The sequence below is a fragment of the Chryseobacterium sp. CG10_8 genome (assembly GCF_058117085.1).
The window spans coordinates 1-51,664 of the sequence record NZ_JBYVEB010000011.1 but is presented as its reverse complement, the minus strand read 5'-3'; the positions used below and the strand labels follow the sequence as shown (position 1 = coordinate 51,664).

Annotated in this window: 48 protein-coding genes, 1 tRNA gene and 1 pseudogene; 19 read left to right on the top strand and 31 right to left on the bottom strand. The window is 34.8% G+C overall.

What is annotated here, in order from left to right; all coding sequences use genetic code 11:
• The first annotated feature begins 55 nt into the window (after positions 1 to 55).
• Positions 56 to 2,328: pseudogene (locus AC4AGG_RS03780) on the top strand (GH92 family glycosyl hydrolase).
• A gap of 144 nt (positions 2,329 to 2,472) precedes the next feature.
• The gene (locus tag AC4AGG_RS03775) at positions 2,473 to 4,161 is read left to right on the top strand and encodes a putative transporter (RefSeq protein ID WP_489770651.1); all 1,689 of its coding nucleotides are present in this window, start codon (positions 2,473 to 2,475) and stop codon (positions 4,159 to 4,161) included.
• A 79-nt stretch (positions 4,162 to 4,240) separates the two neighbouring features.
• Here the strand turns inward: AC4AGG_RS03775 and yajC are convergent, their stop codons facing one another.
• Genes yajC through nusB form a run of 3 tightly spaced genes read right to left on the bottom strand, consistent with a single transcriptional unit; the run spans position 4,241 to position 6,008 of the window.
• Positions 4,241 to 4,570, bottom strand: coding sequence for a preprotein translocase subunit YajC (yajC, locus tag AC4AGG_RS03770; RefSeq protein ID WP_489770650.1), 330 nt, complete (start codon positions 4,568 to 4,570; stop codon positions 4,241 to 4,243).
• A 5-nt stretch (positions 4,571 to 4,575) separates the two neighbouring features.
• On the bottom strand, positions 4,576 to 5,091 hold the full coding sequence (locus tag AC4AGG_RS03765; protein WP_489770649.1) for a DUF1573 domain-containing protein: 516 nt from the start codon (positions 5,089 to 5,091) through the stop codon (positions 4,576 to 4,578).
• Between the two features lie 11 nt (positions 5,092 to 5,102).
• Positions 5,103 to 6,008 carry a transcription antitermination factor NusB gene (gene nusB, locus AC4AGG_RS03760; RefSeq protein ID WP_489770648.1) on the bottom strand — a complete coding sequence of 302 codons (906 nt, stop codon included), beginning with the start codon at positions 6,006 to 6,008 and terminating at the stop codon, positions 5,103 to 5,105.
• Between the two features lie 155 nt (positions 6,009 to 6,163).
• Between nusB and AC4AGG_RS03755 the strand changes: the two genes are divergently transcribed.
• Positions 6,164 to 7,825, top strand: a complete 1,662-nt coding sequence (locus AC4AGG_RS03755) for an ABC transporter ATP-binding protein (protein ID WP_489770647.1) — start codon at positions 6,164 to 6,166, stop codon at positions 7,823 to 7,825.
• 111 nt (positions 7,826 to 7,936) lie between these two features.
• Positions 7,937 to 8,275 (top strand): DUF3276 family protein, encoded by a 339-nt coding sequence (locus AC4AGG_RS03750; protein ID WP_489770646.1) that lies wholly within the window; start codon positions 7,937 to 7,939, stop codon positions 8,273 to 8,275.
• A 94-nt stretch (positions 8,276 to 8,369) separates the two neighbouring features.
• Here AC4AGG_RS03750 and AC4AGG_RS03745 read toward each other — a convergent pair.
• The 11 genes from AC4AGG_RS03745 to AC4AGG_RS03695 form a co-directional block, all read right to left on the bottom strand.
• Positions 8,370 to 8,443 (bottom strand) — tRNA-His (locus AC4AGG_RS03745).
• 36 nt (positions 8,444 to 8,479) lie between these two features.
• A complete protein-coding gene (gene bshB1, locus AC4AGG_RS03740; protein WP_489770645.1) occupies positions 8,480 to 9,199 on the bottom strand; it encodes a bacillithiol biosynthesis deacetylase BshB1 in 720 nt (239 codons plus the stop codon).
• An 82-nt stretch (positions 9,200 to 9,281) separates the two neighbouring features.
• On the bottom strand, positions 9,282 to 10,958 hold the full coding sequence (locus AC4AGG_RS03735; protein ID WP_489770644.1) for a tetratricopeptide repeat protein: 1,677 nt from the start codon (positions 10,956 to 10,958) through the stop codon (positions 9,282 to 9,284).
• 78 nt (positions 10,959 to 11,036) lie between these two features.
• Positions 11,037 to 11,906, bottom strand: coding sequence for a PstS family phosphate ABC transporter substrate-binding protein (locus tag AC4AGG_RS03730; protein ID WP_489770643.1), 870 nt, complete (start codon positions 11,904 to 11,906; stop codon positions 11,037 to 11,039).
• Positions 11,903 to 12,091 carry a C4-dicarboxylate ABC transporter gene (locus AC4AGG_RS03725; RefSeq protein ID WP_489770642.1) on the bottom strand — a complete coding sequence of 63 codons (189 nt, stop codon included), beginning with the start codon at positions 12,089 to 12,091 and terminating at the stop codon, positions 11,903 to 11,905. Before AC4AGG_RS03725 ends, AC4AGG_RS03730 begins: the two co-directional genes overlap by 4 nt.
• Before the next feature lie 71 nt (positions 12,092 to 12,162).
• On the bottom strand, positions 12,163 to 13,011 hold the full coding sequence (locus AC4AGG_RS03720) for an energy transducer TonB (protein ID WP_489770641.1): 849 nt from the start codon (positions 13,009 to 13,011) through the stop codon (positions 12,163 to 12,165).
• A gap of 27 nt (positions 13,012 to 13,038) precedes the next feature.
• Complete coding sequence (locus AC4AGG_RS03715; RefSeq protein ID WP_489770640.1) at positions 13,039 to 13,602, bottom strand: ExbD/TolR family protein; 564 nt, start codon at positions 13,600 to 13,602, stop codon at positions 13,039 to 13,041.
• A gap of 12 nt (positions 13,603 to 13,614) precedes the next feature.
• Entirely contained in the window at positions 13,615 to 14,223 is a 609-nt protein-coding gene (locus AC4AGG_RS03710) for an ExbD/TolR family protein (protein WP_489770639.1), read from the bottom strand.
• Between the two features lie 69 nt (positions 14,224 to 14,292).
• A complete protein-coding gene (locus AC4AGG_RS03705) occupies positions 14,293 to 15,156 on the bottom strand; it encodes a MotA/TolQ/ExbB proton channel family protein (RefSeq protein WP_489770638.1) in 864 nt (287 codons plus the stop codon).
• A gap of 258 nt (positions 15,157 to 15,414) precedes the next feature.
• Positions 15,415 to 18,279, bottom strand: coding sequence for a leucine--tRNA ligase (leuS, locus tag AC4AGG_RS03700; RefSeq protein ID WP_489770637.1), 2,865 nt, complete (start codon positions 18,277 to 18,279; stop codon positions 15,415 to 15,417).
• A 127-nt stretch (positions 18,280 to 18,406) separates the two neighbouring features.
• The gene (locus AC4AGG_RS03695) at positions 18,407 to 18,883 is read right to left on the bottom strand and encodes a DUF5004 domain-containing protein (protein ID WP_489770636.1); all 477 of its coding nucleotides are present in this window, start codon (positions 18,881 to 18,883) and stop codon (positions 18,407 to 18,409) included.
• Positions 18,884 to 19,067: 184 nt separating this feature from the next.
• On the opposite strand from AC4AGG_RS03695, the gene AC4AGG_RS03690 reads away from it, so the two are divergent.
• Positions 19,068 to 19,838, top strand: a complete 771-nt coding sequence (locus AC4AGG_RS03690) for a glycosyltransferase family 2 protein (RefSeq protein WP_489770635.1) — start codon at positions 19,068 to 19,070, stop codon at positions 19,836 to 19,838.
• A 60-nt stretch (positions 19,839 to 19,898) separates the two neighbouring features.
• Here the strand turns inward: AC4AGG_RS03690 and AC4AGG_RS03685 are convergent, their stop codons facing one another.
• The 4 genes from AC4AGG_RS03685 to AC4AGG_RS03670 all read right to left on the bottom strand — a co-directional run bounded on the left by AC4AGG_RS03685 (position 19,899) and on the right by AC4AGG_RS03670 (position 23,076).
• Entirely contained in the window at positions 19,899 to 21,107 is a 1,209-nt protein-coding gene (locus AC4AGG_RS03685) for a 3-deoxy-D-manno-octulosonic acid transferase (protein WP_489770634.1), read from the bottom strand.
• 45 nt (positions 21,108 to 21,152) lie between these two features.
• Positions 21,153 to 21,491 (bottom strand): cupin domain-containing protein, encoded by a 339-nt coding sequence (locus AC4AGG_RS03680; protein ID WP_489770633.1) that lies wholly within the window; start codon positions 21,489 to 21,491, stop codon positions 21,153 to 21,155.
• Positions 21,492 to 21,502: 11 nt separating this feature from the next.
• On the bottom strand, positions 21,503 to 22,150 hold the full coding sequence (locus tag AC4AGG_RS03675; RefSeq protein ID WP_489770632.1) for an O-methyltransferase: 648 nt from the start codon (positions 22,148 to 22,150) through the stop codon (positions 21,503 to 21,505).
• 89 nt (positions 22,151 to 22,239) lie between these two features.
• The gene (locus AC4AGG_RS03670; protein ID WP_489770631.1) at positions 22,240 to 23,076 is read right to left on the bottom strand and encodes an OmpA family protein; all 837 of its coding nucleotides are present in this window, start codon (positions 23,074 to 23,076) and stop codon (positions 22,240 to 22,242) included.
• Positions 23,077 to 23,153: 77 nt separating this feature from the next.
• Here AC4AGG_RS03670 and tilS point away from each other — a divergent pair, with 77 nt between their 5' ends.
• The 3 genes from tilS (at position 23,154) to AC4AGG_RS03655 (ending at position 27,374) form a co-directional block, all read left to right on the top strand.
• On the top strand, positions 23,154 to 24,473 hold the full coding sequence (gene tilS / locus AC4AGG_RS03665; protein WP_489770630.1) for a tRNA lysidine(34) synthetase TilS: 1,320 nt from the start codon (positions 23,154 to 23,156) through the stop codon (positions 24,471 to 24,473).
• A 15-nt stretch (positions 24,474 to 24,488) separates the two neighbouring features.
• Positions 24,489 to 26,555 (top strand): protein-disulfide reductase DsbD family protein, encoded by a 2,067-nt coding sequence (locus AC4AGG_RS03660; protein ID WP_489770629.1) that lies wholly within the window; start codon positions 24,489 to 24,491, stop codon positions 26,553 to 26,555.
• 303 nt (positions 26,556 to 26,858) lie between these two features.
• Positions 26,859 to 27,374 (top strand): ExbD/TolR family protein, encoded by a 516-nt coding sequence (locus AC4AGG_RS03655; protein ID WP_489770628.1) that lies wholly within the window; start codon positions 26,859 to 26,861, stop codon positions 27,372 to 27,374.
• A gap of 382 nt (positions 27,375 to 27,756) precedes the next feature.
• Here the strand turns inward: AC4AGG_RS03655 and AC4AGG_RS03650 are convergent, their stop codons facing one another.
• The gene (locus tag AC4AGG_RS03650; protein WP_489770627.1) at positions 27,757 to 28,146 is read right to left on the bottom strand and encodes a rhodanese-like domain-containing protein; all 390 of its coding nucleotides are present in this window, start codon (positions 28,144 to 28,146) and stop codon (positions 27,757 to 27,759) included.
• Between the two features lie 107 nt (positions 28,147 to 28,253).
• On the opposite strand from AC4AGG_RS03650, the gene AC4AGG_RS03645 reads away from it, so the two are divergent.
• From AC4AGG_RS03645 to AC4AGG_RS03630, 4 genes are all read left to right on the top strand, one after another.
• On the top strand, positions 28,254 to 29,186 hold the full coding sequence (locus tag AC4AGG_RS03645) for a YeiH family protein (RefSeq protein ID WP_489770626.1): 933 nt from the start codon (positions 28,254 to 28,256) through the stop codon (positions 29,184 to 29,186).
• Positions 29,187 to 29,294: 108 nt separating this feature from the next.
• Positions 29,295 to 30,077, top strand: a complete 783-nt coding sequence (locus AC4AGG_RS03640; protein WP_489770625.1) for an alpha/beta fold hydrolase — start codon at positions 29,295 to 29,297, stop codon at positions 30,075 to 30,077.
• Positions 30,077 to 30,928 carry a hypothetical protein gene (locus AC4AGG_RS03635; protein WP_489770624.1) on the top strand — a complete coding sequence of 284 codons (852 nt, stop codon included), beginning with the start codon at positions 30,077 to 30,079 and terminating at the stop codon, positions 30,926 to 30,928. Before AC4AGG_RS03640 ends, AC4AGG_RS03635 begins: the two co-directional genes overlap by 1 nt.
• 10 nt (positions 30,929 to 30,938) lie before the next feature.
• Positions 30,939 to 31,304, top strand: coding sequence for a DUF1304 domain-containing protein (locus tag AC4AGG_RS03630; RefSeq protein ID WP_489770623.1), 366 nt, complete (start codon positions 30,939 to 30,941; stop codon positions 31,302 to 31,304).
• A gap of 4 nt (positions 31,305 to 31,308) precedes the next feature.
• Here the strand turns inward: AC4AGG_RS03630 and AC4AGG_RS03625 are convergent, their stop codons facing one another.
• Positions 31,309 to 32,316 carry a DHH family phosphoesterase gene (locus AC4AGG_RS03625; RefSeq protein WP_489770622.1) on the bottom strand — a complete coding sequence of 336 codons (1,008 nt, stop codon included), beginning with the start codon at positions 32,314 to 32,316 and terminating at the stop codon, positions 31,309 to 31,311.
• A 144-nt stretch (positions 32,317 to 32,460) separates the two neighbouring features.
• On the opposite strand from AC4AGG_RS03625, the gene rpmH reads away from it, so the two are divergent.
• Both rpmH and AC4AGG_RS03615 read left to right on the top strand, forming a co-directional pair.
• Positions 32,461 to 32,616: a 50S ribosomal protein L34 gene (gene rpmH / locus AC4AGG_RS03620; protein WP_489770621.1), complete on the top strand. Its 156-nt coding sequence runs from the start codon at positions 32,461 to 32,463 to the stop codon at positions 32,614 to 32,616.
• A 162-nt stretch (positions 32,617 to 32,778) separates the two neighbouring features.
• Complete coding sequence (locus tag AC4AGG_RS03615) at positions 32,779 to 33,489, top strand: cell division ATP-binding protein FtsE (protein ID WP_489770620.1); 711 nt, start codon at positions 32,779 to 32,781, stop codon at positions 33,487 to 33,489.
• Positions 33,490 to 33,497: 8 nt separating this feature from the next.
• Here AC4AGG_RS03615 and AC4AGG_RS03610 read toward each other — a convergent pair whose 3' ends face one another.
• Positions 33,498 to 36,845 carry a T9SS type B sorting domain-containing protein gene (locus AC4AGG_RS03610; protein WP_489770619.1) on the bottom strand — a complete coding sequence of 1,116 codons (3,348 nt, stop codon included), beginning with the start codon at positions 36,843 to 36,845 and terminating at the stop codon, positions 33,498 to 33,500.
• Between the two features lie 111 nt (positions 36,846 to 36,956).
• Positions 36,957 to 37,778: a translation elongation factor Ts gene (gene tsf / locus AC4AGG_RS03605; protein WP_489770618.1), complete on the bottom strand. Its 822-nt coding sequence runs from the start codon at positions 37,776 to 37,778 to the stop codon at positions 36,957 to 36,959.
• Positions 37,779 to 37,915: 137 nt separating this feature from the next.
• On the opposite strand from tsf, the gene AC4AGG_RS03600 reads away from it, so the two are divergent.
• Positions 37,916 to 38,470, top strand: a complete 555-nt coding sequence (locus AC4AGG_RS03600) for a DUF6759 domain-containing protein (protein ID WP_489770617.1) — start codon at positions 37,916 to 37,918, stop codon at positions 38,468 to 38,470.
• A 54-nt stretch (positions 38,471 to 38,524) separates the two neighbouring features.
• Here the strand turns inward: AC4AGG_RS03600 and AC4AGG_RS03595 are convergent, their stop codons facing one another.
• Positions 38,525 to 39,481, bottom strand: coding sequence for an acetyl-CoA carboxylase carboxyltransferase subunit alpha (locus AC4AGG_RS03595; protein WP_489770616.1), 957 nt, complete (start codon positions 39,479 to 39,481; stop codon positions 38,525 to 38,527).
• A gap of 45 nt (positions 39,482 to 39,526) precedes the next feature.
• Positions 39,527 to 41,035, bottom strand: coding sequence for a glutamate--tRNA ligase (gltX, locus tag AC4AGG_RS03590; RefSeq protein ID WP_489770652.1), 1,509 nt, complete (start codon positions 41,033 to 41,035; stop codon positions 39,527 to 39,529).
• 95 nt (positions 41,036 to 41,130) lie between these two features.
• Between gltX and AC4AGG_RS03585 the strand changes: the two genes are divergently transcribed.
• Genes AC4AGG_RS03585 through AC4AGG_RS03570 form a run of 4 tightly spaced genes read left to right on the top strand, consistent with a single transcriptional unit; the run spans position 41,131 to position 44,258 of the window.
• Positions 41,131 to 41,472 carry a phosphomannose isomerase type II C-terminal cupin domain gene (locus tag AC4AGG_RS03585; protein WP_489770615.1) on the top strand — a complete coding sequence of 114 codons (342 nt, stop codon included), beginning with the start codon at positions 41,131 to 41,133 and terminating at the stop codon, positions 41,470 to 41,472.
• Between the two features lie 7 nt (positions 41,473 to 41,479).
• Positions 41,480 to 42,409: a glycosyl transferase family 90 gene (locus AC4AGG_RS03580; protein WP_489770614.1), complete on the top strand. Its 930-nt coding sequence runs from the start codon at positions 41,480 to 41,482 to the stop codon at positions 42,407 to 42,409.
• Positions 42,409 to 43,593 carry a glycosyltransferase family 2 protein gene (locus AC4AGG_RS03575; RefSeq protein ID WP_489770613.1) on the top strand — a complete coding sequence of 395 codons (1,185 nt, stop codon included), beginning with the start codon at positions 42,409 to 42,411 and terminating at the stop codon, positions 43,591 to 43,593. Before AC4AGG_RS03580 ends, AC4AGG_RS03575 begins: the two co-directional genes overlap by 1 nt.
• Positions 43,590 to 44,258: a glycosyltransferase gene (locus tag AC4AGG_RS03570; protein WP_489770612.1), complete on the top strand. Its 669-nt coding sequence runs from the start codon at positions 43,590 to 43,592 to the stop codon at positions 44,256 to 44,258. Before AC4AGG_RS03575 ends, AC4AGG_RS03570 begins: the two co-directional genes overlap by 4 nt.
• A gap of 5 nt (positions 44,259 to 44,263) precedes the next feature.
• Here the strand turns inward: AC4AGG_RS03570 and AC4AGG_RS03565 are convergent, their stop codons facing one another.
• The 7 genes from AC4AGG_RS03565 to AC4AGG_RS03535 all read right to left on the bottom strand — a co-directional run.
• The gene (locus AC4AGG_RS03565) at positions 44,264 to 45,547 is read right to left on the bottom strand and encodes a glycosyltransferase (RefSeq protein WP_489770611.1); all 1,284 of its coding nucleotides are present in this window, start codon (positions 45,545 to 45,547) and stop codon (positions 44,264 to 44,266) included.
• The gene (locus AC4AGG_RS03560) at positions 45,544 to 46,500 is read right to left on the bottom strand and encodes a glycosyltransferase family 2 protein (protein WP_489770610.1); all 957 of its coding nucleotides are present in this window, start codon (positions 46,498 to 46,500) and stop codon (positions 45,544 to 45,546) included. Before AC4AGG_RS03560 ends, AC4AGG_RS03565 begins: the two co-directional genes overlap by 4 nt.
• A gap of 3 nt (positions 46,501 to 46,503) precedes the next feature.
• Positions 46,504 to 47,520 (bottom strand): WaaS/CpsH family glycosyltransferase, encoded by a 1,017-nt coding sequence (locus AC4AGG_RS03555; protein ID WP_489770609.1) that lies wholly within the window; start codon positions 47,518 to 47,520, stop codon positions 46,504 to 46,506.
• A gap of 8 nt (positions 47,521 to 47,528) precedes the next feature.
• Positions 47,529 to 48,497, bottom strand: a complete 969-nt coding sequence (locus AC4AGG_RS03550) for a WaaS/CpsH family glycosyltransferase (protein ID WP_489770608.1) — start codon at positions 48,495 to 48,497, stop codon at positions 47,529 to 47,531.
• Positions 48,498 to 48,506: 9 nt separating this feature from the next.
• Entirely contained in the window at positions 48,507 to 49,274 is a 768-nt protein-coding gene (locus AC4AGG_RS03545; protein WP_489770607.1) for a glycosyltransferase family 2 protein, read from the bottom strand.
• Positions 49,275 to 50,525: an ornithine--oxo-acid transaminase gene (rocD, locus tag AC4AGG_RS03540; RefSeq protein WP_489770606.1), complete on the bottom strand. Its 1,251-nt coding sequence runs from the start codon at positions 50,523 to 50,525 to the stop codon at positions 49,275 to 49,277.
• Positions 50,526 to 50,620: 95 nt separating this feature from the next.
• Positions 50,621 to 51,664 (bottom strand): hypothetical protein (locus tag AC4AGG_RS03535; RefSeq protein ID WP_489770605.1); only part of this gene is annotated, 1,044 nt, incomplete at its 5' end.

The window sequence follows — 51,664 nt, the reverse complement described above, 5'->3', positions numbered from 1 at the left end:
AAAAATAAGTTTAAAATATTATCTCTATTTTTATAAAAACTTTTTTTACAAAAAAATGAAAAACCTCTTTTCTCTATTTTCTTTACTCTTTCTTCTCAACATGAATGCTCAAAACCTTGTCTCCTATGTCAATCCCATGACAGGAACCAAAAACATGGGACATACATTTCCCGGAGCTACAGCTCCTTTCGGAATGGTGCAATTATCTCCTGAAACCAATCAAGAACCTTATGCAAAAGATGGAAAATACAATCCAGAAACCTATCGTTATTGCGTAGGTTATCAGTATGATGACACCACTATTTTCGGGTTTTCTCATACGCATTTTAGTGGTGTTGGTCATTCGGATTTAGGGGATTTTTTGGTGATGCCGACAGTTGGAAAATTAAATTTAGAACCTGGAGATGCTAAAACTCACAAAAGCGGTTATCATTCTCAATATTCACATAAAAATGAAAAAGCAGAAGCTGGATATTATTCGGTTTTGTTGGATGATTATGGAATTAAAGCCGAACTCACTGCATCAGAACGAGTTGGAGTTCATCGTTATACGTTCCCGAAAAGCTCGGAAGCGCATATTATCTTGGACTTGATGTCGAACATTTACAACTATGATGATAAAAACGTTTGGACGTTTGTTCGGGTAGAAGATAATCAAACCATTGTTGGTTATCGTGAAACCACAGGTTGGGCAAGAACTCGCAAAGTATTCTTCGCGATGAAATTTTCGAAGCCATTTAAATCCTATGGCAGAAAACGATACGAAAAGGTTGAATACAACGGGTTCTACAGAAAATTTAATGAAAACGTAAACTTCCCTGAATTTGCTGGAGGAAAAATTAGAGCTTATTTCGATTTTGACACCAACGAAAACGAAGCAATCACGGTTAAATTTGCCTTATCCAATGTTTCTACGGAAGGTGCAATGAAGAATTTGGAGGCAGAAGTTCCACATTGGGATTTTGATAAAGTAAAAACTGAAACTCAAAATAAATGGGAAAAGCAACTCTCAAAAATTGAGGTTGAAATGCTCACTGAGGAGGACAAAAAAGTGTTTTACACTTCTCTTTATCACACGATGATGAGCCCAATTATTTATCAAGATGTGGACGGAAAATATCTCGGTCTGGACCAAAACATTCACGAAGCTAAAGATTTTACCAATTACTCCATCTTTTCGCTTTGGGATACGTATCGCGCTTTGCATCCTTTTTATAATTTAATTGAGAAAAAACGAAATAACGATTTTGTAAAATCGATGTTGGCGCATTATGACCAAAGTGTTCATAAAGCCTTGCCAATTTGGAGTCATTATGCCAACGAAAACTGGTGTATGATTGGTTATCATTCGGTTTCTGTTTTGACAGATGCTGTTGCAAAAAATACTACTGATGCCGATTTAAGTAAAATTATAGGAGCCTCTGTTAATTCTTCCAACCTCAAATATTATGATGGAATTGGCGAGTATTTGAAATTAGGTTACGTTCCTGAAGATAAAAGTGGTTCATCTGTTTCCAAAACTTTGGAATATGCTTATGATGATTGGTGCATTGCACAAATGGCAAAAAAACTGGAAACAAATCTTTAGAAAACGAATATCTAAAACGTTCCGAAAGTTACAAAAACGTTTATGACTCCAAAATAGGTTTTATGCGTCCAAAACTTTCAGACGGAACATTCCGAAAAGAATTTGATCCGATGGATACACATGGACAAGGTTTTATTGAAGGGAATGCTTTTAATTATGGTCTTTATGTTCCACAAAACGTTCCTGATATGATTGAAATGATGGGCGGAAAAGACCAGTTTTCAAAACATTTAGATAAAATTTTCAACACTCCGATTGAAGAAAAATATATCGAAAAAAACGAAGACATTACTCGAGACGGAATTATCGGAAACTACGTACACGGAAACGAACCTGGACATCACATTCCATATCTTTACAACTGGACTAATGACGCTTGGAAAACTCAAAAAACTGTGAGAATGATCCTTAAAGACATGTATCACGATGGTGAAGCTGGATTGTGTGGTAATGATGATGCAGGGCAAATGAGCGCTTGGTATTTGTTTTCAGCTTTAGGATTCTATCCCGTTTTACCGGGCTCTAATGATTATGCTTTGGGTTCGCCTTTGGTGAAATCTGCAAAAGTGAATCTGGATAACGGACACTTTTTAACTGTTAAAACCAAGAATCAGTCGGATAAAAATGTTTATGCAAAAAAAGTGACCATCAACGGAAAAGAAATCAAAAACCATATATTAAAATATGAAGACATCGAAAAAGGTGGCGAATTGGTTTTTGAAATGAGTAGTAAGCCTTAAATTTTCTCTCTTTTAACATAATACCATCCCGATCTATCAAGTTGGGATTTTATTTTTCAAAATCTGACATATTTCACTATCGATCACACTGCCACACTTTTTCACATTAAGTAATTTTGCACTCGAATTTTAAAAACTATTAAAATGTTTGATTGGTTAAGAACTCTTTTACTTCCTATTGAGGAACCTAACATTGTTCAATCGTTGATTTCTATAATGTTAGCAATTGGTTTAGGAATATTTGTAGGACGATTAAAAATTGGAAAAATTACATTTGGTGTATCTGCAGTTATGTTCGCAGGACTTTTTTTGGGACATTTAGGCTATCGAATCGACCACTCCATTTTGGATTTTATTCGGGATTTTGGTTTGATTTTGTTCGTTTATGGAATTGGATTACAAGTTGGACCTTCCTTCTTTTCATCATTCAAAAGTGAAGGACTCAAATTTAATATTCTTGCCGTTTCAACGGTACTTATGGGAGGATTCATCACATTTCTTCTCTTTAAATTTACTGGCTTAAGTATCGAAAATCTCGTAGGTATTATGAGTGGTTCGGTAACCAACACACCTGGATTAGGAGCTGCAAAAAATACGATTGAAGAAATGAGTAAAGCCATGCCTGATCGTACTTTTGATGACCCAACTATTGGTTATGCCATCACCTATCCTCTTGGTGTTTTTGGAATAATTGGGACGATTATTTTATCTAAATTATTATTGAACATTCATCCTGAAACCGAAATGAGAAAATTCAGAATGAATAAAATTAATCGTGAAGAACCTTTGGTTCACAAAAAACTACGTGTTGTTAATCCTGAATTTTTTGGAAAAACACTATTACAAGCGATCAAAGAAAGTGGCCACGAAATTGTAATTTCCAGATTAAAACATTCTGGCGAGACCGCCGTCTTTTCGCCAACGATGGATACTCATCTACAAGACAGAGATGTTTTGATGATTGTTGGTAAAGAAGCTGACCTCGATTCTTTTATCAAATTAATAGGACGTCCATCTACTGACAATTTCATCGAATCTGATTCTGATATTAGTAAGAAAAATATTTTTGTAACTAAGCCTTCGGCTGTACATAAGAAGCTTTCCGAGCTTGACTTGTACAATACTTATGACTTGAAGGTAACAAGAGTTTTCCGTGCAGGTAAAGAAATCATCCCAAGACCAAGTTTGGAATTATTTTATGGTGATATCTTAAGAGTCATCGGAACCGACGAAGCGATTACAGAAGCCGAACAAATCATCGGTAATCAAGAGAAAAAGTTAATTGAACCCGATTTCCTTTCACTTTTCGGAGGATTACTGTTAGGTATAATCGTTGGATCAATTCCATTGATGATTCCTGGACTTCCAACTCCTTTAAAACTTGGATTTGCAGCAGGACCACTTATTGTTGCACTTTTAATTTCGAGATATGGCGGAATATCTTTTATCCACTCTTATATCAACACAGGAGCGATCCATTTCATGAAAGATTTAGGAATCTGTCTATTCTTCGCTGCAGTAGGAATCCATGCCGGTGAAGGTTTTTATGAAAACTTCATTAAATTCAATGGTTGGACATTCTTACTTTATGGTTGCGCGATAACCTTCACTCCATTAATTCTAATGGTGATTGTTGGACGATTTTTTATGAAAATCAATTATCTGCAATTGGCGGGAATCATGAGCGGAAGTTATACCGACCCTGCTGCGCTTTCATTTAGCACCAATTATCTAGAAAGTGATGTTCCAATCCAAAGTTATGCGCAAGTATACCCTTTGGTAACGATATTCAGAATATTTACTGCAAGTCTGTTGATATTGTTACTTACTTAAAAATACAATTACGTATCAGAATAAAAAAACTCGAGATCCAAGGATCTCGAGTTTTTTTTATAAGTAAAGAAAAAGAGAATTATTTTTTCTCTTCTACTGCTGTATCGGGAAATCTCTGTTGAGTAAATTCTCTTGATATGGCTGCTTTTTCGAATTTTAATTTTCCAGAAAGTGTTTCGATAACGATTCCGTCTTCTTGGATCTGAGCTACTCGCCCGTGCAATCCAGAAGTGGTAACTACTCTTTGTCCAACTTTAAGAGTCTCTTGAAAACTCTTTTCTTGTTTTTGTTTTCTCATTTGAGGACGGATCATTAGAAAATAGAATCCGACGAACATTACTGCCATCATCAACATCATCATTGTTCCTCCTCCTTCTTGGGCTGCTTGCAAAAAAATTGTATTTATCATGGTTATTATTTTACTACGTTTGCTGTGAATGTTAATTTAACCGGAATCTGCTCTACGTTAGCATAGATATCCGCATATTTGTTTTGAGTGCCTTCGAAATTAGCTGAATTAAATTTCAAAGTGACATATCCCTTTTGTCCTGGCAAAATAGGGTCTTTCGTAAAATCTGGTGCAGTACATCCGCAACCTGGTTTTACATGAGAAATAATCAGAGGATTTTTCCCTGTGTTGGTGACTTCATATTTGTGCTCGACTTCCTCTCCCTTCTTCACGTCTTTAAAATCGAAGTGATTTTCGGACAATGCTAATGTAGTTAAAGGCTTATCTTGAGCATCTTTGATAAGATCTTCTGGTCTATTAACTGGAGATTCACCAACTGGACCAGGTCCTCTTTCGCTCATCGCATCTCTTAGAGAGTCCTTCAATTCCAATTGCCCTAAATCCTTTTTGTCATTTTTCTCCTTGCATGCACCTAAGCTCAAAAGACCGATTGCACATGCCATGATTAGTTTAGATTTCATAACTTGTCTTTTTAGATTCTATTGGTTTCTTTTATATAATTATCCAAAATCCCGTTCACAAAAATATTAGATTTCTCTGTGGAATAAGCTTTGGAAATTTCAATATATTCATTAATAATCACTCGAGACGGAATCTGTGGAAAGTTATCCAACTCCGAAATGGCAGTAATCAAAATCACCTTATCCATCAAAGAAATTCTTTCCATATCCCAATTCTGGAGTCTTCCCTCCAAGTTCTTTTCTGTAGCTTCAGAATTTTGAATAGTTGTTCTCAATAATTTTTTAGCAAACAATTCATCATCTTCATCTTTAATCATCTTAATCAAAGAATCATTAGCACTGTCTGGCTTGAAGAAACCAATCGTCTTCTGCACCATTGAGTTAGCAATATGAAAATCATCCGCCCAAGTCAACTCTTTTTCTTCAACATTCTCGAAGAAAGTTTGATTTTCTGCTACATAACGCAAAAACAGCTTACCAACAAAACGCTGATCCTCTTCAAAGTTATATCCAGATTCCTGCATGAAATCTTGATACCTTTTACCTGAAATGATTTTACGAAATGTTTTGAGAAGTAAGTCGTCATTGACATCCCAATTGAGTTCCTTATGCTTGCTTGAGAAATACTTTCTTTCTGTATTCTCTTCAATTAACTTAAGAACTTGATTGGAAACAAATTTTTGATTAGGATTGATATCCGCATCAGATTTAATAAATCGGTTTTTTCTGATCTCGATATTATCTTCTGCAACTGCCTTAAGCCCTACTAAAAAATTGAGCTCATAGATATACAAATGATAAATCTTTTCAATTTCAGAAAATAGATTTTTCTCCAGGACTGCCTGAGAAATAGGGTTTTGATAGTAGGAATATATTTTGGCTACTACTTTTTCACGGATCTGTCGTCTTCCTAACATTCAAAGAACTTTTTACGTCGGCAAAGATATAGAATTTTGTTGGATGATGGAAACTCCTGATAAGAAGTTTTGAAACTTTGGCTTAACATAATAATGATTGGCAAACACTTTATTTTAGTTATTTTTGCAAAATATTTCTATTCAAATACAAAAAAATGAACGCACTGAAAACCTTAAATCCATACTTCTGGAAACACAGAATCCTTTTGTTCTGGGGTTTTCTCTTCATTATTGCCAGCAACTTTTTTAATATCTATAAAGTTCAATTTGTAGGAAAATCAGTCGATGAGCTTACTCATAGCAATACGCTTGGATTCAACAAACAGGTGCTTATCTATGTTGCAATTATTGTCGGTTCTTCCCTTTTGACAGGTTTTTTTACTTTCATGATGCGTCAGACCATCATTGTTGCCTCTCGCCGAATCGAATACGAACTAAAAAACAAAATCTACTGGCATTATGAAGAAATGTCATTAACCGATTACAAGAAGACAACCATTGGAGATTTGATGAATCGCTTAAGTGAAGATGTCGTTGCGGTGAGGATGTACCTTGGCCCAGGCGTAATGTATATAGTCAACTTGGTAATCTTGCTCATTATTACAAGTATCTACATGCTTAACACAGATGTCAAAATGACATTGTGGACGCTTTTCCCATTACCTATTCTTTCGTTTTTGATTTACAAGGTAAGTTCTATTATCAACAAAAAATCCAAAAAAGTCCAAAAAAGTCAATCAGATATTTCAACCTTTGTACAAGATAGCTTTTCTGGAATCCGAGTCGTTAAATTCTTTGCAAAAGAGAAATATATTAAGAAAAATTATGGACTTAAGGTTAAAGATTATCAAGACAAATCTTTAGACCTTGCCAAGACCGAAGCGTATTTCTTTACAATTATTCTTTTTGTTATCGGCATATTGTACATTGCCATCCTTTTTATTGGTGGTCAAAAATATGTTGCTGGTGAAATCACCGTTGGGAAAATTGCAGATTTCTTTCTGTACATCAATATCCTAATCTTTCCTTTTTCAATGGTTGGCTGGGTCACCTCGGTTAACCAAAGAGCCGAAGCTTCTATGCAAAGGATTAATGAATTCATGGAAATGAAATCCGAAATCACCAACAAAGCAAACAATTCTATTTCTGTAATAGATGAAATTGAATTTAGAAACGTTTCATACACCTATCCAAATACAGGTATTAAAGCGCTAGACAACCTCAATTTTAAAATAAAAAGAGGAGAAACTTTAGCAATTATGGGCAAGACAGGAAGCGGAAAATCAACGATTGCCCTTTTGCTGTGTCGACTATTAGACCCGACTGAAGGTGAAATCTTGGTCAACGGAAAAAACCTCAAAGATTGGAATCTTGATTCCTATCGCAAACAGATTGGATACGTTCCTCAAGAAAGTTATCTTTTCTCGGATACGATAGCCAATAACATAGGATTCGCTCTCGACAAGGTGGTTAAGGATAAAGTTATTGAATTTGCCAAAAAAGCAGATGTTCACAAAAACATTATTGAGTTCAAAGAGCAATACGACACCATGGTTGGAGAACGGGGCGTCATGCTTTCTGGAGGGCAGAAACAAAGAATCTGTATTGCAAGAGCCCTCATAAAAGAGCCAGAAATAATGATTTTTGACGACTCCCTTTCTGCGTTAGATACAGAAACTGAAGAAAACATTCTTAACAATATCGAGCGTGACTATAGTCAAATGACTTCGATAATTATCACTCACAGAGAGAATAATGCAAGAAAAGCAGATGTAATTCTTCGACTTACGGATGTTGAAGAAAAAGAAGCATCATAATACTTAATTCTTCTAATATTGTTTGAATTTTTGACAAATTATTGATTTTTTTCTTTAATATTAAAAGAAATCTTTTATATTTGTTTGCAAAGATTTTAAAAACAACGTACAATGAGTGACTACAAGGAAAGACGTGAAAATGAAATTTTCACCAAGGTGTTGAAAGCTGGAAGAAGAACCTATTTCTTTGATGTACGCGAAACCAAAGCAGGAGATTATTATCTTACCATTACAGAGAGTAAGAAAATCTTCGGGGAAAATGGAGAGGCATCATTTGAAAAACACAAAATTTATCTCTACAAAGAAGATTTTGCGAGTTTCTCTGAAATGTTTAATGAATCTACCGATTTTATTATTAATGAAAAAGGAGAAGATGTCATTTCGGAAAAGCACGACAAAGATTTCAAATCTCGTTCGTCTTATACAATTGATTCCGACGACGATTTTTAAAGACTATAGCATTCTTATTTCTTAAGGATGCTTTTTTCTTTTACAGCTACATTAGAAAAAGCAAAAAGCACTCATAATGAGTGCTTTTCTTTTGGGTGGATGATGGGTCTCGAACCCACGACCTTCGGAACCACAATCCGACGCTCTAACCAACTGAGCTACAACCACCATTTTGTGGGTGCAAATATACTATTTTCATTGGAATTACAAAATAATTCCATCAAAATTTTTCAAAGCAATTAATTTTTCTGAAGTGAAGCCTTCTGCGTACTTTACTCCTGAAAGTCTTCCCAGATTCTGAGCGCGATATGTGAGGCTCTCTTTGAAGTCTAAAGTTGCGATTGGTGTAATTGGCTCATCAGAACCTGGCTTAAAAAATTGCGAGTCATATGCCATACACAAATCAATCTTCTGTTCCATATAATCAGTGATGTCAATGACAAACTCTGGGACTACATCTTTCCACTGAATATAATTAAAAATATGCTTTGGCCTCCATGCCTGTTGTTGTACACCATCAATTTCAGTCTCGATCTTGATAAGTCCTGACAAAAAACACGCATCAGAAACCAGCTTAGAAGCCTTTGCATGATCTGGATGACGATCATCTATTGCATTAGACAACACCACCTCAGGTTGATACTTCCTGATCATTTTCACAATCCTATATTGGTATTCCTTGGAGTTTTCCAAAAAGCCATCCTCCATATCCAAATTTTCTCTTGCTACAGCTTGCAACATACTTGCAGCCTTTGCTGCCTCATTTGCCCTAATCTCAGAACTTCCTCTTGTCCCTAGTTCGCCTCTGGTGAGATCAATTAGGGCCAAAGATTTACCATCTGCAACCAGTTTTAACAAAGTTCCTCCGCATCCAAGTTCTACATCATCGGGATGCGCCCCGATTGCTAAAATATCTACTTTCATGTTTCAAAGATATTATTTTTTAAAATAAAAGACCTTGCTTTCAAAACAAGGTCTTTCTTTATGACTATTCAATAACAATTGATTATTTATTCATCAACTCTTGGCTCAACTTAACCGCATCCTCATAGGCTGGATTAAGTGTAGCTGCTTTAGCAGCATAATCTTTAGCTTTTGCTAAATCTTTATCTTTCGTATAGTATGCAATTAAGAAATAAGCATAAGATAAAGTTTCTTTCTGTTGAGCTTGTTCAGCCGCTGGTTTTGCCGTTTCTACATCAATATACTTTTGATAATTAGCTTCAGCCAATTCCTGATTTCCTAATTGCTGATAAGCAGCACCTTTAGCATAATAAGAATATGCCCAATCTGGAGAAGCAGCAATCATTTTATCCCAAGTTAATGCAGCTCCGTTCCAGTTTTCAACTTCTTGATATGCCGTTCCCAAATTCACTAAAGATTCAAGATCATTAGGATTAGCCGCCACTTTCTTCTTCAATTCTTCTATTTTAGCATTAGTTGGTCCAGCCTGTGCAGCAGCAACAGATGCTCCTCCACCACCCTGAATTTTCATTAATTCTACATCCCAATCAAAAGTTTGGTCTTTTGCTGCTTTCGCAATACCAATTTTTTGTTTTGCTTCTGCCATTTTTGCGCTTTTGGTTGCAGCATCTTTTTCATCTTTTGCTAAACCAGCAATAATTAGACCTTCTAAACCGCTGTCAGATGGAATCAATTTGCTTTTATCAACCTTACTTACATAATTTTGAAAATTCTGTTGAGCTCCAGCATAATCTTCACTTCCATATTGAATGTATGCACGCAATTTGTATTTAACCGGATCGTTAACTTTATCAAAAACCTTATCTAATACCTCTTTGGAGTTAGCATAGTCCTCATTGATAAAGAACATCTTAGAAATCTCCAATTGTGTATTAGGATCTTCATCAGCATACTTTGCATAGTTGATAAGATCTTTAGTAGCTTCAGCATTCTGCTGATATCTCATATGATACCCAGCAAGAGCTTTGTAAGCTGGTGCATATGTAGGATCCGCAGCAAGAGCCTTATCTAGACTTTCTTTAGCATTTTTCCATACTTGCGCAGCCATCCAAAGAGTTCCCATTCTTGTATAGACAGATGCTTTATTTTTTGCTTTAGGTAGTGCATTATCATATGCTGACATTGCAGAACCAGCAACTTGAGGATTGTTAGTCAATTTCAATCTGTAAGCATCTCCCAAAGTGTAATAGTAATAAGCAGGAACACCATTCTTTTGTTCTCTTTCGATAGCTTTTTCTAAATATGTAACCGCTAAATCTGGATTACTTGCTTTCTCAAACATAGTTAGTGCTTCAGCTGCACGATACAAAACTTCAGAGTCTTTTTCTTTAGATGCTTTAACAATATTTTGAATATCTGTTATTCCAGATTTGTCACCCTTCCCAAGTTTTACAGAAGCTAATCCTATGGCATTAAGGTAATCTTTCTTATCAGCAGCAGCTCCTTTTGTAAAGTAATCCGTAGCTTTTGCAAAATCTGGCTCAAACTGAGTTAAATAAGTGTTCCCTAAATAGAAATAGTTAGCTGCACTTGGACTTTGAGCCACCATATCTTCAAAATTCTTTTTTGCTTTTGCATATTTGTGACTATCTATACTATTGATACCATCTTGCACTGTTTGTGCAAATGCAGTTCCAGCAAAGAAAACCACTGCCAATCCTAAAGATATTTTCTTAGTAACATTCATTATATTAATCATTTTATAGTTGTTTTAAAAATTAGTTTCGAGGTATAATACGCAACTTCCGTTCCAAAATATGACGAAAGTCATTACACCTTATTTCATTTGCACTTCTCTTTTATAAATATTATATCTCTGTAACCCTTCCTTTTGTACGATCATTTGTCCCAAATGAGTACAAGAAAACCTCATGAAACCATTGGCAGGACCGAAGGAAACCTCATTAGTCAGAAAATAAAGCACTCGCGTAAAAGGATATGTCATTTCCTTTAAATTCTGAAAATCATGAGTATATAACTTCCCATCCACCTCAATAGGTAAAATTTTCACTTTCTCTCTTAATAATTCTGACTCTTTGTCATATGGTCGACTAAAAGTATTTAACGCAACAACTCCAATTTTATTTGGGAATTTGTGCAATTCTTCAATAACTTTAGTATTTCCATTGATAATTGAAAACTGCAACTCGGAAGGCTGTTTATTTAATTTCTGAGCAACAAAATTCAGATTACTTGAATTAGTACCATCAAAGATGAATTCAGAATTCTTGGATAACAATCCTTTCTCAATTTCATCCATAGTAATCTTGGTCTTCTCACTATCCTTGGGGACAACAAACAAAACTGCATCTGCAGCAAACTTAGAAGGCTGAAATTTCAGATTGGTCAACCTTTCGTACTCGCTAATCTCCTTCTTAGTCAAATCACGAGACATGATGATGAGTTTATTCTTTCCTTTCAATAAGTCCAAAAAAGCCAAATCCTCTTTCTGAGTAACCACCTTCACATTGACGTCAGGATAATTTATTTTGTACCCATCGGTAAGTGCTTCTGCAACACTTTTAAATGACTCATCGGTAACTAAAGTAAGATCACCCTTATGATAATATGTTGAAGACTCTTTGCCTTTACCACAACCATACAAAAAGACAAGCAAAAACAGCGTACCAACTAACAACAGCCTCATACGTCGGTCTTTTTAAGATTAATCACCGCTCTAATTACACGATAAATTCCATACACTATCATTAAGACCCCAAGCCCTAACGCAATCTGCGGATCCAATTCTGTTAGGAACCAATTTCGTTGAATAATAAATACTCCCAATACTGCATAGCATACACCTGCAGCTAAAGATAACCAATTGAACATACACAAAAGTATAAAAAAATAAAAAAAGAGAATCATTTCTGATCCTCTTTTTTATTGAAATAAAAAATATTTTAGAATTGAATTTCTAATGTGAAAGGAACACTATAGTAAGATCTTACCAGTTCTCCATTCAATTTTGCTGGCTTCCACTTTTTAAGTTTCTTCACAGCTCTTACTGCTTCATCATCGAAATCACGATTCCCTGATTTACCAACTACTTTAACATCAGAAACACTTCCATCTCTTTCAACAACAAACTTAATGTTTGAAGTTAATTTACCTTCATCACCATCAAAGATACTTGTATCAAACTGGCTTCCAAGGAAACTTCTCAAAGCATTCATTCCACCAGGATATTCCGCTTCTTGATCCACCGTCGTATATACCTCATTGGTATTAACTGCAGGTTTTGCTTGAACCGCTGTCCCTTTTCCTGGAGGTGCTGGTGGTGGTGGCGGTGGTGTATAAGCTGCCTTTTTTTCACCTTCTTGATTTTGCAAACCTGTTTGGGTATCCAAAGTCTTAGAAATTGGTGGTGGTGGAGTCTCAACCTTAGGCGCTTTTTTAGGCTCCGGAACAACGTTCTGGATTACCTCAACCTTAGGCTCCTCTTTTGGTGGTGGCGGTGGTGGTGGCGGTTCGTTTTCTTTTGGTTGTTCGAAAATCTCTTCCTTCTCCAAAATATTTGTCAACTTAGCATCTACTTCTTGCTTATCTTTCGCATTCATTTCCTTAATCTTGGTTACAATAAAAGGAGTTAATACAAAAACAATAAACAAAAGAGTGCCAATAACAAATGCTTTTGTCAATATGTTAGGATAGCTTTTTCTTAAATCATAAGCACCATATGCTTTATTACGATTTTCGAATACAATCTCGTCCAAATTAGGAACGTTATCGTAATATTTTTCTTCTGCCATATTATATAATTAATAGGTTCTAACTACTTATGGAGTCTCAGATGCTGCTTTAGGTTGACCAACCTTCTGCTCATAAATAGCTTTTTCCCATGCCTTCAAATCGGTTACCCCATATTGCTCGCTTTTGGTAATGGCCATTTCATCTAAAATATCCACAAAATTCTTATATACTGCATCATCAGTAGGCTTGATAATTACCGTAAATTTGGTAACATCATCTGCTCTACCTTTTGCTTTCTTTATAACCTCTCTAATACCTTCTCTGTCAAAATTGGTTTCGTTAAGGTTGTCAACTGACAAACCAGCTTGATCTTGCTGATGCCAAAACACTCTATTATCCTTACCAATTAAAATAGAAATTGAATTTGAAAGTTTAATCTCTGTATCTGGTGACTTTTGATCTTTCTTTGGTTTCGCTGGAAGACCAAGGTCCATTACGTTAGGTTTACTAAAGGTTGTTGTAAACATGAAGAAGGTAATCAATAAAAAACCTAAGTCCACCATCGGTGTCATGTCAACCCTCGTACTTTGCTTCTTGGAGCGGACCTTGCCGCCCTTCCCGCCTTTCTCTTGTACTTGTACTTCTGCCATTTCTCTTAGATTTTATTCTTGTGTACCAATTTCTTGTGAAGTAATCAACCAAAATTTAAGAAAATCAATATCTCTTAAACCTTCAAATAAATCTTTCACTTTTGGATACTTCGTGTTAACATCACCTTTAATAGCCAATTTGTACTCGCCATTAACGGCTAAACTTTGCTGCACCCAATCAATCAGCTCCTTCTTTGTACTGTCCATAGGAATTCCAGTGGGGCTTTTGTACGCTTTTTGCTGATCTTCTGGCATATCCAGATAGCTCTTTAATTCAGCCATTGGAACACCAACTGCCTGAACTTTTGCAAATGAGGCTTTTTCTTTATCAGTAAAACTCATTCCGTACTTCTGAGACATTTTGTCTAGTAATGCGATCCTTTCAGATGCATTCTCAACAGGTTGGAAATAAAATCTACCATCTGTTGTTGCATTGATCGTCATTAAACTCGCGTCCGGCAGAATTTTCTCTGATATCGAAGTTGGCGGTTTAATGGGCTCTACATCCGGCTTCTTGAACTGTGTAGTCAAGATAAAGAATGTAAGAAGCAACCATGCAACATCACACATCGCCGTCATATCAACAACTACTGGGTGTCTTTTTGGTTTGACTCTCGCCATTTTTTTTAAATTATTTAATTAAACTTCTATGATCTGCTAAAATATTTGCAACAATTTTCTTGCCGAAATTTATTTATTAAATTCCGCAAAAGATTGTTGGATGGACATTGCGATCTCATCGATCTTATAAGTTAATCCATCAATTTTAGAAGTAAAGAAGTTATAAAGGATAATTGCGATAGCAGAAGTACCAATACCTAATGCAGTATTTACAAGTGCTTCTGAGATACCGATGGAAAGTGCAGCTGAGTCAGGTGTACCACCTCCAGAACCTAAAGCGAAGAACGCCTTAATCATCCCGATTACCGTACCAAGTAGTGCAACTAACGTAGCAACTGTACCTAATGTAGAAAGAATCATCATGTTTTTCTCCAACATTGGCATTTCAAGAGTTGTAGCTTCTTCAATTGACTTGTTAAGTGCAGCCATTTTTTGCTCCTTATCCATTGAAGTGTCATTAGCCAAAGCCTTATAAGTAGTAAGTCCTTCTTTAACAACATTACCTACAGTTCCTCTTTGGTTATCACATTCCTCAATAGCTTCATCAACTTTGTTGTGATTAAGAAGACTTCTAACTTTAACTACAAAATTTTCTAGGTTTCCGCTTCCTTTTGCTTTGTTAAGAACGATGAAACGCTCAATAGAAAACACAATTACAGTAATCATAAAAGTAATCAACACTGGTACGATTGTACCACCCATGTAAACAATTCCCATAAAGTTACCTGGACTTAAATCCTTGTGCTCTATGTCTGCAAATTCTACAGATGCTCCAGTAAGACCTTCATTTTTGAAATTACTTGGACTACCTAGTAAAAAAATATAAATTAAGATACCTACTACTAATAAAATAGGTAAAATGACTGCAGGATTAAGACCTCCCGCTTTTTTAGCAACTACTTGCTCCTCGCTGTTTGAAACATTCATTTCCATAATTAAAACTAAATTATAATTGTTATTTTTTTAAAAAACTGGGCGTAAAATAAAGTTAAATTTTTAAATCTCGCAAATATTAAATTATTTGTTAACATAATGTTTACGTTACAATAATTTACGAAAATTAAATTATCATCAATATAATTCTTCAATTTTCACAATATTGCTTGATAAATAATAATCACTAAAAAAATTCAATCAAAACTATCGATAAATTTATTAATTCAGCAATAGTGTAATCCGCTTAATTGAATACTAGAAAACAATATTAATGATTTTTTTTGGAACGACAATTACTTTTTTTGGTAAATTTCCTTCTAATAATTGCTGTATTTTATCATGCTCCAAAGCGATTCTTTCTATCTCTTCTTTTTCTAAATCAGCAGGTAATCTCAACTTAAATCTCATCTTTCCGTTAAAACTCACCGGATACTCAATTTCATCTTCCACTAAGTAGGACACATTAAGCGACGGAAAGTTAGCAAACTCAATGCTATCGCTATGTCCTAATAAAGACCACAACTCTTCACAAATATGTGGTGCATATGGCGAAACAAGAATCGCTAACGGCTCCAAGATTGCTCTCTTGTTACATTTTAATTTTTGCAATTCATTAACGGCAATCATAAACTGAGACACTGAAGTATTAAACGAGAAATTCTCAATATCGTATGTGAATTTCTTAATTAATGTATGCAAAACTTTGTTTTCCTCCTTAGTGGGCTCATCCTCAGATACTTCAAAAACATCACCATTAAAATAAAGATTATAGAACTTCTTCAAAAATCCGTAAACCCCACTTAATCCTTGGGTATTCCACGGTTTTGATTGCTCCAAAGGCCCTAAAAACATTTCGTACAACCTCAAACAATCTGCACCGTATTCTTCACAAATATCATCTGGATTAACGACATTATGAGTTCTTTTTGACATTTTATCAACTTCACGCTCAACTATATATTTACCATTTTCAAGAATAAATTCAGCGTTTTTAAATTCTGGTCGCCAATTTTTCAAAGATTCAATATCCAATTCGTCATTTCCTTTAATCATTGAAATATCGACTGGAATACGTTGAGTTTGATATTCCGAAGCTAAATTCTTTGAAACAATCTTATTTGTGCCATCAATCCTAAATATTAGTGCGCTATAACCCAAAATCATCCCTTGGTTAATCAGCTTCTTGAAAGGTTCTTCTTGATTAATGTAACCTCGATCCTTTAAGAACATATTCCAAAAACGTGAGTACAATAGATGTCCTGTAGCGTGCTCGCTTCCTCCGATATATAAGTCAACTTGTCCCCAATAATCAGAATTTCGTTTGTCACAAAACTCATGGATATTATTTGGATCCATATATCTCAAGAAGTACCAAGAACTTCCAGCCCAACCTGGCATTGTAGAAAGTTCAATAGGGAAAACGGTTTTTTCATCAATTAAATCAACGGAAACCACTTTTGAGTTAGTCTCATCCCAAGCAAAATCCTTAGCATTCCCCAAAGGTGGGTCTCCATCTTCGGTTGGTAAATACTTTTCAACTTCTGGCAACTCCAATGGCAAAGCCGAAAGAGGCAACGTGTAAGGCATTCCGTCTTTATAATATACCGGAACTGGTTCTCCCCAATATCTCTGACGTGAAAAAATTGCATCACGTTGTCTGTAGTTGGTTGTTCCATATCCTATTCCTTTACTTTCGATAGCTTCAATTATTTTAGCTTTGGCTTCATTGTAATTCAAACCATTTAAAAAATCTGAATTCACGCAAACCGAATCTTTAGAATCATAAGACTCTTCCTGAATATCCTGATCGTTTTCGATGACATTAATAATCTCCAAACCGATTTTTTTCGCAAAACGATGATCTCTTTCGTCATGAGCTGGAACCGCCATTACCGCACCTGTTCCGTAACCCATCAACACATAATCGGAAATATAAATAGGAATTTCTTTCCCTGTAAAAGGATTGATGGCATAACTTCCCGTAAACGCTCCAGAAACAGATTTAACATCTGCCATTCTATCTCTTTCGGTTTTTTTAGAAGTTTGTTCAATATAAGCATCAACCTCAGCTTTTTGTTCTGGCGAAGTTAATTTTTCCACCAAAGGATTTTCTGGCGCCAACACCATAAAAGTCGCTCCAAAAATCGTATCAGGACGCGTAGTAAAAACCTCGATATAATTGTTGGTTGCTGGTTGTTGGTTGTCAGAAGTCTCGTGTCTCGTGTCTTGAATTTCGAATCTAACACTCGCTCCTTGAGATTTACCAATCCAATATTCTTGAGAATCCTTCAAAGGTTGTGGCCAGTCAATATTATTAAGTCCTTGCAATAATCTTTCGGAATAGGCCGTAATTCTCATGCTCCATTGCATCATTTTCTTCTGAAATACCGGATAACCACCACGTTCAGACTTTCCATCTTTAACCTCATCATTAGCTAAAACAGTTCCTAATGCGGGACACCAATTTACAGTTGTCTCAGCACGGAAAGCCAAACGATAATTCAACAAAATATCTTGTTTATCCAATTCAGGAGCTTCTTTCCATTCTTCAGCGGTAAAACTAAGTGACTCCGTTTGAATTGCATTTAAATTTTCCGTTCCAAATTTTTCGAAGTGGTCGATAAGCGTTGAGATCGGTTCTGCTTTATCCGTATCTTTATTATACCAAGAATGGAATAATTCAATAAAAATCCATTGCGTCCATTTATAATATGATGCATCTGATGTTCTTACTTCCCTGCTCCAATCAAATGAAAATCCAATTCTACGAAGTTGCTCTTCGTATCTTGTGATATTTTGTTCGGTTGTAATCGCAGGATGTTGACCAGTTTGTATTGCATATTGTTCTGCAGGAAGCCCAAAAGAATCGTACCCAATCGGATGCAAAACATTGAAACCTTGGTGTCTTTTGAACCTTGCATAAATATCCGATGCAATATATCCTAACGGATGTCCAACATGAAGTCCTGCCCCGGAAGGATAAGGAAACATATCTAAAACATAAAATTTCGGTTTCGGCACTTCGGTTTCGCTTATTGTAACATCGGAAGTTTTATACGTTTTATTTTCTTCCCAATATTGCTGCCACTTTTTCTCTATCTGCTTATGATCGTAGAACATTCTCTATAAATTTAACTTTGAAAAAAATTAATGTAATTGATTTTGAATTTTCAAATTTAAGGTTTTGAAATGAAAAATCCCCATCTGAAAAGATGAGGATTATAATATTATTAAGGTGGATGTACAATTATTGAACTTTAACCAACGTATAGGTCTGTGATTCGTAGGTCTTGGTAATAATTGGAGCCATTGAATCATCAACAATGATTTCCTCAATTTTAAGATTCATTGTAGTGTCAGTAATATCCATCGCTTCTCCATTATCTACCTCTGTTAGATATGTAATAACTACTTTCCCAGTTGTATTGTCATAAGTATAACTGAAGTTCTTATTGGTGAACTCATAACAAGTCGTTCCAAATGTCTTATAAGTAGTAATATTTCCTGTCATATCACTATTGAAGGTATATCTTGACTGCTTTTGGCAATCGTCATAAATATAGGTTTCAGAATCCGTCGTTTCATCATTATATACTATATTTTCTACCATTTTTGTTGGTGCCCAAACTCCTACGATTGATTTTCTCTCGACCGTTTCGTCAACATTATCACAACTTACTGCAATAAAAAAAAGGGCTATAAAGGCTAGTAATAATTTTTTCATAATGCTATTTTACAGGTAAATTTATCAATTTTTCTTAAAGAACCTAATATGTCCTCAAAAAATCTTTGCCTTGCAAATATAATTATTTTATGTAATAAATCATCACCTTGAAGTTTTCATTAAAATATCTTTGGATTGGCATCATTTTTTATTCTATTTTCACAAAAACATTAAAGAACTATCTTTGCAAAAAAAATCTTTGAGACCCGAAGTTTCCATTATCACTCCGTGCTACAATAGCTCCAAGTTTCTTCCAGAAACAATTGCATCTGTTATTGGTCAAACCTTTCCTAATTGGGAATGGGTGATTACCGATGACAAATCTTCTGACCATTCTGTAGAAATCATTAAGAATCAGAATGATTCTCGCATTATATTAATTGAAGCGGAGAAAAACGGTGGAGCTGGTCATGCAAGAAATTTATCTTTGCAGAAAGCCTCGGGCAGATACATTACTTTTTTGGATGCAGACGATTTTTGGGAGCCACACTTTTTGGAAGAAATGATTGGCTTCATGAAAAATCACAACGCAGAATTAGCTTACTCTAATTACGCTCGTTGTAATGACGACCTAATTCCTCAGATTGAAGATTTCAAAGCAGATACCATAGTTACATTTAATAATCTGCTCAAAACTTGCCGTCTATCCTTACTTTCTTCTATGTATGATTCTCAAAGGGTCGGAAAAGAATTTTTCCCAGTAGGAAGCAAACGAGAAGACCATGTGATGTGGCTTAATCTTCTGAAGAAAATTCCGGAAGGAAAACCCCTCCCAAAAACAATGGCCAAATATCGTATGCATGCCACTAGCGTATCTCGAAAAAAGAAAAATATTGTCATAGACCAATATCTCGTTTACAAAGATTATATGAATTTCTCCACGGTCAAATCTTTATATTACACCGCAACTTGGGCTTTCAATGGATTCAAAAAGTATTCGAAGTTTTTTAATTAAAAGAATAATCATCACCCTTTCCTAGTTAGCTTTCCTAAAAAGAAAATCCTTTAGAAACCACTAAGACTGGTAATCTCCAAAAATATATTGAACAATGAGTTCAGACGAGTTAGGTTGCGTCATCACAAATTGTTCTGCTCGTTTTCCCATGTCACTCAGCAAATCTTTTTGATGCAACAGTTTTAAAACAAATTCTGAAGCTTCAATTTCATTTTCAAAAGCTTTTCCTCCGTTCTCTTGAATCAGGCCATCAGCTTCGGGATTTTTTTTGTATTTATTTCCAAAAATCACGGGAATGCCAAAAACCGCAGCTTCTAAAATGTTGTGCAATCCTTTATCGTGAAATCCGCCTCCAACAACTGCAATATCTGCATAAGAATAAATCTTGCTTAGAAGCCCAATGCAATCAATAATAAGAACTTTGGAATGAAGGTCAGAGTTTTGATCCTTTAACTTACTATACAGAATTGAATTTGGCGTCTTTTTCTGAATCTCTCCAACCCTCTTCAAATCATGGGGAGCGATGACAATTTTGGTATCTGTTGATTGCTGAGAAATTTGGAGTGCAATATTTTCTTCCGCTTCCCAAGAGCTTCCTAGGACAAGCAATGGATGAGCTCCTTTGAATTCTTCGATATAATCAACATCATTATTTCGGTTTCTTATTTGTTTCACCCTGTCAAATCTTGTATCTCCAGTTACTGACGAATTCACCAATCCTAAACTTTTTGCAAGTCGCTCAGATTTCTGAGTTTGATGAAAGAACCAATCAACATTTTTCTGAAGTTGTTGAAGAAACCAATCTCCGTAAGATTTATTAAAAATTTGAGACTCATAAAAAAGCGCAGAAATCACATAAGTCCTAACATTATCATTCTTCAATTGTTCCAAAAGATTGTACCAGTAATCATATTTTACTGTAAAGAAAATTTCTGTCGAAAAAAGTGAGGTAAAATTGTTAACCTCTTTTCTAAAATCAAATGGCAAATAACAAATTGCATCAGCAATATGATTTTTCTTGACCACATTTTCATATCCTGAAGGCGAAAAAAAAGTGACTAAAATTTTATAGTCGGGAAACTTTGCCTTTAACTTTTCTAAAACAGGAAGTCCTTGTTCATACTCTCCCAAACTTGCAGCATGCATCCATATGACTTTATCAGTTGGACTCAAGTGAGAAGAAACTACTTTAAAACTTTGTTTTCTTCCTTGGACACCCGATTTCAGTTTCTTATTAAACAGCGCACCAACTCTCATTCCGAAAGCCATTAAGTGAACCAATATGTTATAAAAAAAATGCACGTCAACTCAAAATTAAACTAAAACCCCCTCTTCTTCTGTCCGAGAACTCGAAACCACCAAAAATTCTAAATCATGTTCTCCAAGATTTGAAATTTGATGTCTTTTCATAGCAGACACAGTCAATCCCTCTCCTTTTTTTAAAACAATTAAATCTCCTTCCAAAACAAAACTGGCTTCCCCTGAAAGAATGTAAAAAAATTGTTGAGCCTTCTCATGATAATGAGGTGCTTCCGACGTTTTCGAAGGCATTAGCTCCTGTTTGACAACAAGATTTTCTGAGTCGCTTAATATCCAGGAATCGCAATTGTTTCCCCAAATATAATGTGCTGAATTTTCTTTTGATTTTATCATTTTCGCTCCAATTACTTTCTTAACAAAACGTGTAATCCGTCTCTAATCGGGATGATGACACTTTCGAAATCGTCATCTCGTGCGATCATATCATTGAGTTCCTTAATAACCTGAGTCGATTTCAGTTTCGGGTTTTCTTCCAAAACTTTTCCATACCATAATACATTATCAAATAGGACTAGAGAACCCGACTTTGTTTTTGGTTTTATTTTTTTGAAATATTCGATATAATTTCCTTTATCTGCATCAATAAAAACCAAATCGAAGACCTCATCGGTATTATCTAAGTAATCCAAAGCATTCTCCAGACGAAAATCTATCTGAGAAGAAAAATCGCTTTCTGCAAAATATTTTTTGGGCAAATACGCCAAATCCTCATTGATATCCAATGTCGTAATCTTCCCTTCTTTCTGTAATCCTTCTGCAAGACAAAGTGTAGCATAGCCAGTAAATGTCCCGATTTCGAGGATGGATTTTGGCTGTTTCAATTTGGACAAAATACTTAAAAGTCTCCCTTGCTGGTACCCAGAAATCATGTGTGGCTGCGTCGTTTTTTGATAAGTTTCTTTACGAAGTCTTTTCAAAATCTCTGGTTCAGTCGAAGCGTGATTATCAATATAGACATCCATTTCTGGAAGCTGTTCTTCAAAATAACTCATAATCTTGGTGAGGATAATTTTCCAAATTTACATAAAAAAACCTTCAAGGTTTTGAATTCCTTGAAGGTCTCTTATTGTTTTAAAATTAATTAGTTCTTAACTGGAGCGATGTCCATCAATTTCATGAACTCCTCTAGTTTCGGCATAATAATAATTTCTGTTCTACGATTTTCTGCACGTCCAGAAACTGAAGCATTCGTTGTTTTTGGATTGTACTCGCTTCGTCCACCTGCTGTAATTCTTGAAGGATTAACTCCGAACTCAGTTTGAAGTGTTTTAGCAATTGAAGTACCTCTCAAAGCAGAAAGATCCCAGTTATCTCTAGGAAGGTTTGCAGAATTCAAAGGAACGTTATCTGTGTTACCTTCGATAAGTACAGAGTAAGTATCATAGTCATTGATAACTTGTGCCACTTTTCCAAGAACTTCTTTTGCAGTTGGCTGGATGTTGTAATCACCAGTTTTGTACAACATTTTGTCAGAAAGAGAAATCATTACCACTCCTTTCAATACTTTAACTTGTACATCGTTATCTGCAACATTATCCAAAGAACGTTTTAGTTTATTAGATAAAGCCAAATTAAGACTATCGTTCTTAGCATTAGTAGAAATCAGTTGCTTGATATAAGCATTAGAAGAGTTAATTTCGTTAATCAACTTAGTCATATTAGTTGACCCTTGCGAAGAATTATTAAGACACGCATCCAAAGAAGTTTTCAAAGCATCATGCTGACTTCTCAAAAGATTATTTTCACTCGTAAGAGCAGAATTTTGTGATTTCAAGTCTTGGATTTCGCTTTGTCTTGCTCCTAAATTTTCAATACATTGAGTATAATTACTATTTAAAGCGTCAAATTTCTTTTGACTTACACAACTCAACATTACAACGCTACCAAAGATAATAGCAATACCATTTTTAATATTCATAAAATTAGTTTTAGAATTCAAAAGTACAAATTCATTTTCAAAAGAACCATTATCTTTGTGAAGTTTTACAAAAAGCTGTGAAAAATCTTAGTCTCCCAAATTTCGAAAAAGAACTCCTCCATCTTACACCCGACTATCGAAACCAAAAATTTCTTTTAGCGGTGAGTGGAGGAATGGACTCCATGGTGTTAACTCATCTTTTTTTGCAAAGCGGTTTACATTTTGAGGTCGCTCATGTCAATTATCATTTGAGAGAAGAAGCGTCAAACCTAGACCAGAAATTAGTTGAAGTTTTCTGTAAAGAAAATAGTATTCCTTTTCATCTTTACGATGTTAGCGAATCGGATGAACGCCCCAAAAACTCCATTCAGCTTTGGGCTAGGAAACTCAGATACAATTTCTTTGAAAGAACACTAGAAAAATACAATCTTGATTTCCTGATAACTGCACATCACCTTAATGACCAGTTAGAAACTTTGATTATTAATTTATCCAGAGGAACTGGTTTAAAAGGTCTTAGCGGAATCCCGAGAAACAAAAACAGAACCCTTCGTCCACTTTTATCTTTTACAAGAGATGAAATTGAAGCATTCGCAAAAGAACATGATGTATCGTATCGCGAAGACGAAAGCAATGCTAAAACGATCTACCAGCGTAACAAAATCCGTCATGAGATTACTCCAAAATTGTTAGAGTTACAACCTCATTTTTGGGATAGCTTCGGAAAAAGCATATCTTATCTACAGCAAACCAAAGATTTCGTAGAACATCAAATCAATAACATTTACGAACAAATTCTGCTTGATGAAACCGAAGAAAAAGTAACCCTAGACAAGGAGTTTTTCGAAATTCAATCCGACTTTATCAAATTCGAAGTTTTACAAAGATTCGGATTTGATGACAGTAAAGAAATCCGAAAGATTTTTGAAGCAGAAAGTGGTAAGCAATTTTTCTCTAAATACTTTAAACTGACTATCCATCGAAAAGAACTAATTATTACTGAGAACAAAGACCATCAAGAAAGTTTCGAAGAAGTTATTTTAGTCGAAAGTCCTCAAGATTTATTAAAAAAAGAATATCTTGTTGACCTCACCAACGAAATTGACTTTTCATGGGAGCATGAGCAACAAAACTGGGAAATCAGTATTGACAAAATCGAATTTCCAATCAAAATAAGACATCGCAGACAAGGAGATACTTTCTACCCTATCGGGATGTATGGAAAGAAAAAAGTTTCCAAGTTTTTCCGAGACGAAAAACTTTCTGTCCTTGCAAAGAAAAAAATTTGGTTACTTTGCGACGGAAACGATGACATCTTAGGCATCCTTCCGATTCGACAGGACCGAAGATTTGTAAGCAATAAAGAATCCGAAGTTACGTTAACCCTCAAAATGTAATCCCCACAAAGTATTATGAATTTCAAAAAGTTATTTTTCCTATTTTTCATTTGCTCATTCGTTAGTTTTTTTGCGCAGCAAAAAGACCCAGTCAAATTAACCTTCAATGTTAATAAAGTTGGTGAAAACGAGTACGAAGCCGTTATGGCCGCAAAACTTGATAACGGATGGCATATCTATTCCAAAGATTTACCAGAAGATTCAGGAATCCCAACTGAAATGAAAATCAGTGGCAGTAACATTCAGCCCATTGGAAAAGTTATTGAAGTCGGAAAAAAGCACGAGGAATTTTCTGAAGCTTTTGGGGTACAGATTGTCTATTACTCGAACAAAGTTGACATCAAGCAAAAATTTAAATTAAAAGATCCAAGCAAAGCATCTGATATTGTTGCAGAGATTACTTATCAGACTTGCAATGATAGAATCTGCCGAGCTCCCAACACTTTAGAATTCACAAAAAAAATAGAAATAGAAGGAGCTAAAGCGTCCGAAGTAGAAACTACCCCAGAGAAAACACCAACTGATTCAGTAGTGACCCCAAAAGTAGAACAACCAACGACTGCAGCTACTACTGACACTCCAATTTCAAGTCCGCTTGACCCTAAAAACTTAAAAATCAATAGCATTGATTTCAAAAATCCGTTAACCGATTGCGGAATAAAGGCAGAAAAAAACAACGAAAGTTTTTGGACCTATATGCTTCTTGGATTTTTAGGAGGATTTATCGCATTGTTAACGCCGTGCGTTTTCCCAATGATTCCATTGACAGTTTCTTACTTCACCAAATCTTCAAAAAACAAAGCAAAAGGTAAAAGAGATGCTCTTATCTATGGATTTTTCATATTGTTGATTTTTGTTTTGTTATCTGTTCCTTTTCATATTGTAGATGGCATTGCAGGTAATATTTTTAATAAAATTTCAACTTCGGTAGGTCTTAATATTTTCTTCTTCATCATTTTCATCTTTTTTGCAGGAAGCTTTTTTGGGTATTACGACATCACTCTTCCCAGTTCGATTGCCAATAAATCTTCTAAAGCTGAAGAAGCAGGTGGATTGATCGGTATTTTCTTTATGGCAATGACCTTGGTGATTGTTTCATTCTCTTGTACAGGTCCAATTTTAGGAAGCCTATTAGGAGGAGCTATTACTGGCTCGTCCAATGTTCCCATGTTATTAACCTTTGCATTAGCTGGATTCGGGTTGAGTTGGGCGATTGTTTTCGGACTTTTAGCTTTATTTCCTCAAGCTTTGCAAAGTCTACCGAAATCTGGAGGTTGGATGAACACAGTAAAAGTTGTTTTAGGTTTTATAGAGTTAGGTTTAGCTTTAAAATTTTTATCGAAAGCCGATTTGGTTTCCAAAACCTTCTTCTTAAAGCGAGAATTGTTTATCGCGCTTTGGATTATTATCAGTATTGCTTTGGTATTATACCTTTTCGGGTTGATAAGATTTCCGCACGATGATAAAAAGGCAAAAATTTCGACCACTAGAAAAATTTTAGGAATCGCAGGAATTGGATTTATTGTTTATCTTGTTCAAGGATTATTTCCTTCAGAAAGGCCAAAACTCCAAATGCTTTCGGGAATCCTTCCTCCTCTCAATGTAAGTTATCTGCATGATGAAAAAGACGGAATTCTTGGTATGCATCCGGAACACGACTTCTACAAAGCACTAGAAATTGCAAAAAAAGAAAACAAACCTGTCTTGATTGACTTCACAGGTTATGGTTGCGAAAACTGCCGAAAAATGGAAGAATTTGTTTGGAGCGAACCCGACATTCTACCTTTGCTTCAGAATGATGTTGTCCTCGCCTCTTTGTACGTAGATGATAAGGAAGAACTCCCTATCGAGCAACAAACCAAGATTGATATGGGAGGCGGACAAATGAAAAAAATAAAATCAATCGGTGATAAGTGGAGTATGTTTCAATCTGTTAATTTTAACAATCAATCTCAACCGCATTACGTTTTGGTAACTCCTGATGCAAAAGTGATTAACACTCCTGTTTCAGGATACATGGACAAAGAGGATTTCAAAAAATTCTTGGAATGCGGAATCACTTACTATAAAAATAATAAATAAATATCTGTTTTCGTCTTACTGAAAACTTCAAGTTAACAAGGATATTTTTTTGATAATTCGCGGTTTTTAAGTTTGCAAAAGACGTTTTACTAAGCAAAATTTTCAAAGATTTTAGCGATTACAATAAGAAATCGGGGCAAGATTCTTGAATCTTGCCCCGATTTTTTTTTACACTCTACCAATAAAACCACATACTCCATAACAAATAATTGATTTCGGTACAAATATTGTATTTCGATAAAATATTCTTTACAGAATTTATATCCTTTTTAACATTTTGTCGAATATTTAAAAATCAAACTTATGGCTGATGTACAAATCTCTGATAATTCAGAAAAAAAATCTATCCGAAAAAGAAAATTCATCCGAGTAGATATGACGCCGCTCGTGGACTTAGGATTTCTCTTGATAACCTTCTTCATGTTCACCTCCAATTTCTCCAAGCCAAATATTATGAACTTGGGCCTTCCTGCTGAAGGAAACGTGAGGAACGAAATTGATTACAGAAATCAGATTACTTTTCTACTAGGGAAAGACAATCGAATTCTCTACTATCAACAAGAGCTTAAAAACTTAAAATCTTCTGACATCAAAGAAAGTTCTTACAAAGGAACTGATATTGCAAAATTGATCGAAAACAAAAAATCTATTGCTCCAAAACCCGAAATCTTTACCATTATTGTAAAGCCTACGGATGACGCAACATATCAAAATTTCGTTGATGTTCTCGACGAAATAGCCATATCCAACAACGAAAGATATGGTATAAGCGAAATGCAAAAAACTGAAGAGGATATTTATAAAGAACTTATAAAATAAAAATCTTACTCTGAATATTAAAAAACCATGTCAGGATTCTAATCCTGACATGGTTTTTTATATTTTCGACAAATGTTAAATAGTTCTCGATAAGGATTTTTTCAAAATCCTACTCGAACTGACGGCACTTCACTTTTCGTTTTATAGTGAGAATAATATTTTCAATATAATTTTTCCAATTCTTTCGAAAAACTTTTCGTATCAACGAGAGTACGTCGCTTCGAGTAATGAAGCGAAGCGGAATGTATCGAGAAGGAAATTACCATTAGTTCTCGATACGGATTTTTTCAAAATCCTACTCGAACTGACGAACAATCGACTTTTTAGAATCGCGCAACTTCGCAGCAGAGTTTATCGAGAAGTAATTCCCAATCTTTGATTTTTACTGAAGCTCTGTTTTCAAATGGTCAACGTTGATTCCATTCGATACATTTTTGATCCCGTTTTCTTCCAAAATAACTTTAGCCTTCCCACTACGATTTCCAGACCTACAATACAAAACCACTCCAGGCTTGTTCTTGAACTCATCGATTCTCGACTGAACTTGATCTAAAGGAATATTAATAGAGCCTGGATAGTTGCCCGCTGAAAATTCTTCAGGTGTTCTCACATCAACAATGATAGCTCCATCTGCAACCTGTTGCTTTAAAGTTTTTTCTTGACCAACTGAAGTTTCAGCTTGACTAGTTGCTTTAGAATCAGATGCTTTTGGAGAAGTACATTGCGCAAAACTAAGGCACGCTCCCACTAATATAAAAGGTATAATTTTCATTTTTCTTTTCTTTTTAGGCAAAAATACAGATTTTGCAGACGGAAAATGTAACAAATATTACATTAGCCTCTAAATAAATTCATTATTTTTGAGTCCAACAATAAAGTATGGAAAAAACCCTAAATTGGCCACATATCATCTTCTTTGCATTGGCGATTTTATCGTTATTTCCATTCGTTTCTCCACCTGTCGCATTATTGATGGGGATTTTCTATATCAACGTATTTTCGAAATCAGCCTTCAAAAAAACGGGAGATTACACCAAAAAAATTCTTCAATATAGCATCATTGGACTGGGTTTCGGTATCAATCTAAGAACTGCGGTAGAAGCAGGAAGTAATGGATTTCTTTTTACGGTAACCACCATTATTTTGGTTTTTATTGTCGGTGTTATTTTAGGAAAAATTTTAAGAATCGACAAAAAACTGATTGAGCTTATATCGACAGGAACTGCTATCTGCGGAGGAAGTGCTATCGCTGCCATCTCTCCCATTATCAAAGCAGAAAATAATCAAAATTCGGTTGCGCTAGGAATCGTCTTTCTCCTCAACGCATTAGCATTGTTGTTGTTTCCTGAAATTGGCACACATTTTCAAATGACGCAGAATCAATTTGGAATTTGGTCCGCTATTGCCATTCATGACACCAGTTCTGTTGTAGGAGCAGCGAGCAAATTCGGTGATGAAGCACTTCACATTGCAACAACCGTCAAGTTAGCGAGAGCACTTTGGATTATCCCATTGTCCATCATTTTTTCTTTCATCTACAAAGGGGAAACCAAAGTCAAATTTCCACTATTTATAGGCTTTTTTGTACTTGCCATTATCCTTAACACTTATATTCCGTTTCTCAAAAATGTATCTCCGTATATTTTCACTTTTTCTAAAACCTGTTTGAAGCTGGCTTTGTTCCTTATTGGAACAGGACTTTCCTTCAAGCACTTTAAAAACATTGGTCTCAAACCTATCTTGTTTGGGTTCCTTTTATGGATATTCATCAGCGTTGTCTCTTTCTTCGGGGTAATAAAATTTATTCCTTAGAATTCTTCTGATAAAATTTAAAATTTGAGAACCATTGCTTATACATCAGTCTCTTAACGATAGATTCAAAATTTTATCTATCTTTATTTAATATTTAAACTAGAAGAGATGCTGAACTACGAAATCTATGGGACTGGTAAGGAAAACCTAGTACTACTTCATGGCTTCATGGAAAATCTACTCATATGGGAAGATCTTCAAGATTATCTTTCGAAAAAATTTCGACTAATAAAAGTGGATTTACCCGGACACGGAAGAAGTCCGATGTACCAAGAAACCCACACCATGGAATTGATGGCGGAGAAAGTAAAAGAGGTAACAGACAAGCTTGGCTTGTACAAATTCCATTTATTGGGACATTCGATGGGAGGATATACTTCGCTTGCTTTTGCAGAAAAATTTCCTGATAGTTTGCAAAGTTTGACTCTATTTTTTTCCACCTATTTTTCTGATGACGACGAAAAGAAGGAGCTCCGAAAAAGAAGTTTGAAAGTAATCGAAGAGAATTTCAAAACCTACGTTAATGCAGGAATTCCAAACTTTTTTAACCCCAACGAAAAAGATATCCTCGAAGGAAAAATCGCACTTGCGAAAGAAATCGCACTATCTACCAAAATCGATGGGGTCCTCGCTGCACAAAAAGGAATGATTGAAAGAACCGATAAAAGGGAAACCTTGGAAAATCTAGATGCAAAAATTCTTGTCATTGCTGGAAAACATGATAACGCCGTCCGTACCGATACCACCATTAACCAGCTTCCCGACAAGACCAATATCAAGTCCTACATCTTGGATTGTGGACATAACGGACATTGGGAAAAACCCGAAGTTTGCGCAGCAATTATCAATACAGAGTTACTTCATAATTTACCAAAACATTTAATGCTTTAATGAAAATGAAATTTCAGTATTTTTTCATTTTATTGATGTTGTTCAGCTGTACAAAAGAGCCTAGTAACATCAATGATTCTTCCAAAAACCAAGATTCCGCCAGTATACAAACTGAAGGTTCGATTTCGGAGACTGACTCCTTGGATAACATCAACATAGAAGGCAACTCTATTGAAACATTTGAATATGGCTCAGAACTTTGTGACCACAAAGCATACTATGATTCCAAAAAATACTCCGCAAAACAAATCGAAGACACCTATAAGCTTTATTCTGTATTAGGAACCATCAATCTCAATAACTTTTCGGTTTTTGATTTAGAAGATTTGGATAAAGTGAGGCGAGAGAAAAATCAGTTATTACAAGAGCTTTCGCAACAATTTGAAAAGAAAAAAGTTTTTTTTCAAAATTTAGATATCGTTGATATACCGTATTGGCAAGAAGCAAGAAAAAACAAATACCAAGAATTAGTGGAGGAATACGAACAAGATGGATTAATAATCCTTGCTTTTTCTGATCCTAAGGTTTTATTGAACTATAAGTATTCTGGTTGCGAAAAATATGCAACTGTGCTTAATGGTAAAGACAAAAAACATCTGCTCGAAGTCTGGGAAGAGTTTGCTCTCGAAGAAAGTAAGAAAAATGCCTCTCCAGAGAAAGTGATGCAAGAATTTCGTCAAGAATCACAGAGCGAAAACTATTATGATTACGCCCTGATAGAACTCATTACTTTTGGATGGGGAAATTGTTCTAATTATCAATCGAAACACGTGCAACACGATGAAGAAACCAACAAAAATTTTGAAAAAATCTTTATAAAAACCGAAGCTTACAATTGTGATGAACCCTAAAAAATAATTAATGGAAATACTGTCAAAAATTTTAATTGCCCTCGTTGCGCTGGAACACCTTTACATACTTTACATGGAAATGTTCGCATGGGAAACTCTAGGAAAAAAGACCTTTAAAGCAGCTCTTCCGGAAGAACTTTTCAAACCGACAAAAGGACTCGCTGCCAATCAAGGATTGTACAATGGATTTCTCTCAGCCGGGTTAATTTGGTCACTTGTAATTTCGGACGAGATTTGGTCAAAAAATGTTGGAATATTCTTTCTTGGGTGTGTAATTGTTGCAGGGGTATACGGTGCAGTTTCCGCGACCAAAAAAATATTTTTTGTACAAGCTCTGCCGGCTATTTTGGCATTAATTGCTTTACTTCTAGTATAAAGAATTACAATTCTTCGTCTAAAACTATTTCTTTGAAATCTTCGATGGTATCGTAGATATTTTTGAGATATTTGCCTCCAGCTGCATTAATATGTCCTCCTCCATTAAAATATTTTCTGGACAATTGGTTGACATCTACATTCCCTTTACTTCTGAACGAAATTTTTATAAAATTATCGTACAAATCTTCCATGAAAAAAGCCGACATCTTCACTCCAAAAATACTTAACCCATAATTAACAAAACCTTCGGTATCGCCCTTCTCAAAGCCTAATTCCTTCAATTCATTACGTTTGAGATAGAGAATTGCTACTTCCCCATTTTTAGTTACTTCAATCCTGCCTAAAACCAAAGAAAGTAGCTGCAATCTAGAAATCGTATTATTATCCCAGGTATTAGAGGTAATTGTATCTGGCTCTGCCCCTTTCTCAATTAGGTTAGCGACGATTCTGTGCGTGGTTGCACTTGTGGAACGAAACCTGAATCCGCCCGTATCAGTCATGATACCAGTATAAAGACATTGCGCTACATCCAAATTAACTTTGTCCTCTCCATGAAGTTGTTCGATAAAGTGATAAACCATTTGAGCTGTTGCAGGAATGGTCGTATCCGAATAGATGTAATCAAATTTCTCTGGTTGCTGGTGATGATCAATAAGAATCTTTACTGCCTTACAGCTTTCAATCCACGGTCCTACCAATTGACCTGTTCTTTCTGAAGAATTAAAATCTAAAATAAACAGCACATCTGCTTCATAAAAAAGTTCTTTAGCCAACTTTCGTTTATAATCTGCAATAGTAATTTTCTTAGCTTCAGGCATCCATTTTAAGAACTTTGGAAAATCATTAGGAACAATGACTTCTGCCTCAACTCCCATTGTCTTCAAAAAATGTTTCAACCCTAGAGAGCTACCAATTGCATCGCCGTCAGGATTATAATGAGTGACGATAACAATTTTTTTTTGAGGCGTCAATAAAGATTGAATTTCGGTAAGTTCCTTTGCTGTAAACATGAAAGAGGGAATTGTATAAAGTGTCGACAAAGATACCAAAGCAAAAATTGATTAAAAAATAAAAATTTATTTGCTGAAAATAAAAATTTAATTATCTTTGCAACCTCAAAAAGTTAGAAAAATATACAGCCAAAATAAAGAGCAATGAAAAGAACATTCCAACCATCCGAAAGAAAGAAAAGAAACAAGCACGGTTTCAGAGAAAGAATGTCTACGCCAAACGGAAGAAGAGTTTTGGCTGCAAGAAGAGCAAAAGGCAGAAAGAGTTTGACCGTGAGCGCAGCACGCGCAAAGAGATAATCTCTTTATTTTTTATAAAAATTATGCTTGAAAGAAATTTCAAGCATTTTTTGTTGTTAAAATTTGCTAAAATTTGGGCAAAAAAGAACAATTTTAACTACTTTTGAAGCTATCGTCAGATGTTGGCGATAATCACTAATTTTTAATTCTTAATTAACAGGAATGCCTCATAGACACGAAAGCGGAGTAGACATTGTGAATCTGAGTAACGCAACGATTGCTCAAAAGAATTTCACAGTACTAAGTCATGTAGATTTGCACATCAAAAAAGGAAAATTTTGCTATCTAATCGGTAAAACTGGTTCTGGTAAAAGCTCCCTTCTTAAGACCCTTTACGGACATATTCCGATTGCGGGAGGAAGTGGTAGCGTGGCTGGATTTGACTTAAAGACTTTGCGCACCTCTGACGTCCCTAACCTTAGAAGAAAATTGGGTATCGTTTTTCAAGATTTTCAATTACTTTCTGATCGAACAATTGAAAAGAATCTTAGCTTCGTTCTAGTAGCAACAGGATGGAGTGACCAAGCTAAAATGGATACGAGAATTAATGAAGTATTGGACAGCGTTGGTATGAAAACCAAAAAACACAAAATGCCACACGAGCTTTCTGGTGGAGAACAACAACGTATTGCTATTGCAAGAGCGTTACTTAATCACCCTCAGTTAATCCTAGCGGATGAACCTACAGGAAACCTTGACCCTGAAACTTCTAACGAAATCATGAGTCTTCTTAAGCGCGTTGCATTAGAAAACAATGCTGCAGTTGTCATGGCTACCCATGATTATCATATGATACAGAATTTCCCTGGAGAAGCTATCAGATGCGAAGACGGAAAAGTCTCCGTTCTCGATACAACGGAGCTTTTCGAATAATATCTTACTTATTGATTACGATTCTTCAACAATACCCAGCCTGAAAACACGGCTGGTTTTTTTGTTAATGGCTCAATCCATTTAATCACATACCAATACGTCCCACTATTGAGAGGTTGTCCACCAAGTTTCCCATCCCATATATAATTACCATTGGTTGAACGATGTACCACCGAACCGTAACGGTCATAGATCTCTATACTAACATTTTCTTTAACCTTCAAATCGGAGTAATCCAAAACATCATTGTATCCATCGCCATTTGGAGTAATAACATTAATTAAGTTGAGAATGTAAAATTCACCTGTAACAGAAGTACAATTATTGGCATCAATAACATATACTTGATATGGTCCTTTCGGTAAACCTGAAAATATATTTGAATATTGGAAATTGACACCGTCTGTAGAATATTGGTAAGGTAAAGTTCCACCACTAACATTGATTGTCGCAATATTGCTATTAACATCTATTCCTGTAATTTGCGGTAAGTCAAAAGCAGTAACCTCTACTGTCTGTCGATATACACATCCATTGAATCCTAAATCTACATAATAAGTTCCTACTCCAACAAAAACATTTTGCGTTGTAGCACCAGTGCTCCAAAGAAAGCTTTCAAATCCTACCCCTGCATCCAAAGAGACTACCGTGTCTGGACAAATTTGTTTATTAACAAGAACATCCGATTTTTTAGGAACCTTTATAGACAAAGTGATTTGAGCAATTGACGGACAACTCGTTGCGCTTTCAAATCTAATAAAATAAGTCGTTGCAGAAGAAATTGTTTGTGTTGCAGAGATTGCTCCTGTTTCATTCTGAGCATTTACCAAGGTAGTATAATAACTCAAAGTAACACTCGGATCTGCCGTAAACAGACTTTTGTAATCACTAAGAACAACTTGAGTAGAACCGTCTAAGTCATTATCACAGACCTGCGCTGTCGCAGCAGTTGTTAACAAGGTTATTTTGTTGCCTATAGAGAAAGTAATCTGGCCCAAAGCAGGTGGACAATTTCCATTAGGATCTTCAACTCTAACGTACACTATTGTCGTTGTATTATAAGTCCAACTATTAGGTAAATAATTGGTATTTCCAGCTGTAGCATCTGCTTGATTAAGATAATAGTGGGTAGTAAAAGAAGCACTATTAGTAACTATCTGAGGTGTAATTGATGAGAATGTTACTGGAATAATTCCATCAAAATTATCATCACAAAATACACCATTAAAATTAGCGGTATTAATATTTGGAGTAGAAAGAACAGTTAGCGTAATCTGCGCGACTTTTGTACAACCGAAAGAAGAAGTTACTTGTGTGTAAACTGTTCCCGCTGCTGCAGTATAGTTAGTAAAATTACTAATCCCCGATGTTAACCCCGCATTGGAAAAATAAAGAACGGAAGTACCTGTATCAGGAGTTACACTTACACTACTTAAATTGTAGGTTCCGTTTCCACTAGCATTGGAGCATGAAGAAAGCGTCCCATTTGTAACTTGTAAAACATCAATATTGATATATACTTTAAAATATTCGAAGTCTGCAGGATTTCCTGTTCCTTCAATATAATAAACAAAATAGTCAGTTGTATCTGTAGTCAGTGTAGCATTAGGAGTATATGTTATCGCTCCTGTTGTACTATTGATTAGTGCCGTACCCGAAGTAGGTGACACCACAATGTTTGTCAATGCAGGATTAATCACCTGGGTAGATGTAGTAAATACAGGATTAATAACTTTATTTTGACACGAACCAATATTATACGTTGTTGTCGTAATTGGTGGACACAGTACATAATTGTAAACTCCTGTAAGCTTCGAACCACAATTATTCTTCACAATCATAACTGTATATTGTCCAGCACCATAAAGTTCTGGATTGATAGTGTAACTTGTTGCTCCTGCTATTGGATTTCCATTAAGATACCATTGGTAGGAGTCATAAGAATCATCGACTTGTAGCAATACTCCCGAATAGCAATCTCCTGTTTTTGTGATTACCGGAATTGATGAAAATCCCGCAAAATATCCACCATAACCAGCAGCACCACTTCCCGCCGCAATTCCAGCTGTTGTAGCTTTATTGGAGATCACAGTAACATTACCAGCTATATTCGGAACCGAATATGTGACCCAATTCGCATTACCAGTCACGGGATAAGGCCCGTTTATCGCTGCGATTGCGCTTCCATTAACAGTTACGGTTGCCCCCGTCTCGGTTATGATATTAAGCTTCGTAGTATATGATGATGAACCGATAGTATTAATAAATCCAACCTCATCAACTTTGTTGGGCAAAAAACAATTAAGTGGCGGAATATAATTAAACCCTCCTACTGCATAAACATTCCCCGTATTAGTACCACCTAAAAGCTGGTAAACGTATATATTCTCTGTTGCAGAAATGTTCATGTTATAATGACCATTTCCCTGATCCATATAGTTATTTCCTAAAAGTCGGATATAATCACCCTCGTTCAAAGTTACACCATATGCAGTACCATTAACTGTAAGCTGTGTATTATCTTCTGTAGCTACAACAAGAATCTGCTCCATTTCAGTAGTAATAGAACCATTACCTTTCACCACCACAAAATTTTGACCTAGCCTAGAAGTAGGAACCGACTGATCCATTAGAATATCATTATTACTAGAATTCTGAGTTGTATAGATTCCATTAAAATTTCCATTGGTCATCGAAATAGGCTTGTCTGAAACAACTTTTGCGCCGATAAGCCCATCCAAATTACTTGTAGAGGCACCAATCACCACATCCATAATATAAGATTGCCCTTTATTAAGAGTAAATGTTCTGCTTAATCCACCAACACCATCAGAAAATACCACTCCTGAGTCGTAACCCGACATGGTCACTGTTGTATTATCTTCAGTTGCCATAATTCCAACGGTAGAATTAACATAGTTAGGAGCGGCTGTATTAGGAGCCATCGCTACATAAAACTCGGTTCCAATCCCTGCTAAACCTTTTGAAGTAATAATCTCGGCGTGGTTGGTTACAGCAAATCTAAAATTTGCAAAAAACTTTTTGGCTCCTTTTGCATATATCCCTTTGGAAACAGTAGTAAACAGCTCGCTTTGGACTTCAGCAATCATATAAGATTTCGGAATACTCACATACTGCGGATTTCCTTTACTTATTTGAGCTGTAGTATATAACAAGTTGTTGTTATAAATTGAAACCGTAAAAGGTGTTATTTCATTGGTTGATAAGTACAAGTATCCTTCGTAATTACCTGTCCCACCTCTTGAAGACATCGGTGCAAACCAATGATCTGTATCTAATTGAGCTGCCGCAAATTGCCAAAAGAGGATAAAAAAGAGAAATATTATTTTTTTCATAAGAATTCCGAACAAAAATAGCTACCAAAGATAGAAATTTACGTCGACATATCGAATATAAAAAGCCTCCTAAATTACTTTAGGAGGCTTTAGTATAATGAAGTACCGAGATTACAAGCTTACTCTTGCAAAACCTGTAACTTTCAAATCTTTGTTAACAGATGTTACATAGTCAGCAACTGACATGTTACCATCCTTAATGAAAGCTTGGTGAACCAAAGTGTTATCTTTGTAGAAACGTTGCATTTTACCTTTCAAAATATTATCGATAATATTTTCTGGCTTACCTTCTTTAACTAGAAGTTCTCTTTCGATTTCTAATTCTTTATCAATAGTATCTTGAGAAACTTGAGTTTCGTCCAAAGCAATTGGATTCATCGCAGCTACCTGCATAGAAACAGATTTTGCAGCTTCTTCCGCTCCTTCTACATTAGCAGAAAGTGACGTGATAGCAGCTATTTTGTTTCCAGCGTGGATATAAGCTCCTAAGAAAGCCCCTTCGATTCTTTCGAAAGCACCGATTTCAATTTTTTCACCAATTACACCTGTTTGCTCGATTAATTTTTCAGCAACGCTAATTCCGTGGAAATCAGAAGCTAAAAATTCTTCTTTATCTTTATAGAAAATAGCTTGTTCAGCCAATTCGTAAGCTAACTCGATGAAAGCTTCGTTCTTTGCAACGAAATCAGTTTCGCAATTCAAAGCGATGATTGCTCCCAAAGTATGATCTTCGTTAACTCTAGCGATAACAGCACCTTCGTGAGATTCTCTATCCGCTCTGTTAGCAGCAACTTTTTGTCCTTTTTTTCTAAGGATTTCAATTGCTTTATCAAAATCTCCTTCAGCTTCAACCAATGCTTTTTTGCAATCCATCATTCCTGCACCGGTTATGTTTCTTAGTTTGGCAACATCTGCCGCAACTGGTGTGTACATATTATATATTTTTATTAATTTTCAACTCTCAATTGAACCCAAAATTTGAGCGCCACAAAGATATGAAATATTGTGCAAACTAAAAACAAAGTTTTGACGTTATAAATGAGCGTATTAATTAAATTCACAATTCACTAATGATGATAAAAAAATTACTCTTCTTAACATTTGGGCTTCTGTTTGTTTTTGGGCTAAGCCAAAACAAATCATATGAGCAAATAAAAAATTCTACTGACACTCGTGAAATCGCGAAATTTATTAATGCAAATCCCAATCATGAAAAAACACCAGAGTTAAAAGAAAAACTCTACTATCTAGTCACGAACAGTCCTTCTGCATCAAATTCAAAAAGTACTGTTAAGAGCACTCCGATCAAAGCTACTAAGAGCGATAAAATCACTTCTATTTCTAACGAAAAAGATAGGGAGACCGCAAAAGTCCTCTCTCATCTATTCGATAACGATCCAAGTAAGAAGGAGGCCTACGTACAGATTGTTAATAATTCCAAATGCAATTTATTAGTAAAATTCTCTGGTAAAAAAAGTTATAGTCTCAATGTTCTTCCCATGAAACAGAACGCTCTTCTCCTTGACAAAGGCGATTACGCAGTTTCATCTAGTGTCTGTAATGCCAAATACGCTTCTAATAAAAAAATAAATAGCGATATATCCATTACTTTGAGCTCTAACTAAAAAAAGACGAATCTCTCCGAGATTCGCCTTTTCCTATGATATTTAATAATTTAATTAGTCTTTAAATTGCCCCATTGCAATAAACTTGTCTTGTCTTTGTTGCTCTAATTCCTTTCCTGAAAACTTAGAAAACATTTTCATGTTTTGCAAAATAGATTCTTTAAGGTTTTTGTAAGCAACAGCTGGCTCATATTGAGCTCCACCAAGTGGCTCTTCAATAATTCCATCTATAAAATGATGTTCTAAAGCGTCATTCGGAGTCAATTTCAAGGCATTCGCTGCATCTTCTTTGTGGTTCCAGTTTCTCCAAAGAATCGAAGAACAACTTTCTGGCGCAATTACCGTGTACCAAGTATTCTCCAACATATATACTTTATTTCCAACTCCAATTCCTAAAGCTCCTCCACTTGCTCCTTCTCCAATGATGTAGCAAAAAATTGGGGTTTTCAACATCGTCATTTCAAAAATATTTCTTGCAATCGCTTCCCCTTGCCCTCTTTCCTCTGCTTCTAAACCCGGATATGCTCCCGGTGTATCAATCAAAGTAACCACAGGAATCTTGAACTTTTCAGCCAACTTCATTAGACGCAACGCCTTTCTATATCCTTCTGGATTGCTCATCCCAAATCTACGATACTGTCTTTCTTTAGTCGTCCTACCCTTCTGGGTCCCAATTAACATTACACGATGTCCATCAATAGTTGCCATACCACCAATCATCGCTGGATCATCAGCAAAATTACGATCTCCGTGAAGCTCCAAAAAACTATCCGGATCCGTTATTCCTTTGATAAAATCCAAAGTATAAGGACGATCTGGATGCCTGGATAACTGTACTCTCTGCCAAGGGGTAAGATTCCCATAAATCTCCTTTTTCTTTTCAGCAATTTTGTCCTCAATTTGAGAACAAGCCAGTTTCATATCCACTCCAGCATCTTCTCCAAGTAGAGAACAACTCTGGTATTGATCCATCAATTCTTTAATCGGTTGCTCGAATTCTAAGTATTCCATAGTTCGTGTAGAATTAGATTTCAAATTTATGAAAATAAAGACAATTTATTGAATATTATGTACAGCATTTTTCATTCTCTCTGTAGTTTCTTCTTTTCCAAGAACTTCCATAATATCAGGAACGTCTGGACCTTTGAGCTCTCCAACTAATGCTAATCTTAATGGCATCATTACTCTTCCCATCCCAAGTCCTTTTTCTTCCGCAAAATCATGCACCTCTTTCCTAAGATCTTCAGCATTAAAATCAATTGCCGAAAGTCTTTCTGAAAGGTTTTTCAAAATTTCAGAAGTATCTTCCTTCCATGCTTTACCCACTGCTTTTTCATCATAGGTTAAGGGCGCTTCAAAAAAGAATCTTCCTGCTACAATAATATCTTTGGCAAATGTTGCCCTTTCTTTCATTAAAGCAACAACTTTCAATAATTTTTCTTCTGAGAGATTAAAACTAATTGAAGTATCTCTCTTCAAAAGTTCGAGAATTTCTACATTTGATTTCTTTTGAAGATATTGATGATTGAACCAAACTGCCTTTTCTTTGCTAAATCTTGCTCCCGACTTGTGAACCTTGTGCAAATCAAATTCTTTCGCCATCTCTTCCAAGCTCAAAATCTCTTTGTCATCAGCTGGACTCCAACCCAACAATGCCAAAAAGTTGACAAAAGCCTCAGGCAAATAACCTTCTTCGCGATATCCTTTAGAAACCGCACCTGTAGCTGGATCTGTAAAATCAAGTGGGAATACCGGAAAACCAAACTTGTCTCCATCTCGTTTACTCAATTTACCATTTCCTTCGGGTTTCAAAATCAAAGAAAGATGGGCAAACTGCGGAGGTGTCCATCCCATTGCTTCATATAACAAAACGTGAAGTGGCATCGAAGGCAACCATTCTTCTCCTCTAATGACGTGAGAAATCTCCATCTCATGGTCATCAATAATATTAGCAAAATGATAGGTTGGCATTCCGTCATTTTTCACCAATACTTTATCATCTAAAGTATTGGTATTGACAGAAAAACTTCCTCTAACAATATCTTGCATCTGAAGAGTCCTATCAAATGGCATCTTGAACCTTACCACATAAGGAACTTGAGCATCTAATAAATTTTGAACTTCCACTTCCGAAAGTGAAACACTGTTTCTCATTTCATTCCTTGTGAAATAATTATAAGAAAACACCTCTCCTGTGGCTTCATATTCACTTCTTACTTTTTCCAATTCTTCTGGTGTATCAAAAGCCAAATAAGCATAATCAGTCTTTAGAATTTGTTCAGTATATCGATCATAGATTTCTCTACGCTCGCTTTGTCGGTATGGACCATATTTCCCTCCATGTTTTGGACTTTCATCAGGAATAATCCCACACCATTCCAACGCTTCCATAATATACTCTTCTGCTCCTTCAACATATCTTGCGGTATCTGTATCTTCGATTCTTAACACAAAATCACCTCCTTGATTTTTTGCATAAAGGTAATCATACAAGGCTGTTCTTACTCCTCCTAAATGTAAAGGTCCGGTTGGACTTGGTGCAAAACGCACTCTCACTTTGCTCATTTTCTCTGTAAATTTTAGCATGCAAATTTAATGAAAAAAAGAAGGTTTACAGAATTTCAAATATTTTATTTAGTTTTGCACCAAATACTTATTCTATGCTAGAAATCGGTGAAAGACCTTGGGGAAAATATTTTGTTTTACAAGACGAAGAAAACTTTAAAGTAAAAAGAATTGAGGTAAACCCTGGTCAAAGATTATCTTATCAATTCCATTATAAAAGACAAGAGTTTTGGACTGTTGTAGAAAGCGAAGCTGTTGTTATTTTGGACGGTGAAGAACACCATTTAAAATATGGCGAAAGTATTTTTATTCCTTTAGGAGCAAAACATCGTATGGAAAACCGTACTACCGAAAGAATGTCGATTATTGAAGTTCAAACTGGAACTTATTTTGGTGAAGATGATATCGTGAGAATTGAAGACGATTACAGTAGATAAATCCTAAATGAAAATCGAAAAACAAATTAAGTTTTTTTATTATCTAAAAGGATATCTCAATTTTCTTTTACCTCCATTCTATGATAATCAAAAGCTAATCTCTAAATTAGAATCGAAACTAACTAAGGAACAGCTTTTGGAATCAAAAAAAAGGATAGAATATTATTGCAAAGCTAGTTTTATATCGAATGAAAAATGCAATAAAATAGAGGATCTTAAACATCCAAAAACACCAAAAGCTTATTATTTTGACACCTATGAATATGCAAGATTTTTTGACAAGAATCTTTGCATCAATTATGTTTTTGGTGATGTTATCCACATTCCTGAATTTCCCTCTATTGTAAAAAGTAGACCTATTTCTGAAAACAATCAAAACAGTGTTCTTCTCAACCTAGATAAAGCAAGACATTTTGTTTGGATAAAAGATGACCAATCTTTTGATTCCAAAAAAGACATTCTGATTGGTCGTGCTGCTGTATATCAAGAACATAGATATCGTTTCTACGAACAGTATTTTGACCATCTTCTTTGCGACTTGGGACAAGTGAACAAACAAGGCGGGAATACTGATTGGATTAAACCAAAAATTTCAATTCAAGAACATTTAGAATACAAATTCATCCTGAGTCTAGAAGGGAATGATGTGGCTACTAATCTCAAGTGGATTATGTCTTCTAATTCAATTGCGGTCATGCCAAAACCAAAATATGAAACTTGGTTTATGGAAGGTAAATTAATTGGAGGAAAACACTATATCGAAATTAAAGATGATTTTTCTGATTTGGAAGAGCAACTTAATTTATACATTTCTCATCCTGATAAATGTCGTGAAATTATTAAAAATGCTCACCAATATTGTGAGCAGTTTTTTGACAAAGATGTCGAGGATTATTGTAGTCTAAAAGTTTTAGAAAAATACTATAGCAACAAATAATGAAATCTATTTCTTTTTTGGTTGGGATTAAAAACAATCTCCCTTATACAAAATTTTTTCTGCAAACCACGAGAGAAAATTTCCCCGAAAATGAAATTGTTTTTGTAAGCTTTGGAAGTACAGACGGAACTCATGAATGGCTTGATTCTTTAACTGATAATAATATCAAATTTTTTTTCTCTGAAGAAAGTAAGACTTTATCTAGTACTTACAATAAGGCAATTGAACTTGCAAGTAATCCTTATGTTGTTTTTCTTCACAATGATATGATTCTTGGAAAACATTTCGTAGAAAATTTACAAAAAAAATTGGTTAAAAACACGATATTATATTACTCGCTTGTTGAACCACCAATTTTTGAAGGTGATCATCGTGATTGGAAAACTACTAAAAATTTTGGTGACGAATACGAAACTTTTGACAAAGAAGGTTTTTTTGAATTTGAAAAAAAACACATTGAAATTAATTTTAAAAATCAATGTATTCCCTCCTCTGACATTTCATTTTTTCTTTGTGTGGAAAAACAGAGCTTAATAGATATTGGTGGCCTAGATCCTTTATTCAATCCAATGTTTTGTGAGGATGATGATCTAATATTCCGTCTAAAACTTAACGGTCTAAAGACATTAACATTAAAAAATGCTTTGGCATATCATTTCGTAAGTAAAACTTCGAGATTTTCTGATGAGTATAAAGCAAAAACGCAAATTATAGAAGAAAAGTCCCAACGAAATTTTTTAAGAAAATGGGGATTCCCCAATTCATCTAAAAGCAGAGCTAAATACGATATTGGAATTATCTTAAAAAACGGAACTTTGGAAAGTGTTAAAAAAATCGAACCTCTTGCTACAAATTTATATACCGATTTCTCATCTGAAAACTATATTGAGGAAGAACAACCGAACACTGCAATTAACCTTCAAGAAAGAGTTCACGCAATTTCAAGAATAAAACAGCATGAGGTGATGGTTTATTTAGATGACAATCACATTAATCACAAAACAGAACATATTTTACAAAATTTATCTGACATCATTACAGAAAAAGTTGTCGCTAAGAGATATAAAGATTCATTCTTTAATACCATTTTCAATGGAATTTTCAAAAAATATTTACCAAAGATTTCCATTCATGCAAAACAACCTACCCGGTTAGAAAAAACACTTATCATACGTAATTTATGAATTCCTTCCTTAAAAAAATTTTCTACAAGCCGACAATATCTTACGGAATTACTGTTTGTAATGAAGCAAAAGAAATACAAACTTTACTAGATTTCCTCATTCCTCTTATAGGAAAGAATGATGAAGTCATTGTATTGCAAGATGTCACCAACAGAAATATAGAAGTTGATCATGTTTTAGAAAAATTCGGTTCAAAAATAATAAGAATCGAGTCTCAACTTAATGGTGACTTTGCTACTTTCAAAAATAATTTGATTGCAAAAGCGAGCAAAGACTATCTATTTCAGATTGATGCTGACGAAGTCCCAAAACCTTCTCTTATTGAAAACATCAAATATATTCTAAAAAAGCATCAAAAATTTGATTGTTTTCTTGTTCCAAGAATAAATACAGTAAGCGGCATTACTGCTGAACACATCAAAAAATGGAATTGGAAAATCAACGAAAAAGGTTACATTAATTACCCAGATTATCAGCAAAGATTATTCAAACTCAACGGTAAAATATTTTGGAAAAACAAAGTTCATGAAGAACTTTACAACTTTGAGAGGCTTTTCCTTTTACCTGCAGAAAACGAAAAATTCTGTCTACTTCATAATAAGGAAATTGTTAAGCAAACGCAACAAAATAACTTGTACGACATCATAGAAAAAGGAGAAGCTTAAAAAGCTTACTCCCACATATATTTTCTATTTTTTCCCATTATTTTATTCTGAAGATTCTTGAAAGCTAATTTCATTTTTATTGAAGAGTAGCCTTTCAATTTGTCAATTTTTTGTTGCAAAAGTTTATTTTCAACCTCTAAAAGTGCCTCTTTATTAGATGTCATTCCTGTATCAAGTCTTGGATACAGTTCATCTCTAATAATCTTTAATCTTGCATCGATCTTCTTTCCAATTTTTTGAGGACTAAGATTTTCGTGCGTATCACTTTTACCTTTTTCTGCAATTTTTTTGGCTTCAATGGGATTTTCTTGGACATACTTCATTAATTCTGAAGCATGATTGATATCGGGATCAGCCCAGACTTCCTTGCCTGATGTGTAGTAATAATCAGTTCCTGTACTCACCATTTTGTATTTTACCAAAAAACTATTGTTAAGATTCATAAATTCATTATTGGCAGAATATCCTGTTGCAATAACTGGCTTTCCAAGATACATCGCTTCAGCCATAGTCAATCCAAAACCTTCGGATCTGTGTAATGAAACAAAACAGTCACAAGAATTCATCATGCTGTATAACTTATTGCGATCCATCATTTCTTCAATCACAATAATACTTTGATTATCACCTATTCTTTTTAATAGCTTTTCTTTTTCCCCCGGAAAATCATTGCTTATCGAAGATTTTAACACTAAAACAACCTCTTTATTATTTTTACCAAAAGCTTTTTCGTATGCATCAATGATTCCAATTGGGTTTTTCCTCGCCATTGAACTATGATAGTCGAACATGCCATAAAAAATAAATGCTTCCTCTGGTAAACCTAAATCTCTTCTGCTCATTGTTGGTTCCTCAATTTCAATAGAATGCATAAATTTTAAAACTGGAATAGGCGAAACTTTAGAAATTGCCTCGGTACAAAAATTACTTGGAACCCATATCTCGTTAAAGAGATTGAAGAAAACTTTCGATTCCTCAGGAAATTCTTCAAGTTCCCAAGCCCAGAAACCGATATTATATTTATTTTCAAAATAAGACTTATCAACTGTTGTAACAACCTGTTCCAATTGATCAATATTAATCTGAATAAGATTGATCATATATGGATTATCATTGTCCAAATCTTCAATTTTTTCTTCGGGAATAAATTCTGGAATCTTGATATTAAAATCATTAATCACAAAAGGAATATCAGTAGTTTTTATAGCTCTGATGTTGGATCTTACTCCTTCACCAAGTCCAAACTGCTTATTAATATAGCCAGATATATTGATACCAAATTCACTCATAATTGTCTTTTTCCTTTTATTTTATCAAAGATATTTAAAATAAAAAAACGGATAGGATATTTTCCTTTCATCCTTTTCTTCACTTCAAAATATTTGTTTTTTATATCTCTTTTTTGTGCCTCAAAAAAATCATTGTAAACATTTGCTTGTTGTGCTCTTTCACTTGCAACATGATAAGAATTAACCATTTGTGTTAATGCTCTCTTTTCATCCGAAAAAAGCTTCTGTCTACTGTCAATATTATAAAACTTTACAATTTCATCTATTTGTTCTCGATTAAAAAAAACACTTCCTACCTGTTGTTCGTCATGTTTTCTATATTGTAATAGCTTCTCTTCAACAAAATACAATTTCCCTTCCTTTGAACTCTTTAACGCAATCCATTCATCATGATGAAGACCTTTAACTCTAGGTATTGGTAAAAATCCGTTAACAAAATTAGATCGAAATGCCATAGTTGCTCCCGTACAAATATTTCCAACAACACTAATCACATCGTAATAATTGAGTACATCGCCATGTTTCTTTATAAGACTAGGAACATCCCAAATTGCCATTAAATCGAGAGAATTTCCATGTTCGTCAATTCCTATACCATTAGTGAAAATTACGTCAATATCTTTACTGCTCTTAAATACTGAAAGAACCTCCTCCACTTTATTTTCTTCCCAAATATCATCCTGATCAGACAGAAAAATAATATCATGAGAACAAAGTTGAATCGCTTTTTCAAAATTTTTGACGCTACCAAGATTTTTTTCAGCAATGCAAAATCTAAAGATAGTTGGGTAATTGGATGCATAGTTTTCTAAAATTGCAACGGTTGAATCTGATGATCCATCATCACAAACAACAATTTCATCAACTGAGACAGATTGATTGAGAATCGAATCTAATTGTTGACTGAGAAACTTTTCCCCATTATAAGTACATAGTGCTATGGAAGTTTTCACTTTTTAAGAATCTAAAGTTTGATAAGGTTCGATGTCAAGGATATAACTAATCCAATTACTAAAAGAATATTTGGCAACAATTTGCTTATCTAACTCTTCATAGGGAGCTTTGAGAAAATCTTCCAATCCTTCAATATTTTCGTTTTCGAATACCAAGATGTTATTGGGATTATAAAAATCAAACTCTTTAACCAAAGGATTATTGGTAATTAATTTCTTACCATAACCAATACTTTCAAAGGTTCTGAATGATAATCCATGATGAACCGAATTAGCAAAATCTAAAATAACCTTGCTTTGTCTAAGCTTATTAATGTTCACATCAAATGAGAGAAACTTATTGGTAATTTGAAGGTAATCAGTTTTATATTTCTTTATTTTCCTATACTTCCCAAGAATGGTAATATCAGTTTTGTACCCCAATTCAAATACTTTTTTGGCTATTGTATTAAGGAGCTCAATTCTATCTGGAAAAAAAGTTCCAACAAAAAAAACATCATTGCACAATGGTGTATCATCAATAAAGTCATCAAAATAAAAATTGGTAGTAAACCGTAATCCCTTATCGATAATGACATCATTAGAATCAAAAACAAAAAATCTATCAAAATAAGGAACCAAAGTCTTCGCCAATGGAAATCTGTCCATACCATCCCACTGATAAGCACATTTAACCTTACACATCCTGTCAATTGATTCAAGAACCTTTTTTCCAAAAAGATCTGGCCTAATAATTAAACAATAATCAATCTGCTGATTGATATATTGCAAGTACTTCAACTGTTTTTCTGATTTAAGCTCAGATTTAATTTTCGATTTATGTGTTTTATCACCTTTAAAAATCTTCTTATAGCCGTGATAAAGTTTATCCTTTAACGGAATTGAAATATCATTATTGTCGTGCTGAAGTTCAAAAACCTGAAATCCTAAAAACTCAAGATTATCGCGAAACCTCTTTGGCAAACCAAAATGATCTGGTATTCCTACCAAAATTGACTTTCCATCAAACTTATCTTCCATATTTAACATTATTTCAAATCAAACACTGTATCTACCCAAGTATCAAGAGTATATTTTTCATAAACGTCTCTTAGAAGTTCCTGATAACCTGATTCGAAAAAAGAAGCATCAAGATTGGATAAATCATCCTTTAGTAAAAGAATATTCTGAGGGTTATAAAAATCGTAATCCACAATATTTTTATTGTTGGTGATAATCTTCTTCTTGAGTGCCATCGCTTCAAAAATTCTGAAACTCAAGCCATCCTGATTCTCTCTAACCAAATCCAAAATTACATTAGCTTTGCTATAGAAACTAGGTACCATATCTAGAGCAATCCTGCTTTTGCTATATGTTATATGGCCATCATCTGCACCCAAAAGCGCACTAGTCGTATTCTTTTTCCAAACTTTCTTTCCTTGAACAAAGTAGTGATAAGTTCGCCCGAACTCACTAATTTTTTCCCCTATCATTTGCGCTTGAATTAATCGATTGTCATAAGAAGCTAAGTATACTAAATCGTATTCTGGCTTGACGTTAGAATATATTTCCTTAAGATAATTATAATTAGTAATCTTTTGGAATCCATACTGCAAGGCATCAGACTTATCGAAAGAAAAAACTTTGTCAAACAAATCCAAAAGGTGCTCTGCGGGACACCTTGCCAAACTATCGTATAAATATGCGATATATCGGTCAGTATAAGACTTTATCTTCTCGTGAATTTCTCTTGGTATCAGCTCTGGATTAATAACCAAAATTTGATCTTGATGTCCGAATTGTTGGAGAGATTCAAGAATTAGCTTCTGTCTATTAATATTTTTGAGGTTCTTTTTAAGAAATGTTTTAGATGCTGCATTAATGATTTGCGCAGCCAAATTTTTGTGACGATATGCCCCAATATTAATGTGATGCGCTTCAATCCCTTTTTCTCTAAGTACATCAACGATGTGCGCATCATAATTCCAAAAATCAAAACTGATGACGGTGATTTTCATTCAACCAATTTAGTGTTTTTTTTCCTCATTTTTCAAGGATTCATAGGTTTTATAAACGTATGAAGCCTGAAGCCAACTTAACTCAAATCCTGGCTGTCCATCCAAGATCCCTAAATTCAAAATATAAGACTTAAAAAACTTAAACAAAGTCTTAGAATATTGTCTAACTATACTATATTTCTTACCTTTTTGATACAACTCTTTTCCCTTCAACTCTCCATAATGCCACATCTTTTTGCGATAAGATTCTTTATCCGAAACGGAAAAATGCAATAATTTATTTTTTAGAACACCAATTTTTCCGTCAACTAAGAGGGTTTCATGAACCAATTTATCAGGAACATAGTGACATTTTGATTTCCGAAACATTCTGAAATTCTTGTCATTCTGCGTTCCAGAATAATTCAGTGGTTTGCCCTCAAAATAAAATTGACGATAAAAATAATAGGCATCAGATTTATCGTCCCTTTTCAAAGTTTCGATAATTTCATTCTTCAAAGCATCTGTAATTCTTTCGTCACCATCCAAAAAAATAACCCAATCATTTTCGGCTTTGTTCAAAGCAAAATTTCTTTGCTTCGTAAAGTCTTCGAATTTATTCTGATAGACTTTAACTTTTGGAAACTGAGATGCAATTAAGACTGTGGCGTCTGTACTCAATGAATCAACGACAATCACTTCATCACAAAAATCAAAACATTCGAGTACATCTCGAATGTTCTTTTCTTCGTTATAAGTGATAATAAGACCACTTATTTTTATCGTCTCCTTATTCATCTATCTCTTGAATTCCAAAACTGTTTTTTCTATAATTGCAAGACACTCTTTCAGCTCTTCTTCACTGATCACCAAAGGTGGTGCCAATCTTATAATATTACCGTGTGTTGGCTTCGCCAAAAGTCCATTCTCCTTCAAGGCTACACAAAGATTCCAAGCAGTTGGCGAATGCTGAGAATCGTTGATGATAATAGCATTTAACAAACCCTTTCCTCTTACAGACGCAATTAAATCAGTTTTCCCTATCAGTTTTTGAATTTCATTTCTGAAAATCTTTCCTAACTTTCCTGCTCTTTCGGATAGTTGCTCATCTTCCACAACATCCAATGCAGCCATTGCGACAGCACAAGCCAAAGGATTACCACCAAAAGTAGAACCATGTTGACCTGCATGGATAACATTCATAATTTCGTTATTAGCCAACACAGCTGAAACAGGATACATCCCGCCAGAAAGCGCTTTCCCAAGAATTAAAATATCTGGCTGTACATTTTCGTGATGACAAGCGATTAACTTACCTGTCCTTGCTACTCCGGTCTGAACTTCATCTGCAATAAAGAGAACATTATACTTTTTACAAAGCTCCGAAGCTTTCTTCAAATATCCTTCATCCGGAACATAAACTCCAGCCTCACCTTGAATGGGTTCCACTAAAAAAGCGGCAATATTTTGAGCATCATTTTCTAAAACTTCTTCTAATTCTTTGGTATCATTATAGGAAATCTTGATAAACCCCGGGGTGAATGGTCCATAGTTATTATGCGCGTCTGGATCATTTGAAAACGAAACAATCGTTGTTGTTCTACCATGAAAATTATTTTCGCAAACAACAATTTTAGCTTCGTTACCTCTGATTCCTTTCACCTCGTAAGCCCATTTTCTGGCAACTTTAATTGCTGTCTCTACTGCTTCCGCACCAGAATTCATCGGTAAGACTTTGTCAAATCCAAAAAGAGAAGTGATTTTCTGTTCGTACTCCCCTAATTTTGAGTTATAAAATGCGCGTGAGGTAAGAGCCAATTGTTGTGCTTGATTCACCAAAGCATCGACAATCCTTGGATGCGAATGCCCTTGATTGACTGCAGAATAAGCTGATAAAAAATCAAAATACCTCTTACCTTCAACATCCCAAACATAGACCCCTTCTCCTCTATCAAGAACCACTGGAAGTGGATGATAATTGTGGGCTCCGTGTTGATTTTCGAGATCGATAAAATATTGTGATTTTTTTGCAGTTTCAGCAGTTTGCATAAGTTTTACTTTTTACAAATTTAATGAATTACAACGAGAAATAAAAAACAAAAACCGCCTCCAATGGAGGCGGTTTAAAATATAAATAACCTGATTCACTTCTTTTCGTAATATCTCAAAAGCAACTTATTAACATCTTTTTTGAAGTCTTCTTCTCCCAGATAACTTTTTTCGTAATCGGCAGAATTAAGAACAATCTCTCCGGTATCATCATCTATAAAAATCAAACTAAAATTATAGTTTATTTCATTCATGTAGACTTGTGCAAACCATAGTCCTTTTAAAATTGGGTAAGTAATTATTTGAGCATGGTCGGGATATATTCTTTCAATAATATTTCTAATATCATTAGGAACATCACTAATAACATTAGAACCTAATTTGAAATTATTTTTCTCAGGATCAAATAAATCTTCTCTTTTCTTTAGATAGGTTTCTACACGGAGACTACTTATAAATTGCGGAGAAGTATCAAAGGTCTTCATAACAACCTTACGGGTTTTATCATCAATTAGAACATATACTTGGTCTCCTTGAACTTTAGTTGGAGAATATTCCCAATAAAATCCTTTTGGCGAAATAATTTTACTCAAACGGGAGTATACTGATATCTTAAGTTCTAAAGGATTAATTCCATTTTTCTCAAGTACACTAATAATTTCTTGAAAAGTAGATCTGAAAAGTGGATCGCCAATGTTTTGAGATTTTTCTAAGTAACCATTTCTACTCAAAAAATAAGACTCCAAGATATTTGGAAATATATTATCCCATTGTTCCATATAATTATTTCCAATAAACCATAAATCTTTTTTAACTAATTTACAATCTTTAGAATAATATTCATTGATTGACCAATTCCATTTCAACCATTCTTCTATGTTTTGGGTTTTTGACGCATGGTGAAGATGATCTATTGCAGACCTCCAATATAAGATGTTGTCTTTTGAAAAGTTGAGATAGGTCCCTGAATATTTGAATAATGTATCAACTTTGCTGAAATTATTTATCAACTTTTTATCAAAATTGGGGGGCTTACCAAAATGTAAAAGCAAATCACTTTCCTGTGCATTAATTTGGATCATACACATTAGAAAAAGAGCTAATATTTTTAATTTTGTTGTCATTTTGAATAAAATTTT

Excerpts from the sequence above, each read along its gene's own strand:
- AC4AGG_RS03775 (WP_489770651.1), top strand. The coding sequence starts at position 2,473 with ATGTTTGATTGGTTAAGAACTCTTTTACTTCCTATTGAGGAACCTAAC.
- yajC (WP_489770650.1), bottom strand. The coding sequence starts at position 4,570 with ATGATAAATACAATTTTTTTGCAAGCAGCCCAAGAAGGAGGAGGAACA.
- AC4AGG_RS03765 (WP_489770649.1), bottom strand. The coding sequence starts at position 5,091 with ATGAAATCTAAACTAATCATGGCATGTGCAATCGGTCTTTTGAGCTTA.
- nusB (WP_489770648.1), bottom strand. The coding sequence starts at position 6,008 with ATGTTAGGAAGACGACAGATCCGTGAAAAAGTAGTAGCCAAAATATAT.
- AC4AGG_RS03755 (WP_489770647.1), top strand. The coding sequence starts at position 6,164 with ATGAACGCACTGAAAACCTTAAATCCATACTTCTGGAAACACAGAATC.
- AC4AGG_RS03750 (WP_489770646.1), top strand. The coding sequence starts at position 7,937 with ATGAGTGACTACAAGGAAAGACGTGAAAATGAAATTTTCACCAAGGTG.
- bshB1 (WP_489770645.1), bottom strand. The coding sequence starts at position 9,199 with ATGAAAGTAGATATTTTAGCAATCGGGGCGCATCCCGATGATGTAGAA.
- AC4AGG_RS03735 (WP_489770644.1), bottom strand. The coding sequence starts at position 10,958 with ATGATTAATATAATGAATGTTACTAAGAAAATATCTTTAGGATTGGCA.
- AC4AGG_RS03730 (WP_489770643.1), bottom strand. The coding sequence starts at position 11,906 with ATGAGGCTGTTGTTAGTTGGTACGCTGTTTTTGCTTGTCTTTTTGTAT.
- AC4AGG_RS03725 (WP_489770642.1), bottom strand. The coding sequence starts at position 12,091 with ATGTTCAATTGGTTATCTTTAGCTGCAGGTGTATGCTATGCAGTATTG.
- AC4AGG_RS03720 (WP_489770641.1), bottom strand. The coding sequence starts at position 13,011 with ATGGCAGAAGAAAAATATTACGATAACGTTCCTAATTTGGACGAGATT.
- AC4AGG_RS03715 (WP_489770640.1), bottom strand. The coding sequence starts at position 13,602 with ATGGCAGAAGTACAAGTACAAGAGAAAGGCGGGAAGGGCGGCAAGGTC.
- AC4AGG_RS03710 (WP_489770639.1), bottom strand. The coding sequence starts at position 14,223 with ATGGCGAGAGTCAAACCAAAAAGACACCCAGTAGTTGTTGATATGACG.
- AC4AGG_RS03705 (WP_489770638.1), bottom strand. The coding sequence starts at position 15,156 with ATGGAAATGAATGTTTCAAACAGCGAGGAGCAAGTAGTTGCTAAAAAA.
- leuS (WP_489770637.1), bottom strand. The coding sequence starts at position 18,279 with ATGTTCTACGATCATAAGCAGATAGAGAAAAAGTGGCAGCAATATTGG.
- AC4AGG_RS03695 (WP_489770636.1), bottom strand. The coding sequence starts at position 18,883 with ATGAAAAAATTATTACTAGCCTTTATAGCCCTTTTTTTTATTGCAGTA.
- AC4AGG_RS03685 (WP_489770634.1), bottom strand. The coding sequence starts at position 21,107 with ATGGCTTTCGGAATGAGAGTTGGTGCGCTGTTTAATAAGAAACTGAAA.
- AC4AGG_RS03680 (WP_489770633.1), bottom strand. The coding sequence starts at position 21,491 with ATGATAAAATCAAAAGAAAATTCAGCACATTATATTTGGGGAAACAAT.
- AC4AGG_RS03675 (WP_489770632.1), bottom strand. The coding sequence starts at position 22,150 with ATGAGTTATTTTGAAGAACAGCTTCCAGAAATGGATGTCTATATTGAT.
- AC4AGG_RS03670 (WP_489770631.1), bottom strand. The coding sequence starts at position 23,076 with ATGAATATTAAAAATGGTATTGCTATTATCTTTGGTAGCGTTGTAATG.
- AC4AGG_RS03660 (WP_489770629.1), top strand. The coding sequence starts at position 24,489 with ATGAATTTCAAAAAGTTATTTTTCCTATTTTTCATTTGCTCATTCGTT.
- AC4AGG_RS03655 (WP_489770628.1), top strand. The coding sequence starts at position 26,859 with ATGGCTGATGTACAAATCTCTGATAATTCAGAAAAAAAATCTATCCGA.
- AC4AGG_RS03650 (WP_489770627.1), bottom strand. The coding sequence starts at position 28,146 with ATGAAAATTATACCTTTTATATTAGTGGGAGCGTGCCTTAGTTTTGCG.
- AC4AGG_RS03645 (WP_489770626.1), top strand. The coding sequence starts at position 28,254 with ATGGAAAAAACCCTAAATTGGCCACATATCATCTTCTTTGCATTGGCG.
- AC4AGG_RS03640 (WP_489770625.1), top strand. The coding sequence starts at position 29,295 with ATGCTGAACTACGAAATCTATGGGACTGGTAAGGAAAACCTAGTACTA.
- AC4AGG_RS03635 (WP_489770624.1), top strand. The coding sequence starts at position 30,077 with ATGAAAATGAAATTTCAGTATTTTTTCATTTTATTGATGTTGTTCAGC.
- AC4AGG_RS03630 (WP_489770623.1), top strand. The coding sequence starts at position 30,939 with ATGGAAATACTGTCAAAAATTTTAATTGCCCTCGTTGCGCTGGAACAC.
- AC4AGG_RS03625 (WP_489770622.1), bottom strand. The coding sequence starts at position 32,316 with ATGTTTACAGCAAAGGAACTTACCGAAATTCAATCTTTATTGACGCCT.
- rpmH (WP_489770621.1), top strand. The coding sequence starts at position 32,461 with ATGAAAAGAACATTCCAACCATCCGAAAGAAAGAAAAGAAACAAGCAC.
- AC4AGG_RS03615 (WP_489770620.1), top strand. The coding sequence starts at position 32,779 with ATGCCTCATAGACACGAAAGCGGAGTAGACATTGTGAATCTGAGTAAC.
- AC4AGG_RS03610 (WP_489770619.1), bottom strand. The coding sequence starts at position 36,845 with ATGAAAAAAATAATATTTCTCTTTTTTATCCTCTTTTGGCAATTTGCG.
- tsf (WP_489770618.1), bottom strand. The coding sequence starts at position 37,778 with ATGTACACACCAGTTGCGGCAGATGTTGCCAAACTAAGAAACATAACC.
- AC4AGG_RS03600 (WP_489770617.1), top strand. The coding sequence starts at position 37,916 with ATGATGATAAAAAAATTACTCTTCTTAACATTTGGGCTTCTGTTTGTT.
- AC4AGG_RS03595 (WP_489770616.1), bottom strand. The coding sequence starts at position 39,481 with ATGGAATACTTAGAATTCGAGCAACCGATTAAAGAATTGATGGATCAA.
- gltX (WP_489770652.1), bottom strand. The coding sequence starts at position 41,035 with ATGAGCAAAGTGAGAGTGCGTTTTGCACCAAGTCCAACCGGACCTTTA.
- AC4AGG_RS03585 (WP_489770615.1), top strand. The coding sequence starts at position 41,131 with ATGCTAGAAATCGGTGAAAGACCTTGGGGAAAATATTTTGTTTTACAA.
- AC4AGG_RS03580 (WP_489770614.1), top strand. The coding sequence starts at position 41,480 with ATGAAAATCGAAAAACAAATTAAGTTTTTTTATTATCTAAAAGGATAT.
- AC4AGG_RS03575 (WP_489770613.1), top strand. The coding sequence starts at position 42,409 with ATGAAATCTATTTCTTTTTTGGTTGGGATTAAAAACAATCTCCCTTAT.
- AC4AGG_RS03570 (WP_489770612.1), top strand. The coding sequence starts at position 43,590 with ATGAATTCCTTCCTTAAAAAAATTTTCTACAAGCCGACAATATCTTAC.
- AC4AGG_RS03565 (WP_489770611.1), bottom strand. The coding sequence starts at position 45,547 with ATGAGTGAATTTGGTATCAATATATCTGGCTATATTAATAAGCAGTTT.
- AC4AGG_RS03555 (WP_489770609.1), bottom strand. The coding sequence starts at position 47,520 with ATGGAAGATAAGTTTGATGGAAAGTCAATTTTGGTAGGAATACCAGAT.
- AC4AGG_RS03550 (WP_489770608.1), bottom strand. The coding sequence starts at position 48,497 with ATGAAAATCACCGTCATCAGTTTTGATTTTTGGAATTATGATGCGCAC.
- AC4AGG_RS03545 (WP_489770607.1), bottom strand. The coding sequence starts at position 49,274 with ATGAATAAGGAGACGATAAAAATAAGTGGTCTTATTATCACTTATAAC.
- rocD (WP_489770606.1), bottom strand. The coding sequence starts at position 50,525 with ATGCAAACTGCTGAAACTGCAAAAAAATCACAATATTTTATCGATCTC.